The 55,666-nt window shown below is 72.0% G+C and carries 56 protein-coding genes; 26 read left to right on the forward strand and 30 right to left on the reverse strand.

Annotated elements, in window-relative coordinates:
- Window positions 1-48: 48 nt before the first annotated feature.
- The gene (locus Q0116_RS10855; protein WP_297887976.1) at window positions 49-1,230 is read left to right on the forward strand and encodes a PAS domain S-box protein; all 1,182 of its coding nucleotides are present in this window, start codon (window positions 49-51) and stop codon (window positions 1,228-1,230) included.
- A 65-nt stretch (window positions 1,231-1,295) separates the two neighbouring features.
- Here the strand turns inward: Q0116_RS10855 and Q0116_RS10860 are convergent, their stop codons facing one another.
- From Q0116_RS10860 to Q0116_RS10880, 5 genes are all read right to left on the reverse strand, one after another.
- A complete protein-coding gene (locus Q0116_RS10860) occupies window positions 1,296-1,937 on the reverse strand; it encodes a thymidine kinase (protein ID WP_297887979.1) in 642 nt (213 codons plus the stop codon).
- Window positions 1,938-2,019: 82 nt separating this feature from the next.
- Entirely contained in the window at window positions 2,020-2,475 is a 456-nt protein-coding gene (locus Q0116_RS10865) for a hypothetical protein (RefSeq protein WP_297887981.1), read from the reverse strand.
- A 97-nt stretch (window positions 2,476-2,572) separates the two neighbouring features.
- A complete protein-coding gene (locus Q0116_RS10870; protein WP_297887984.1) occupies window positions 2,573-3,637 on the reverse strand; it encodes an amidohydrolase family protein in 1,065 nt (354 codons plus the stop codon).
- 76 nt (window positions 3,638-3,713) lie between these two features.
- Window positions 3,714-4,493, reverse strand: coding sequence for a class I SAM-dependent methyltransferase (locus Q0116_RS10875; protein ID WP_297887987.1), 780 nt, complete (start codon window positions 4,491-4,493; stop codon window positions 3,714-3,716).
- Between the two features lie 31 nt (window positions 4,494-4,524).
- Window positions 4,525-5,787 carry an HD domain-containing protein gene (locus Q0116_RS10880; protein ID WP_297887990.1) on the reverse strand — a complete coding sequence of 421 codons (1,263 nt, stop codon included), beginning with the start codon at window positions 5,785-5,787 and terminating at the stop codon, window positions 4,525-4,527.
- Between the two features lie 149 nt (window positions 5,788-5,936).
- Here Q0116_RS10880 and Q0116_RS10885 point away from each other — a divergent pair, with 149 nt between their 5' ends.
- Window positions 5,937-6,341 (forward strand): universal stress protein, encoded by a 405-nt coding sequence (locus tag Q0116_RS10885; RefSeq protein ID WP_297887992.1) that lies wholly within the window; start codon window positions 5,937-5,939, stop codon window positions 6,339-6,341.
- Between the two features lie 46 nt (window positions 6,342-6,387).
- Here Q0116_RS10885 and Q0116_RS10890 read toward each other — a convergent pair whose 3' ends face one another.
- From Q0116_RS10890 to Q0116_RS10900, 3 genes are all read right to left on the reverse strand, one after another.
- Window positions 6,388-7,590: an HD domain-containing protein gene (locus Q0116_RS10890; RefSeq protein ID WP_297887994.1), complete on the reverse strand. Its 1,203-nt coding sequence runs from the start codon at window positions 7,588-7,590 to the stop codon at window positions 6,388-6,390.
- 19 nt (window positions 7,591-7,609) lie between these two features.
- Window positions 7,610-8,164 (reverse strand): transcriptional regulator, encoded by a 555-nt coding sequence (locus Q0116_RS10895; protein ID WP_297887996.1) that lies wholly within the window; start codon window positions 8,162-8,164, stop codon window positions 7,610-7,612.
- A gap of 78 nt (window positions 8,165-8,242) precedes the next feature.
- A complete protein-coding gene (locus Q0116_RS10900; RefSeq protein WP_297887999.1) occupies window positions 8,243-9,553 on the reverse strand; it encodes a phosphoribosylamine--glycine ligase in 1,311 nt (436 codons plus the stop codon).
- Window positions 9,554-9,657: 104 nt separating this feature from the next.
- Here Q0116_RS10900 and Q0116_RS10905 point away from each other — a divergent pair, with 104 nt between their 5' ends.
- From Q0116_RS10905 to Q0116_RS10945, 9 genes are all read left to right on the forward strand, one after another.
- On the forward strand, window positions 9,658-10,464 hold the full coding sequence (locus tag Q0116_RS10905; protein ID WP_297888001.1) for an alpha/beta fold hydrolase: 807 nt from the start codon (window positions 9,658-9,660) through the stop codon (window positions 10,462-10,464).
- Window position 10,465: 1 nt separating this feature from the next.
- Entirely contained in the window at window positions 10,466-12,073 is a 1,608-nt protein-coding gene (locus Q0116_RS10910) for an AMP-binding protein (RefSeq protein WP_297888004.1), read from the forward strand.
- 50 nt (window positions 12,074-12,123) lie between these two features.
- Window positions 12,124-12,825, forward strand: coding sequence for a helix-turn-helix domain-containing protein (locus Q0116_RS10915; RefSeq protein ID WP_297888006.1), 702 nt, complete (start codon window positions 12,124-12,126; stop codon window positions 12,823-12,825).
- Between the two features lie 148 nt (window positions 12,826-12,973).
- Window positions 12,974-14,401 (forward strand): ABC transporter substrate-binding protein, encoded by a 1,428-nt coding sequence (locus tag Q0116_RS10920; protein ID WP_297888011.1) that lies wholly within the window; start codon window positions 12,974-12,976, stop codon window positions 14,399-14,401.
- Complete coding sequence (locus Q0116_RS10925; RefSeq protein ID WP_297888013.1) at window positions 14,401-15,258, forward strand: ABC transporter ATP-binding protein; 858 nt, start codon at window positions 14,401-14,403, stop codon at window positions 15,256-15,258. Before Q0116_RS10920 ends, Q0116_RS10925 begins: the two co-directional genes overlap by 1 nt.
- On the forward strand, window positions 15,255-15,953 hold the full coding sequence (locus Q0116_RS10930) for an ABC transporter ATP-binding protein (protein WP_297888016.1): 699 nt from the start codon (window positions 15,255-15,257) through the stop codon (window positions 15,951-15,953). Before Q0116_RS10925 ends, Q0116_RS10930 begins: the two co-directional genes overlap by 4 nt.
- Window positions 15,950-17,002: a branched-chain amino acid ABC transporter permease gene (locus tag Q0116_RS10935; protein ID WP_297888019.1), complete on the forward strand. Its 1,053-nt coding sequence runs from the start codon at window positions 15,950-15,952 to the stop codon at window positions 17,000-17,002. Before Q0116_RS10930 ends, Q0116_RS10935 begins: the two co-directional genes overlap by 4 nt.
- A gap of 160 nt (window positions 17,003-17,162) precedes the next feature.
- Window positions 17,163-18,347: a branched-chain amino acid ABC transporter permease gene (locus Q0116_RS10940; protein WP_297888127.1), complete on the forward strand. Its 1,185-nt coding sequence runs from the start codon at window positions 17,163-17,165 to the stop codon at window positions 18,345-18,347.
- Window positions 18,348-18,472: 125 nt separating this feature from the next.
- A complete protein-coding gene (locus Q0116_RS10945) occupies window positions 18,473-19,525 on the forward strand; it encodes a 3-oxoacyl-ACP synthase (protein WP_297888022.1) in 1,053 nt (350 codons plus the stop codon).
- Window positions 19,526-19,552: 27 nt separating this feature from the next.
- Here Q0116_RS10945 and Q0116_RS10950 read toward each other — a convergent pair whose 3' ends face one another.
- The 4 genes from Q0116_RS10950 to Q0116_RS10965 all read right to left on the reverse strand — a co-directional run bounded on the left by Q0116_RS10950 (window position 19,553) and on the right by Q0116_RS10965 (window position 23,415).
- A complete protein-coding gene (locus Q0116_RS10950; RefSeq protein WP_297888025.1) occupies window positions 19,553-19,960 on the reverse strand; it encodes a MaoC family dehydratase in 408 nt (135 codons plus the stop codon).
- A gap of 125 nt (window positions 19,961-20,085) precedes the next feature.
- Window positions 20,086-21,318, reverse strand: a complete 1,233-nt coding sequence (locus Q0116_RS10955) for an FAD-dependent oxidoreductase (RefSeq protein ID WP_297888028.1) — start codon at window positions 21,316-21,318, stop codon at window positions 20,086-20,088.
- A 181-nt stretch (window positions 21,319-21,499) separates the two neighbouring features.
- Window positions 21,500-21,733 (reverse strand): YgaP-like transmembrane domain, encoded by a 234-nt coding sequence (locus Q0116_RS10960; protein ID WP_049932943.1) that lies wholly within the window; start codon window positions 21,731-21,733, stop codon window positions 21,500-21,502.
- 59 nt (window positions 21,734-21,792) lie between these two features.
- Entirely contained in the window at window positions 21,793-23,415 is a 1,623-nt protein-coding gene (locus tag Q0116_RS10965) for a cryptochrome/deoxyribodipyrimidine photo-lyase family protein (protein WP_297888039.1), read from the reverse strand.
- Between the two features lie 113 nt (window positions 23,416-23,528).
- Here Q0116_RS10965 and Q0116_RS10970 point away from each other — a divergent pair, with 113 nt between their 5' ends.
- Window positions 23,529-25,427, forward strand: coding sequence for a prolyl oligopeptidase family serine peptidase (locus tag Q0116_RS10970; protein ID WP_297888042.1), 1,899 nt, complete (start codon window positions 23,529-23,531; stop codon window positions 25,425-25,427).
- Window positions 25,428-25,533: 106 nt separating this feature from the next.
- Window positions 25,534-26,739, forward strand: coding sequence for an inorganic phosphate transporter (locus Q0116_RS10975; RefSeq protein WP_297888044.1), 1,206 nt, complete (start codon window positions 25,534-25,536; stop codon window positions 26,737-26,739).
- Between the two features lie 10 nt (window positions 26,740-26,749).
- Here Q0116_RS10975 and Q0116_RS10980 read toward each other — a convergent pair whose 3' ends face one another.
- The 7 genes from Q0116_RS10980 to Q0116_RS11010 form a co-directional block, all read right to left on the reverse strand.
- A complete protein-coding gene (locus Q0116_RS10980; protein WP_297888045.1) occupies window positions 26,750-27,181 on the reverse strand; it encodes a universal stress protein in 432 nt (143 codons plus the stop codon).
- Window positions 27,182-27,262: 81 nt separating this feature from the next.
- On the reverse strand, window positions 27,263-28,135 hold the full coding sequence (locus tag Q0116_RS10985; protein ID WP_297888047.1) for a sulfurtransferase: 873 nt from the start codon (window positions 28,133-28,135) through the stop codon (window positions 27,263-27,265).
- Window positions 28,136-28,273: 138 nt separating this feature from the next.
- On the reverse strand, window positions 28,274-28,696 hold the full coding sequence (locus tag Q0116_RS10990; protein ID WP_297888050.1) for a universal stress protein: 423 nt from the start codon (window positions 28,694-28,696) through the stop codon (window positions 28,274-28,276).
- 68 nt (window positions 28,697-28,764) lie between these two features.
- The gene (locus tag Q0116_RS10995; protein ID WP_297888052.1) at window positions 28,765-29,754 is read right to left on the reverse strand and encodes a Gfo/Idh/MocA family protein; all 990 of its coding nucleotides are present in this window, start codon (window positions 29,752-29,754) and stop codon (window positions 28,765-28,767) included.
- An 85-nt stretch (window positions 29,755-29,839) separates the two neighbouring features.
- Entirely contained in the window at window positions 29,840-30,358 is a 519-nt protein-coding gene (locus Q0116_RS11000; protein ID WP_297888055.1) for a GNAT family N-acetyltransferase, read from the reverse strand.
- A complete protein-coding gene (locus Q0116_RS11005) occupies window positions 30,355-31,680 on the reverse strand; it encodes a TIGR00300 family protein (protein WP_297888056.1) in 1,326 nt (441 codons plus the stop codon). The genes Q0116_RS11000 and Q0116_RS11005 overlap by 4 nt, the downstream gene beginning before the upstream one ends.
- A gap of 92 nt (window positions 31,681-31,772) precedes the next feature.
- Window positions 31,773-33,674, reverse strand: coding sequence for a site-2 protease family protein (locus Q0116_RS11010; RefSeq protein ID WP_297888059.1), 1,902 nt, complete (start codon window positions 33,672-33,674; stop codon window positions 31,773-31,775).
- A 135-nt stretch (window positions 33,675-33,809) separates the two neighbouring features.
- Between Q0116_RS11010 and Q0116_RS11015 the strand changes: the two genes are divergently transcribed.
- Window positions 33,810-34,274, forward strand: coding sequence for a DoxX family membrane protein (locus Q0116_RS11015; protein WP_297888060.1), 465 nt, complete (start codon window positions 33,810-33,812; stop codon window positions 34,272-34,274).
- A gap of 66 nt (window positions 34,275-34,340) precedes the next feature.
- Window positions 34,341-34,580 (forward strand): hypothetical protein, encoded by a 240-nt coding sequence (locus Q0116_RS11020; protein ID WP_297888065.1) that lies wholly within the window; start codon window positions 34,341-34,343, stop codon window positions 34,578-34,580.
- Between the two features lie 45 nt (window positions 34,581-34,625).
- Here Q0116_RS11020 and Q0116_RS11025 read toward each other — a convergent pair whose 3' ends face one another.
- The 3 genes from Q0116_RS11025 to Q0116_RS11035 form a co-directional block, all read right to left on the reverse strand.
- A complete protein-coding gene (locus tag Q0116_RS11025) occupies window positions 34,626-36,311 on the reverse strand; it encodes a methyl-accepting chemotaxis protein (protein ID WP_297888129.1) in 1,686 nt (561 codons plus the stop codon).
- A 193-nt stretch (window positions 36,312-36,504) separates the two neighbouring features.
- On the reverse strand, window positions 36,505-37,488 hold the full coding sequence (locus Q0116_RS11030) for a 5,10-methylenetetrahydromethanopterin reductase (protein WP_297888068.1): 984 nt from the start codon (window positions 37,486-37,488) through the stop codon (window positions 36,505-36,507).
- Window positions 37,489-37,490: 2 nt separating this feature from the next.
- A complete protein-coding gene (locus Q0116_RS11035) occupies window positions 37,491-38,246 on the reverse strand; it encodes a coenzyme F420-0:L-glutamate ligase (protein ID WP_297888071.1) in 756 nt (251 codons plus the stop codon).
- 474 nt (window positions 38,247-38,720) lie between these two features.
- Here Q0116_RS11035 and Q0116_RS11040 point away from each other — a divergent pair, with 474 nt between their 5' ends.
- Together Q0116_RS11040 and Q0116_RS11045 are read left to right on the forward strand one after the other, a co-directional pair.
- On the forward strand, window positions 38,721-39,224 hold the full coding sequence (locus Q0116_RS11040) for a DUF367 family protein (protein ID WP_297888075.1): 504 nt from the start codon (window positions 38,721-38,723) through the stop codon (window positions 39,222-39,224).
- A gap of 93 nt (window positions 39,225-39,317) precedes the next feature.
- Entirely contained in the window at window positions 39,318-39,791 is a 474-nt protein-coding gene (locus tag Q0116_RS11045; protein WP_297888078.1) for a redoxin domain-containing protein, read from the forward strand.
- Between the two features lie 102 nt (window positions 39,792-39,893).
- On the opposite strand, the gene Q0116_RS11050 is transcribed toward Q0116_RS11045, so the two are convergent.
- Window positions 39,894-40,253 (reverse strand): DUF5518 domain-containing protein, encoded by a 360-nt coding sequence (locus Q0116_RS11050; protein ID WP_297888081.1) that lies wholly within the window; start codon window positions 40,251-40,253, stop codon window positions 39,894-39,896.
- Window positions 40,254-40,391: 138 nt separating this feature from the next.
- Between Q0116_RS11050 and Q0116_RS11055 the strand changes: the two genes are divergently transcribed.
- The 4 genes from Q0116_RS11055 (at window position 40,392) to Q0116_RS11070 (ending at window position 44,572) form a co-directional block, all read left to right on the forward strand.
- Window positions 40,392-42,845, forward strand: coding sequence for a cation-translocating P-type ATPase (locus Q0116_RS11055; protein ID WP_297888084.1), 2,454 nt, complete (start codon window positions 40,392-40,394; stop codon window positions 42,843-42,845).
- A 63-nt stretch (window positions 42,846-42,908) separates the two neighbouring features.
- A complete protein-coding gene (locus Q0116_RS11060; RefSeq protein WP_297888087.1) occupies window positions 42,909-43,886 on the forward strand; it encodes a hypothetical protein in 978 nt (325 codons plus the stop codon).
- Between the two features lie 69 nt (window positions 43,887-43,955).
- Entirely contained in the window at window positions 43,956-44,255 is a 300-nt protein-coding gene (locus tag Q0116_RS11065; RefSeq protein WP_297888089.1) for a hypothetical protein, read from the forward strand.
- 140 nt (window positions 44,256-44,395) lie between these two features.
- Window positions 44,396-44,572, forward strand: coding sequence for a hypothetical protein (locus Q0116_RS11070; protein ID WP_199719459.1), 177 nt, complete (start codon window positions 44,396-44,398; stop codon window positions 44,570-44,572).
- A 39-nt stretch (window positions 44,573-44,611) separates the two neighbouring features.
- On the opposite strand, the gene Q0116_RS11075 is transcribed toward Q0116_RS11070, so the two are convergent.
- Window positions 44,612-45,679 (reverse strand): type II glyceraldehyde-3-phosphate dehydrogenase, encoded by a 1,068-nt coding sequence (locus Q0116_RS11075; RefSeq protein ID WP_297888093.1) that lies wholly within the window; start codon window positions 45,677-45,679, stop codon window positions 44,612-44,614.
- A gap of 184 nt (window positions 45,680-45,863) precedes the next feature.
- Here Q0116_RS11075 and Q0116_RS11080 point away from each other — a divergent pair, with 184 nt between their 5' ends.
- Window positions 45,864-46,814, forward strand: coding sequence for an aminopeptidase (locus tag Q0116_RS11080; RefSeq protein WP_297888097.1), 951 nt, complete (start codon window positions 45,864-45,866; stop codon window positions 46,812-46,814).
- Window positions 46,815-46,880: 66 nt separating this feature from the next.
- Here the strand turns inward: Q0116_RS11080 and Q0116_RS11085 are convergent, their stop codons facing one another.
- Window positions 46,881-47,768, reverse strand: a complete 888-nt coding sequence (locus Q0116_RS11085) for a hypothetical protein (RefSeq protein WP_297888100.1) — start codon at window positions 47,766-47,768, stop codon at window positions 46,881-46,883.
- 117 nt (window positions 47,769-47,885) lie between these two features.
- Here Q0116_RS11085 and Q0116_RS11090 point away from each other — a divergent pair, with 117 nt between their 5' ends.
- The 3 genes from Q0116_RS11090 (at window position 47,886) to Q0116_RS11100 (ending at window position 50,480) form a co-directional block, all read left to right on the forward strand.
- Complete coding sequence (locus Q0116_RS11090; protein ID WP_297888102.1) at window positions 47,886-48,869, forward strand: nucleoside recognition protein; 984 nt, start codon at window positions 47,886-47,888, stop codon at window positions 48,867-48,869.
- A 54-nt stretch (window positions 48,870-48,923) separates the two neighbouring features.
- On the forward strand, window positions 48,924-49,088 hold the full coding sequence (locus Q0116_RS11095) for a hypothetical protein (RefSeq protein ID WP_006112153.1): 165 nt from the start codon (window positions 48,924-48,926) through the stop codon (window positions 49,086-49,088).
- A gap of 114 nt (window positions 49,089-49,202) precedes the next feature.
- On the forward strand, window positions 49,203-50,480 hold the full coding sequence (locus Q0116_RS11100; protein WP_297888106.1) for a CaiB/BaiF CoA-transferase family protein: 1,278 nt from the start codon (window positions 49,203-49,205) through the stop codon (window positions 50,478-50,480).
- A gap of 26 nt (window positions 50,481-50,506) precedes the next feature.
- Here the strand turns inward: Q0116_RS11100 and Q0116_RS11105 are convergent, their stop codons facing one another.
- Genes Q0116_RS11105 through Q0116_RS11120 form a run of 4 tightly spaced genes read right to left on the reverse strand, consistent with a single transcriptional unit; the run spans window position 50,507 to window position 52,989 of the window.
- Entirely contained in the window at window positions 50,507-51,427 is a 921-nt protein-coding gene (locus tag Q0116_RS11105) for a CoA ester lyase (protein WP_297888109.1), read from the reverse strand.
- Window positions 51,427-52,470, reverse strand: coding sequence for an isocitrate lyase (gene aceA / locus Q0116_RS11110; RefSeq protein ID WP_297888111.1), 1,044 nt, complete (start codon window positions 52,468-52,470; stop codon window positions 51,427-51,429). Before aceA ends, Q0116_RS11105 begins: the two co-directional genes overlap by 1 nt.
- A gap of 4 nt (window positions 52,471-52,474) precedes the next feature.
- Window positions 52,475-52,672 (reverse strand): hypothetical protein, encoded by a 198-nt coding sequence (locus Q0116_RS11115; RefSeq protein ID WP_297888113.1) that lies wholly within the window; start codon window positions 52,670-52,672, stop codon window positions 52,475-52,477.
- On the reverse strand, window positions 52,669-52,989 hold the full coding sequence (locus Q0116_RS11120; protein ID WP_297888115.1) for a hypothetical protein: 321 nt from the start codon (window positions 52,987-52,989) through the stop codon (window positions 52,669-52,671). The genes Q0116_RS11115 and Q0116_RS11120 overlap by 4 nt, the downstream gene beginning before the upstream one ends.
- Window positions 52,990-53,304: 315 nt before the next feature.
- Between Q0116_RS11120 and thiL the strand changes: the two genes are divergently transcribed.
- Window positions 53,305-54,213, forward strand: coding sequence for a thiamine-phosphate kinase (gene thiL, locus Q0116_RS11125; RefSeq protein ID WP_297888118.1), 909 nt, complete (start codon window positions 53,305-53,307; stop codon window positions 54,211-54,213).
- A 250-nt stretch (window positions 54,214-54,463) separates the two neighbouring features.
- Here thiL and Q0116_RS11130 read toward each other — a convergent pair whose 3' ends face one another.
- On the reverse strand, window positions 54,464-55,606 hold the full coding sequence (locus Q0116_RS11130) for a thiolase family protein (protein ID WP_297888121.1): 1,143 nt from the start codon (window positions 55,604-55,606) through the stop codon (window positions 54,464-54,466).
- Window positions 55,607-55,666: the final 60 nt, after the last annotated feature.

The raw sequence follows: 55,666 nt of genomic DNA on the forward strand, positions 1-55,666 counted from the left end.
GGTGCGGTGACCCGAACGTATATCAACGAGGTCGCGGTACGAACTGGCATGTCGGGGCCTCCCGCAGCGCCCAGATCGGCGGATTCGTCGGCGGTCCGTGTCCTCCACGTCGACGACGATCCCGCGTTCCTCGACCTGACGGAGACGTACTTAGAGCGGATCGACGAGTCGTTCGAGGTCAGGTCCGAGACGGACGTCGAGGACGCGCTCGACGCGCTGACGACGACGCGGATCGACTGCGTCGTCTCCGACTACGACATGCCCGAGACGAACGGGCTGGCGTTCCTCCAGCTGGTCCGCGACCGCGGCATCGAGGTCCCGTTCGTGCTGTTCACGGGGAAGGGGAGCGAGGAGATCGCGAGCGAGGCGCTCTCGGCGGGCGCGACCGACTACCTCCAGAAGCAGCGCGGCAACGACCAGTACGAGGTGCTCGCCAACCGCGTGCGCAACGCCGTCGACCAGCACCGGTCGCGGGTCGCGCTCGCTGCCAGCGAGGAGCGGCTCTCGCGGTTCATCGACCAGTCGCCGCTGGGGACGGTCGAGTACGACGACGCGTTCCGGATCGTCCGGGTGAACCCCGCCGCGGAGGAGATCCTCGGCTTCGACGAGTCGGAGCTGCTCGGCGGGACGTGGCTCCCGTTCGTTCCCGAGCCCGAGCGCCGACACGTGGCGGCGCTGGAACGAGACCTGCTCTCGAACAAGGGCGGGTTTCAGAGCGTCAACGAGAACGTCCGCAGCGACGGGACGCGGATCCGGTGCGCGTGGCACAACCAGGTCGTGACCGACGCCGACGGGGACGTGATCGGCGTCTTCTCGCAGTTCGAGGACGTGACCGAGGAGGTCGCGCGCAAGCGCCAGATCGAGCGGTCGAACGCCGTGCTGTCGACCGCGCTCGACGCGCTCCCCGTGGGGATGCTCGTCGAGGACGCCGACCGGCGGGTGCTCCGGGTGAACGAGCGGCTCTACGAGCTGTTCGACGTCGACGGCGACCCGTCGGCCGCGACCGGGCGCGACTGCGAGCGGCTCGCCGCCGAGCTGAGCGAGCGGTTCGCCGACCCCGAGGGGTTCGTCGCGCGGATCGGGGGGATCGTCGACGAGCGACGCCCGGTCGACGACGAGCGCCTGGCGCTCGCGGACGGGAGCGCGCTGATCCGGACGTACCGCCCGATCGACCTGCCGGACGGAGAGGGGCACTTGTGGGCCTATCGGCGGGCGCCGGGGCCGGAGTGAGCCGGCGGGCGCGGTAGTCGGGCGGGCCGCCGAGCACGCTCGGGCGTCTCACCGGCGGCGGGCGCTCAGTCGTTCGCGGGGTCGACTTCGGCGCCGTCGAACGGTCGCTCCTCTTCCGGTCGGTCGCCGGTCAACAGGACGTGACAGTCGCGGCACCGGGCCTCGTACGACTCCTCGGCGCCGACGAGGATCGTCGGGTCGTCCGTGTGCGCGGGCTCGCCCTCGATGAGGCGCTGGTTCCGCGAGGCCGGCTCGCCGCAGACCGAGCAGATGGCCTGGAGCTTGTCGACGTACTCGGCGGTCGCCATGAGCCGCGGGAGCGGATCGAACGGCTCGCCGCGGAACGTCTGGTCGGTGCCCGAGACGATCACCCGGCTGCCGCGGTCCGCGAGGGCGTTACAGACCTCGACGAGCGCCTCCGAGAAGAAGTTCGCCTCGTCGATCGCGACGACCTCGGCGGGGTCGTCGTCGAGGATGTCGAGCGGGCCGTCCCCCTCGTTGTCGACGACGGTGGCCTCCCACTGCCGCCCCGTGTGGCTCCCGATCGTCGTCTCGCCGTAGCGGTCGTCGACCGCGGGCTTGTACACCGCGACCGACTGTCCCGCGATCTCGGAGCGGCGGAGCCGGCGGAGCAGCTCCTCCGTCTTGCCCGAGAACATCGAGCCTGAGATGACCTCGATCCAGCCGGATCGAGTGATGGCGTGCATACCCGATCGGGCCGGAGCCAGCGACTAAACCGTTTCTCTCCGCGCGGACGGATGGCGGCGGCGCGCCGGTTTTATCGCGGGGTCAGATACCGGTCGCGACCGCCACGACGACTGCGGCGACGGCGACGTACGCGGCCGCGGAGACGGCCCAGTCCCGGCGGATCGGACCGAGCCGCTGGCGGGGGAGGCCGGGGGCGCGCGGCAGCGGGACGAGCGCGAAGAAGCCGACCATCAGCGCGAGCTGGACGGCGCCCGCCGCGACGACCGTGACGGCCGTGCCGACCCCGAGGAGCCGGCCGGTCGCGGCGACGAGGCCGACGAACAGCAGCCCCGAGCCCGCGCCGGCGACGTAGTGGACCCACGTCGCCAGCCGCTCCGGCGCGTCGTCGACGGGAGTGTCCGTGAGCACGCCCGCCGCGACCTTCGGCGCGGTCGCTCCCTCGGGGAGCCGCGCCATCGCCACGTCCATCGCGAGCGTCGCGACGAGTCCGACGAGCGGCCCCAAGGCGAGGCCGGCGAGCAGCGAGAGCGTCGTCATGGATCCGCCCACGGACGGGAGCGGCTTCACTCCGTCGGCGGGCGAACCCCGCGGGCGGATCGGGGGACCCCCGAGCGTCGGCCGCGTCGAACGCGGCTCAGTCGCCGCGCGGAACGACGGGCTCGCCGCCGATCACGACCCGCGAGACGTCGGCCTGGCCGGCGCGCCTGACGACCGCGCGGACGAGGTCGCGCGCGCCGGCGAGGTTGTCGGAGTCGCCGTCGAGGACGAGCAGGTCCGCGTCCGCCCCGGGCTCGATCACGCCGCGGTTCGCCCCGGCGATCGCGGCGCCGTTGACCGTCGCCATCCGGAGGATATCCCGGGCCGGGAGGTCGGCGAGCTTCGCCGCGAACTCCATCTCGCGGAACATCGACGGCGAGTCGGTCATCACGTTGTCGGTCCCGAGCGCGACGGTCGTCCGCTCGGCCAGCTCGCGGATCGGCGGCACGCCGACGTTCGTCACGAGGTTCGACCGGGGGCAGACGACGACCGGCGTGCCGCGGTCGGCGAGCCGCTCCGAGTGGATCCGCTCGGCGTGGACCATGTGGACGAGGAAGTCGGGGTCGAGGTCCATCGCGGGGTTGATGTCATCGGCGTCGCGCTCGCCGGCGTGGATCCCGAACAGCTTGCCCGCGTCGCGAGTCTCCGTCCGGACCGCGTCGAAGTCGGCGTCGCGGGCGCCGGAGGCGCCGTACCCGTCCGCGACGGAGAGCACGTCGGGGTCGTCGCGGCCGAGGACGACCGCGTCGATCGCGCGCTCGCCGAGCTCGACGCCCGCCCCCGCGAGCGCGTCCCGGAGCGCGGCGACGCCGTCGACGCCGCCCTCGCGGAACTCGAGGAACGTCCCCGTGCCGGTCGACTCCATGTACCGCAGCGTGCGGGCCATCGCGGCCACCAACGCCTCCCGGTCGGCCGCACGGAGGAGCCGGTGTTTCAGCCCGTCCGGCGGCGCGACAAGCTCGTCGAGCGAGAGCCCCGCGCCCGCCTCCTTGGCGATCGAGTCGCCGACGTGGGTGTGCGCGTTGACGAACGCCGGGAGGATCACGTCGTCGCTGCCGACCGACGCCTCCTCGACCCCGACGATCTCGCCGTCCGCGACGACGACCCGGCCCTCGACCGGCTCGAAGTCGGGACCGACGAGAACCGTCCCTTCGAGGTACATACCGGAGGCTCGTCGCGCCGCGGGTAAAACGTCGGGGGACCGCCTCACCGAGCGGTGGCGGCGCCGAAGCGCACCGTCACTCCGCGTCGAGCCGCGCCCAGAACCCGAGGGTGTCGGGGAGGAGCGCCCGGGAGTCGGCGGTCGCCGCGACGTCGCCCTCGCTCGTCGTCTCGCCGGCCGCCGGCTCCGGCTCGACGATGCGCTCGACGTCGAACCCCGCGTCCGCGAGGGCGCGGTGGAGCTCGGAGACGGACCGGTCGAAGGCGACGAGGTCCGCGTCGTACGACTCGTCGATCTCGATCTCCCGCCGCGGCGGCGCGTGATACCCTCGGCGGACGCGCCCGGTCTTCGGGTCGATCAGCTCGCGGAACGGGTGCATCACCGACAGGTAGAACGCGCCGCCCGGTCGGAGGACGCGGCGCGCCTCGCGCACCGCGGCGTCGAGATCCGCGACCAGCTGGAACGCCGCCTCGGAGAACGCGGCGTCGAACGCGTCGTCGGCGAGCGGGACCCGGGTCACGTCGCCCTGGAGGAACCGGGCGTCGACGCCGTAGTAGTCGCGGAGCCGCCGCGCGTGGTCGAGCTGTCCCTCCGCGATGTCGACGCCGACCACGCGGTCGGCGCCCGCCAGCGCGGTGCCGACGCTCCCCTGGCCGCCGCCGCAGCCGAGTTCGACGACGTCAGCGCCCGCCACCGGCGGCGGGAACGTGGCGTCGGTCGCCGCGTGGCCGTCCGGGTCGAACGGCGTCGGCGCGGGCGGCACCCCAGACTCGTCGGTGTCGGCGTTCCACAGCGCCTGGAAGGCGTCGCTCCACTCGTTCCAGAGGCGACGGTTCTCGCGGTGGTCGTCGGTCACGGCGGCGGATCGGCCGGGAGCGACATAAGCGTCACTCGAACTCGTCGAGCGTCGTCGGCATCGCCCCCCGGACCTCGGTCACGAGCCCGTCCGGGTCGATCCCGAGCACGTCCGCGGCCGCGCGGCCGACCCGGTCCGTCGCCGGCTCGGGGGCGTACACCCCGAGCCGCCACTGGTTCCGCTGCGCGGTCCGGAGCGCGGACACCAGCGGCGACTGGCGTTCGAGCCGCCGGATGTCGCCGTTGACCGTGACGCGCGCGGTCGACTCGCGCATCCCCGGCTCGGGCGGCGCGTCGAGGATCACGTGGTCGCGGGCGACGCCGGCCTCCTCGGCGATCTCGCGTTCGAGCGCGGCCTCGGCCGGGCGGTCGGCCGCGTGGACGCGCTCGGGGACGTCGTCGTACTCCGCCCACACCGCCAGCTTGTAGAGGTCGCGCTCGTCGTAGCGCCGCGAGAGCTCGGCGGTCGCCGGGCAGTTGCGGATCGCGGCGAGGAAGCCGTGGTCGTCCATCCGGCGCAGCTCGGCGGCCGTCGCCGCGGTCGCGTCGAGGAGTTCGCTCGCGGCGCGGCGCAGCATCGCCTTCGAGATGCGCGCGACGTGGTGGGTGTAGACGACCGGGTTCATCAGCGCGCGGGCGAGCAGGAGGCTCTCCGCGGTCTGGACGTTCCCCTCGTCGAGGACGAGCTCCGGGCCGTCGCGGCCCGCTCCGTCGGTCTCGGCGTCTTCGCCGCGCTCGACGAACGTCAGCTCGCGGACGAACCGCTCCGTGTCGATGGTGCCGTACGGGACGCCCGTGTGGTAGGCGTCGCGCACGAGGTAGTCCATGCGGTCGACGTCGAGCTCCCCCGAGACGAGTCCGGCGTACCGCCCCTCGCCCGCGACGATCCCGGCGATCCGGTCCGGGTCGAGGTCGTGGTCGCGCAGCACCTCGCCGACCGCGCCGGTCGCGAGCAGCTCGTCGACGTCGTCGTGGTACTTCCCGGTGCGGCGGTGGATGAGCGACTCGAGGTTGTGGCTGAACGGACCGTGGCCCACGTCGTGGAGCATCGCCGCCGCCTCGATCCGGTCGGCCCGCTTCCCGCCGATGCCGAGGTGGTCGAGCGCGCGGCTCGCGAGGTGGTAGACGCCGAGGCTGTGTTCGAACCGCGTGTGGTTCGCGGAGGGGTAGACGAGCTGGACCGTCCCGAGCTGTTTGACGTGGCGGAGCCGCTGGACGGCGGGCGTGTCGACGAGGTCCGCGGCGACACCGCCGATCTCGATGTGGTCGTGGACGGTGTCCTTGACCGTGATCATGCGTCCGCCTTCGGCGGCACGAGATAAAAGGCTGGGAGTGTCGGGCGGGGGTCGGCGCGCGCTCGGCGGGGCGGGGTCGGTCGATCGCCGGTCGACGCCGCGCGGAAATCCCGGTGCGATTTATAACCCGCCTCGCCGAACGCCGAGACATGTACCACGTGTTGCTCGGCGTCGCGCTGGAGGACGAGCCGCGGGCGATCGCGCAGGCGAAGGCGGTGGCCGACCTGCCGGCGGCCCCGGACGAAGTGACCGCGCACCTCTGTCACGTCTTCCAAGACAACCCGGAGGGCGCGTCGGTCCACCAGCTCGGGACGGTTCGACGCGCCCGGGAGGTGCTGGAGGCGGCCGGCGTGAACTGCGCCCACCACGAGGCCAGCGGCGACCCCGGCGAGGAGCTCGTCGCGGCCGCCGAGGCCGTCGACGCCGACCTCATCTGCGTCTCGGGCCGGAAGCGGAGCCCGGCCGGGAAGGCCGTCTTCGGCAGCACCACGCAGACGGTCGTGTTGAACGCCGACCGCCCCGTCCTGACCGTGCCGGTCGCCGGCGAGGACTGAGCCGAGAGGGCGGGGCGCGGTCCGACGGGACCCGTAATCGCCCCGCTTAGGCGGGGGGTCGCCCGGTCGCGCGAAGGCCGAGGACCTCCCGGGCCGCGGTCCCGACCGCGTCGACGTGTTCCGCCGGACAGTAGACTCCGAGCGTCCAGCGGCGGCGCTCGGCGGCGCGGAGGCCCGCGACGAGCTCCGAGGCGTCCTCCAACCGCTGCGGGACGCCGTCGACGACGACCGCGGAGCCGGACTCCTTGAGCGCCGGCCGCGAGGGGATGTCGACGATCACCGCGTCGCGGTCGATCCCGACGGCGTCCGCGATCTCGCGCTCGGCCGCCCGCTCCTCCGGGCGGCCGGCGTCGACCGTCCCGGTCGGCACCTCGTCGAGCTCGGCCCAGACCGCGCGCTTGTAGAGGTCGCGCCGCTCGATGCGCTCGCCGAGCGCCGGCACGCGGTCGCGGAGCTCGACGAGGAGGTCGTGGTCGGCCATCCGCCGGAACGCCTCGGCGTCGGTGTCCGTGCGGTCGAGGTAGCGCTCGCAGGCGCGCTCCAGCATCGCCCCCGCGACCCGGGAGACGTGGTGGCGGTAGACGACGGCGTTCATCAGCGACCGTGCGACGAGGAGGCTCTCGGCGGTGGCGACGTTCCCCTCGTCCAGGACGAGGTCGGCCGACGCTCCCGCCCCGTCGCCGCCGATCAGTCGGAGCTCGGTGACGAGTCGACCGGTGTCGACGGTGCCGTACGGGACGCCCGTGTGGTGGGCGTCGCGCACGAGGTAGTCCATGCGGTCGACGTCGAGCTCTCCCGAGACGAGGGGGCCGAGCGCGCCCGCGCCGTCGATCAGGGCGGCGACGCGCTCCGGGTCGAGCCCGTTGCGCTCGAGGACCTGACAGACCTCGCGGTCGGCGTCGGTGAGGAGCCACCGCACGTCGTCGTGGTCGCGGCCGGTCTCCCGCCGGATGATCCCCTCGGTCTGGTGGCCGTACGGGCCGTGGCCCACGTCGTGGAGCATCGCCGCGGCGCGGACGTGGGCCGCGGTGTCGTCGTCGACGCCGAGCCCGTCGACCGCGCGGCCGGCGAGGTGGTAGACGCCGAGGCTGTGTTCGAACCGCGTGTGGTTCGCGGAGGGGTAGACGAGCCGGACCGTGGAGAGCTGCTTGATGTGGCGCAGCCGCTGGAACGCGGGGGTGTCGACGAGCTCGGCGGCGAGGTCGCCAAGCCGGACGTGGCCGTGGACGCTGTCTTTGATCGCCTTCATCCGCTCGCCTCGGTCCGGGTCACTCGTCGACGACGTCGATCCCGAACCGTTCCTCGAGGGCGCGAACGACCGAGCCGCCGACGTTGGCGGTCGCGGCCCGGCCGTCCTCGACCGCGAGGAGGTCGTCCTCGTCGAGTTCCAGCTCGGTCGCGACCTCCTCGACGGTCAGCCCGGCGTCCTGCCGCGCCTCGGTGACGACGTCGCCGTAGCCGGAGACGAGGTACGGGAGGCGGTCGGACTCGTAGCTCGTCCCCTCCTCCTCCCAGCGCTTCGAGTCGCCGGTCGCGGAGTCGTACATCTTCGCCTGCTTCCGGGCGAGCTCCTTGTTCCGGCTCTCCGTCGGCTGCGAGCCGGACCCGGCACCGCCGGGGCTCCCGCCGGAACTCCCGCCGCTCGACCCGCCCCGGCCGCTCGGGGCGTTGCCGGCGTCGTCGTGGGGGCGGCAGTTCGAGCACACGAGCAGCTTCGCGCCGGCGACCGTCGCCTTGCGGAGGTCCGTGGTCTCGCGGCCGCAGAGCTCACACGCGTCCCCGTCGTCGCCGCCGCCGCCGCCGCCCGTCGAATACTTCGGCATACCCCGAGTAGTGGAGCCGGACCGTTAAAAACTCGTGGAGGGCGTCGCTCGTCCCCGCCGCGACCCCGCCCGGTCGCGCTACGGCCCGAGGTACCCCCACGCCTGAAGTCGGTCGCCGTCGCCGTCGATCCACCGCTCGCCGATGTCGTCGCGGTAGTACATGTTCGGCATGACGATCCGGTCGATCCGGTCGTACGCCCGCTCGCGCGCCGCGCTCATCGTCTCGCCCTTGCCCGTGACGACGATCGGCATCCCGCTCTCGCCGGCGACGCGCCACTGGCCGTCGACCTGCTTCACGTCTTCTAGGTGGACGCCGTCGCGGTCCGCCGTCTCGAAGACGACGGCCGCGTTCCGCGAGCTCTCGTCGTACGTCTCCTCGTCGTCGAAGGGGAACGGCGGGAGGACGACCCTGACGGCGATCTGGTAGCCGCCGTGGAGTTCGGGCTCCGGCTTGTTCCCGTGCGCGAGGTCGTAGAAGAACTCGGCCGTCGACGACTCGATCGACTCCTCCTGGAGGGCGATGGTGGGATAGCCGAACCGGGGCGTGAACTCCAGCGGGTAGATGCCCGTCTCGTTGACGATACAGTTGACGTCGATGCTGCCGACGTACCCCTCGTCGGCGAGCCACCCCTCTAGCTTCCCGAGCGTCTCCCGGAACAGCCTGTTGCGCCCCGCCCAGAACATCGAGGTTCCCATCTCGCCGGTCGAGGGGCCGATGTTCCCCGGAAACAGCTTCTTGTGCTCGAAGTTGAAGTTGACTCGGTCGACGAACTCGTCGCCGTCGAAGAAGCCGCAGACCGCGACCTCGACGCCCTCTACCTTCCGCTGGAGCTGGAACCCTTTCATCCGGTGGCCCCACGCCTTCTCGTACGCACGGAGCACGTCGATCACGTCGCTGCCGTCCTCCTCGTCGCCGACGTAGAGGAGCCGCTTGACGTTCTGGACCTCGCCCAGCGGCTTGATCACGTACGGCGCGGGGTTCTCTCTGACGTGCTGTATCCCCGCGTCGAACTCGCGGAACACGTGGTGTTCGACGGTGTTGACCCCGTTCTCTTCGAGTACCTCCATCGCGTAGCCGCGGTCCTCCTCGAGGCGGTCCGTGTTCGGCGTCCCGCCGACGACGGCCTTCCCCGCCTCGCGGAGGTCCCGCGCGAGCGCGCCGGTCCCGACCTCGGAGCCGACCCAGATGTCGTCGAAGACGATCGCGTCGGCCCAGTCGACCTCGGCGCGCCAGTCGCCCGTCTTCGGGACGAACCCGTCGCCGATCTCCCGGTCGCTCTCGGCCTCGACGTAGTACTTCACGGCGTGGCCCTCGCGGTGGACCTGCCACGCCAGGTCGGCGATCAGCGCCGCGTCGGCCGAGACGAAGAGGAAGTTCGCGGTGTCCATGCCGCGTCGTCGCCGGGGACGGACTTGAGTGTGGGTGCCGGCCGACCGCGATGGTTGAAACGTTAACGCCCGGGTTGATGCCGGACCGCGTCGTCGATCCGGGTATGCCAAGCGTGACACGGGACGGCGTGACGATCGACTACGCCGTCGACGGGGACCCCGACGCGCCGACCGTGCTGCTGCTCGAGGGACTCGGGTACGGCCGGTGGATGTGGCGGTGGCTCGCCGAGGCGTTGGCCGACGACTACGAGGTGCTCCGGCCGGACAATCGCGGGACCGGCGACTCCGACGCGCCGGAGGGACCGTACACCGCGGCCGAGATGGCGGCCGACGCGGCGGCCGTCCTCGACGACCGCGACGCGGACGCGGCCCACGTCTGCGGCGCGTCGATGGGCGGGATGATCGCCCAGGAGCTGGCGCTCGCGGACGACCGCGTCGCCTCGCTGACGCTGCTTTGTACCTCGCCCGGGGGCGACGACGCGACCCCGACGCCGCCGGACGTCCAGGAGCACATCTTCTCCGCGCCCGACGACGCGGACCCGCGCGAGCGGATCCGCTACCTGATGGAGCCCGCGGTCTCCGACGGGTTCTACGAGCGCGAGCCGGAGCTCGTCGACCGCATCGTCGACTGGCGGCTGGCGGGCGACGCGACCCCCACCGGCCGCGAGGCGCAGGCGGCCGCGGTGGCGGCGTTCGACGCGAGCGACCGCCTCGACGCGGTCGACGTGCCGACGCTGATCCTCCACGGGACGGCGGATCGCGTGCTCCCCGCGGAGAACGCCGAGCTGCTCGCCGAGCTCCTCCCGCACGCGGACGTCGACCTGTTCGACGGCGGGCCGCACCTCTTCTTCGTCGAGGAGCGCGAGCGCGTCAACGACCGGATCCGGACCTTCCTCGGCGGGGTCGCCTGAGATGGCGACGGAGAACGACCCCCGGGACGGCGACGAGACGCGAGGGGAATCCGACGGGGCGGCCGACCCGCGACCGCACCCGCACGGCGACCGGACCTACGAGTGGGTCGGGTCGCTGTCGGCCCGCCGCGCGCGGCTCTCGCCGGACCGCGTCGCGGTCACCGACACGGCCGCGAACGCCGAGTACACCTACGCGGAGCTGGACGAGCGCGCCAACCGCACCGCGCGCTTCCTCCGCGACGCCGGCGTCGGGGCGGGCGACCGCGTCGCCGTCGTCTCGCGGAACCGCGTCGAGCTCGTCGACCTGTTCTTCGCGACCGGGAAGACCGGGTCCGTGCTGGCCCCGCTGTCGCACCGGCTCGCCGAGCGCGACCTCGCCGCCGTGTTGGGCACCGTCGACCCCGAGCTGCTCCTCGTCGAGGCCCCGTTCGGCGGCGACGTCATCGACGCGTTAGAGCGGGCGGACGTCGAGCCCGCGGTCCGCTCGATCCCGACCGACGGGGACGACGCCTGGCGGCCGTACACCCGCGACCTGCCGGCGGACGGCTCGCCCGTCGAGACCGCCGACGTGTCGCTCGCGGACCCGCACCTGTTCTTACACACCGGCGGCTCGACGGGCACGCCGAAGGAGACGGTGATCAGCCACGGCGCGATCCGCTGGAACGCGTTCAACACCATCACCGCGTGGGGGCTCCGCGAGGACGACGTGACGCCGATGGTGTTCCCGATGTTCCACACCGGCGGGTGGAACGTCCTCACCGTTCCGTTCTTCCAGATGGGCGGACGGATCCTCCTGAGTCCCGAGGTCGATCCCGGGCGCATCCTGCGCGACGTCGAGCGCGAGTCGGCGACGACGCTGGTCGCGGTCCCCGCCGTGTTGCGGATGATGGCCCAACACGACGAGTGGGACGACACCGACCTCTCCTCGCTCCGGTTCGTGAAGAGCGGCGGCGGCCCCTGCCGCGAGAGCGTCATCGCGGCGTGGCGCGACCGCGGCGTCGAGATATCGCAGGGGTACGGCCTCACCGAGTGCGGGCCGAACAACTTCGCGATGCCCGACGGTTTCCCGCGGGAGAAGACCGGCAGCGTCGGCGTCCCGGCGCTCGCGGTCGACGCGCGCGTCGTCGACGAGGACGGACCGGTCGCGGACGGGACGGTCGGCGAGCTCGAACTCGCCGGGCCCGCGGCGGCCGACCGCTACTGGGAGGAGCCGGACGAGACCGCCGAGACGTTCGGGGACTGGGTGTCGACCGGCGACCTCGCGCGCGTGGACGACGACGGCTACTACCACATCGAGGGGCGCAAGAAGAACATGTTCGTCTCCGGCGGCGAGAACGTCTACCCGCCCCGGGTCGAGGACGCGCTCACCGACCACCCGGACGTCGAGGAGGCGGTCGTGATCGGCGTCCCGAGCGAGCGGTGGGGGACGGTCGGCAAGGCGATCCTCGTCGGCGACGAGTCGCTCACGCTCGACGACGTGGAGTCGCACCTCGCCTCGCGCGTCGCCCGCTACGCGGTGCCGAAGGAGCTGGCGTTCGTCGACGAGATGCCGACCTCCGGCCCCTCGAAGATCGACCGCGCGGCGCTGAAAGAGCGGTTCGGCGAGTAGGCTCGTCCCACAGGAACAACCATTATATATGCGGGGGATAAGGAGGGGGCATGCTCGACGTCACGATGGATATGGAGCAGTTCGACTGCCCGTTCATCGACACCTCCGCCGACCACGACGTCTCCTTCTCCGCCATGCACTGGCAGCTGGACACGGCGGCGGAGCAGCTGGAGACCCGGCTGCTCGTCGAGTCGCCGGACCGGTACGAGCTCGGCGACGGGCTCACCGCGCTCCGCGACCACGAGAACATGGCCGAGTACCGGCTGTTCTCGAAGCAGGACGGGACGGCGATCATCCGGACCGTCATCGAGGAGACGAACGCGATGTCGACGATCACGGACCACGGCGGCTACATCACCGGGCCGTTCCTGATCGAGGACGGCTCCGAGCGCTGGCAGGTCGGCTTCGACGACGAGTCGACGACCGAGGCGGCGCTCCACGACTTGGAGAAGGGCAACGAGTTCGTCGTCGAGGACCGCTCCGAGCTCTCGATGGAGGCGCTGTTCGACACGATGCGGAACGCGAACGCGGCCTCGACGATGCTGGACGCGTGCCGCGACCTGACGGAGGTCGAGCGCGAGACGATCGAGTCCGCGGCCGACGCCGGCTACTTCGAGTCGCCGCGCGAGGCGACGCTGTCGACGCTCGCCGACGAGTTCGACGTCTCCACCGCGGCCGTCTCGAAGAACATGCGCCGCGGCGAGAAGAAGCTGCTCCGCAGCGTCGTCGCCGCGCTCGACGACCTGGACTGACCGGCGGAGCGTCGGGTGAACGGGGGCGACGGCGCGCCGAGCGAAATCGCGGTTTCGGCGCCGAGATCGGCCGAAATCCGCGGATTCCTCGTGACCTGTTAACATCTTAACTCGGCCCTTGATGGTGGTGTCCGTCGTCGGACAGTGTATGCGAGACGAACACACTCGGCGAGCGTATCTGCGAGGAACCGGGGCCGCGGTCGGCGCGGCCGGACTCACCGGGCTGGCCGGCTGCTCGGGCGGGGGAGACGGCTCCGACGGGAGCGACGGCTCGGACGGAAGCGACGGTTCGGACGGCTCCGACGGGAGCGGCGGCTCCGGCGGCGGCGACCTCTCCGGGGAGACGGTACGGATCGGCGCGCTCCAGCCGACCTCGGGCGACCTCCAGTACTACGGGCAGATCAGCCTCCGCGGGTTCTACTCCGGGCTGGCGTACAAACACGACCTCGACCCGATCGAGGAGGCGACGCCGGGGACGTACACGGTCGAGCCCGAGGGCGGCCCGACCTACGAGATCATCGTCGAGGACACCGGCTTCAGCCCCGACACGGCCCAGAGCGTCGCGACGGACCTCGTCTTGGACGAGGAGGTCGACGTCCTGTTCGGGGGGACCTCCTCGGACAGCGCGCGCCGGCTCATCAACACCGTCGTCGACGAGACCGACGTGCCGTACCTCATCGGCCCCGCGGCCGACGCCGGCATCACGGTGAGCGACGAGTTCTGTCACCCGCTCGCGTTCCGCGCGAGCGAGCACACCGCGATGGACGCGCGGGCGGGCGGCACGTACGTCGCCGAGAACTTCGACATCGACACGGTCGCGGTGTTCGCGTCCGACAACGCGTTCGGACAGAGCGTCGCGGAAAACTACACGCAGGTCTTGGAGAACAACGGGGTCGACGTCCTCGAACCGCGGTTCGTCGAGGTCGGGTACTCGGAGTTCGACGGGCTCTTCGAGCAGGCGATCTCGGACGGCGCGACGGGGGTCGTCGGCGGTTTCACGGCGTCGACGCTGCCGCAGTTCCTCACCTCGGCCATCTCCTTCGACGTCCAGGTGTTCGGCGGGTTCGCCGCCCTGCTGACGACGAAGCTCATCGGCGGCACCATCGAGTCGGCGCTGGGCGAAGGGTTCACCGAGCAGGACATCAAGGACGCCGGGCTCGGCCCGTTCACTAGCCGATACCACTGGAACCAGTACGAGAACCCGATCAACGAGGAGTTCCGGCAGATGCACATCGACGCGTACGGCATCGTCCCCGACCTGTTCAGTTCGGGGACGTTCACCGCGGCCTCGGCGCTCTCGCAGGCCGTCTCGGAGTCCGGCTCCACCGAGGGCGCAGACATCGCGGACGCGCTCCGCGGCATGACCGTCGCCGACACCCCGAAGGGCGCGGACGGGTACACGTTCCAGCAGCACAACAACCAGGCGGCCTCGCAGATGACGGTCGCGTGGCCGGTCCCGACGAGCGACGAGTACGCCGACACGTGGGACGCGCCGATCATGCCCGGCCAGCCCCTCGAACGCCTCGACGCCGAGGACGTGATGGTCCCCGAAGAGGACGCGAGCTGCTCGCTGTAATGCTGCTGGAGACCGAGGGGCTCACGAAGCGTTTCGGCGGCATCACCGCCGTCGACGACGTCGACTTCGCGCTGGAGGCCGGCCAGCTCTGCTCGATCATCGGCCCGAACGGCGCGGGGAAGACGACGTTCTTCAACCTGCTCACGGGCGTGCTGGAGCCCTCCGAGGGGAGCATCCGGTTCGCCCCGTCGAGCGGCGGCGCGGAGTCGGCCGTGGACATCACCGCGGCCTCGCCGGACGAGACGGCGCTCGCGGGGATCCACCGGTCGTACCAGATCACGAACCTGTTCCCGACGCTGTCGGTGCTGGAGAACGTCCGCGTGGCCGCGCAGGCGAGCCGCGGGAGCGACTCGTGGAAGCTGTGGCGCAACGTCGCCGACTTCGAGGAGCACTACGCCGAGGCGACCGCGATCCTCGAGCGGATCGGGCTCGCGGACGAGGCGGAGACGGTCACGGAGAACCTGAGCCACGGCGAGAAGCGCAGCCTCGAGATCGGCGTCGCGCTCGCGGGCGACCCGGACCTGCTCCTGCTCGACGAGCCGACCGCCGGCGTGTCGAGCGAGGGCGTCGACGAGGTCGTCGCGCTGATCGAGGACGTGGCCGCCGACCACTCGGTGATGCTCATCGAGCACAACGTGGAGATGGTGATGGAGGTCTCCGACCGGATCGCCGTCCTCCACCGCGGCGAGGTGATCGCCGACGGCCCGCCGGAGGACGTGCGCGGCGACGAGGCCGTCCAAGAGGCGTACCTCGGCGGCTACGGCCGCGAGGAGTCGGCGGAAGGCGGAGAGCCATCCGACGGGGAGGCGGCGGCCGACGGCGGTCGCCGCGCGAGCGCCGGAGGTGGGCCGCCGTGACGACGCTCGAACTCGACGGGGTCCACACCTACTACGGCGAGAGCCACATCCTCCAGGGGCTGTCGCTGTCGGTCGAGGAGGGCGAGATCGTCGCCCTCGTCGGACGGAACGGGGTCGGGAAGACGACCACGCTCCGGACCGCGCTCGGACTGACGCCGCCCCGCGAGGGGACGGTCCGGTTCGACGGCACGGACGTGACGGGGATGGAACCCCACGAGATCGCCGCCCGCGGGATGGGGTGGGTGCCCGAGGAGCGGCGCGTGTTCTCACACCTCACGGTCGCGGAGAATCTGCGCGTCGCCGCCCACTCCGCGGCCGACTCGGACGCGCGGATCGCGGAGGCGTACGAGCTGTTCCCGGCGCTCGACCGCTTCAGCGACAAGGAGGCGGGGGACCTGAGCGGCGGCCAACAGCAGATGCTCGCGATCGCCCGCGGGATGGTCGGCGACAACGACCTGCTGCTCGTCGACGAGCCGAGCGAGGGGCTCGCGCCCCAGATCGTCGAGGACGTCGTCGAGGCGCTGCGCGCGGCCTCGGCCGACACGACGATGGTCCTCGTCGAGCAGAACTTCCGGCTGGCGATGGACCTCGCCGACCGCTTCTACCTCGTCGACCACGGCGTCGTCGTCGAGGAGGGCGAGACCGCGGGCGTCACCAGCGAGGACGAGCGAATCCGGAGGTACCTGACCGCATGAGCCTCGCACCGCTCGCCGGGGCCGCCGCGCAGGCCGCCCCGCTCGTCGATCCGGGAACGCTGCTCTCGACCGGCGGCGCGGTCGACGGGCTCCAGACGGCCGCCCGCGTGCTCGCCGAGGGGATCGGCAAGGCCGCGGTGTACTTCACCATCGCGGTCGGGCTGACGCTCGTCTTCGGCCTGATGGGCGTGCTCAACTTCGCGCACGGCGCGGTCGCGATGGTCGGCGCGTACCTCGGCGGACTGGTGCTCGTCCTCTTCGTCGGCGCGAACACGGGGACGCTCGCGACGATACTCGTCTTCTTCGTCGCGCTGGCGCTCGTGTTCGCGGTGACGACCGCCGCCGGCAGCGCGATGGAGGTGGCGCTCATCAGACCGATCTACGACCGGACGCCCACCTACCAGATCCTGCTGACGTTCGGCGTCTCCCTCATCATCGAGGAGGTCGCCCGGATCGTCTTAACGCTCCGCGGGATCCAGCCGAACCCGCAGTGGCAGGCGCCGATGGGCACCGCGCCCGACGTGCTGCTCGGGCGCACCGAACTGCTCGGCGTCGGCGTCAGGCGGCTGTACCTCTTCGAGGTCGCGATCGGCGCGCTCGTCGCGGTCGCGGTCTGGGCGTTCCTGACGAAGACGCTGTACGGGCTCTACATCCGCGCCGGCAGCGAGGACACCGAGATGGTCCAGGCGCTCGGCATCGACGTCAGGCAGGCGTTCACCGTCGTGTTCGGCGTCGGGACCGGCCTCGCCGCGGTCGGCGGCGTCCTGCTGATGTGGGACCCGATCTGGGGGCCCAGCGTCCTGCTGAGCATCGACGTGCTGCTGTACGCGTTCGTCGTCGTCATCATCGGCGGCCTCGGGAGCTTCACCGGGACGCTCGTCGCGGCGGGCATCGTCGGGATCGCCGACTCGGTGACGACGTGGCTGTTCACCACCGGGATCGTCACCTTCCCCGGCCTCTCCGAGGTGACCATCTTCCTCCTGCTCGTGGTGATGCTGATCATCCGCCCGCAGGGGCTCTACGGCGTCGAGGAGGTGGGTGGCCATTAGCGACCCCGACTCCGGCGCCGACGCGGACGCGCCGGCCGGCGACACAGACGCTCCCGCGGTCGAAACGGACGCTCCCGTCGACGAGGCGGACCCGATCCCGCCCTCGACCGCGACCGGGGGCCTCCGCGAGTACCTGCGGGACCACGCAGTCCACGCGGCCGTGATCGTTGGCTTCGTCCTGTATCCGCTCGCCTACGAAGCGCTGCTGGCGACGCCCGCGGCGCCGTTCGCGGAGGCGTTCCTCCCCGCGATCACGTTCATGGTCGTGGTGTTGTACATGGGGCTGTTCGCGATGAGCTTCGACTTCATCAGCGGCTACACCGGCTACCTCTCGTTCGGCCACGCCGCGTTCTACGGCACCGGCGCGTACTTCGTCGTCCTGGCCGCGAACGGGCAGATCCCGGGGGTCCCGGGCGGGACGCCGTTCATGATCACGCTCCTGCTCGGCGCGGTGGTGGCCGGGCTGCTCGCGCTCGTCATCGGGTCGGTGTCGTTCCGGCTCACGGGCGTCTACTTCGCGATGATCACGCTCGGGTTCGCGCAGGTGATCTACGAGCTGATCCGCTCGTGGGGGTACGTCTCGACGAACCCGACCGAGGGCGCGACGGTGAGCGGCGACGCGCTCGCGATCGGCGTCCCCTTCGTCGACGCGCTCAGCCTCGACGTGGGGCGGCTCACCGGCGAGAGCGTCGAGAACCTGCTCGGCCTGGGGATCGACTTATCGACGACGGTGGTCTCGTACTACGCGCTCGGGATCGTCGTCGTCGTCTGCTACTTCGCGATGCAGCGGATCCTCCACTCGCCGTTCGGGCGCGTGATGATCGCCATCCGCGAGAACGAGGAGCGCGCCCGCGCGGTCGGCTACCCGACCTACCGGTTCAAGCTGGCCGCGTTCGCCATCAGCGGCTTCTTCGGGGCGATCGCCGGCGGCGTCTTCGCCGCCTACTCGCGCTCGGTCGCGCCCGACGGGACGTTCTACTTCCTCGTCACCGCCGACGCGCTGATCACGACGATCATCGGCGGGTTCGGCACCCTCGCGGGGCCGGTGTTCGGGACCCTGTTCACGCAGGGGTTAGAGGACGTCCTCTCGACCGAGAGCGGCGGCGTGGCGACCCTGCTGCGCGAGGGGCTCCCGGAGAGCGTCCTCCAGGCCGACCTCTTCGGGATCAGCCTGGAGCTGTTCGTCAACACCGCGGTCGACGGGCGCGCCCCGCTGTACCTCGGGATCATCTTCGTGCTGTTCGTGCTGTTCGTCCCGAACGGCATCCTCGGGACGCTGCGCGACCGGCTCGGCGGCACCGTCGGGAAGCGGCTCCCGGACCACCTGCGGCGCTACCTCCGGTAGGGTCGCGGGCCCGCGGCTCCGCGGTCCCCGTCGCGCGTCGCGACGGACCGCGACGCTGACAGACGACACATGACCGACACCACACGACACGACGAACCGAATCGAACGCGGCGCGGAGGCGACGGATGACCGTCGGGATCACCGGACTCGGGACGTACGTCCCGGACGAGACGATCACGGGCGAGGCCATCGCGGCCGAGAGCGGGATCCCCGAAGAGGTCGTCGTCGAGAAGATGGGCGTCCGCGAGAAGCGCGTCTGCCCGCCGGACGGCGACCACGCGACCGACATGTCGGTGACGGCCGCCGAGCGCGCGCTCGCGGACGCCGACGTCGACCCGATCGACCTCGACGTGGTCCTCTATCACGGCTCCGAGTACAAGGACCACGTCGTCTGGTCGGCCGCGGCCGCGATCACCGACCGGCTCGGCGCGACGAACGCGTACGCGACGGAGAGCTACACGCTGTGTGCGGGCGCGCCGATCGCGCTCCGGCAGGTGACCGCGCAGCTGGAGACCGAACCGATCGACACCGCCCTGCTCGTCGCCGCGAGCCGCGAGGAGGACCTCGTCGACTACGGCAACGAGGACAGTTCCTTCATGTTCAACTTCGGCAGCGGCGCGAGCGCGTTCGTCGTCGAGGCGGCGGACGGGGAGTCGGAAGACGGTGAGACCGCCCCCTTCGGCGGTCGCGCCCGGGCCGTCGTCCGCGCGAGCGCGGCCGAGACCGACGGCTCGTTCGCCGACGACGTGGTGATGCCGGCGGGCGGGTCGAAGCGCCCGCCGAGCGAGGAGACGGTCCGCGAGGGGCTCCACACGCTCGACGTCCCCGACCCGGACGGGATGAAAGAGCGGCTCGGCCCCGTCTCGCTGCCGGCGTACCTCTCTGTCGCCGACACCGCGCTGGAGCGGTCCGGGTTCGGCCGCGACGACCTCGACTTCGTCGCGCTCACCCACATGAAGCGGTCGTTCCACGAGCGCGTCCTCGACGAGCTCGGCCTCGACCCGGGCCGCGACGGCTACTACCTCGACGAGTTCGGCCACGTCCAGAGCGTCGACCAGGCGCTCGCGCTGGAGCGCGGCGTCGAGACGGGCCGCCTCGAACCGGGCGACCTCGGCTGCCTGCTCGCGGCCGGCACGGGCTACACGTGGTCCGCGACCGTGATCCGGTGGCAGGGATAGCGCGCCGCCGAGAGCGCTCAGCGCTCCCTACGCGGACTCGTGCGGCAGCGAGAGCACCGTCGCCTCGCCGGAGAGGACGCGCTCGTCGCGCTCGGGAACGGTCGCGGTCGTCTCGACGACAACGCGGTCGCCGCCGAGGTCGTCGATGACGCTGACGCTCGCTTCGACCGTCTCGCCCGGATACACCGGCTTCTCGAAGGACATCTCTTGAGAGAGGTAGACGATGTCGCCGGAGAGCCGGGCGAGCGCCGCGGAGACGACCGCCGCCGAGAGGATCCCGTGCGCGACGCGCCCGTCGAACATCGTCTCGGCGGCGTACTCGTCGTCGAGGTGGATCGGGTTCTCGTCGCCCGACAGCGCCGCGAACGCCTCGATGGTCTCTTCGGTGATCGCTACTTCGTGGGTCGCGGTCTCGCCGACCGTCGCGACTGGCATACCGACTAGACGCGCGCCGACCGCCTCAACCCCGTGGTTCAGCCTCGAACCCGCGGCGCGGCGCGCTCGGAACGCTTCGCGGGGTCGACGCGCCAGAATCGCACCGCGAGGGGGACGCGCCCCGATCAGTCGTCCGCCGGCGCGTCGACAACGTCGGCGTCGGTGGGGTTCGCGCCGCCGTACGCCTCGACGAGCTCGTCCAGCCGCGCCGGGTCGTCTGCGTGGGCCAGCGGCTCGCTCGCCGTCTCGCAGGCGGCGTCGACGCCGAGGCTGTCGCAGACCTCGTCGGCGGTCGTCTCGGCCATCTGGCGGTAGGTCGTCAGCTTGCCGCCCACGACGCTGTACAGCCCGGCCGCGTCGTCGCGCTCGTGGTCGAGCAGCGTGAACCCGCGCGAGATCCCGCGGCGGTCCGACCCCGCCTCGTCGGGCGAGTACAGGGGGCGGACGCCCCACCACGTCCTTACCGTCGGGGCGTCGGCGACCGCGGGGAGCATCGCGGCGCACTCCTCGACGGAGCGCTCGACCTCCCAGTCTTCCGTCTCGTAGTCGTCGGGGTCGGAGACCGGCACGCTCGTCGTCCCCAGCACGACCTCGCCCTCGTGGGGCACGACGATGTCGCCGTCGTCGGGGTCGCGACACCGGTTCAGCACGGGCGGCGCCCCGTCGTACTCCACCGAGACCATCACGCCCCGGCTCGGGGCCATCCCGACCTCGACGCCGGCCATCTCGGCGATCGAGTCGGCCCACGCGCCGGTCGCGTTGACGACGACCTCGGGCGACAGCGCGTCGTCGACCGCGCCGCCGACCCGGACCGTCTCGACCGCGCCGTCGCGGACCGTCACGTCCTCGACCGGCGCGTGCGGATGGACGGTCGCGCCGTGGCGCTCTGCGTCCGCGGCGTTGGCCGCGACCAGCCGGGAGGGGTAGATGACGCCGTCCGGGACGCGGAACGCCTCAGCGACCTCGTCGGCGAGGCCCGGCACCGCCTCGCGGGCGGCGGCGCCGTCGAGCCGTTCGGTCTCGATGCCGATCGCCTCGCAGGCCGCGATCTTCTCCTCGAAGTAGTCCGGGTCGTCGCCGTCGAGCCGGACGAACAGGCCCCCGGTCTCCCGGACGCACGCGCCGGCGATATCGCGGAGCGTCCGGTTCTCGACGATACACTCCTCGGCCCCCTCGGCGTCCGCCTCGGCGTAGCGGGCGCCGCTGTGGAGGAGGCCGTGCGAGCGCCCGGAGGTGCCGCCGCCGAGGCCGCCGCGGTCGACGAGCGTCACGTCGACGCCGCGCATGGCGAGGTCGCGGGCGATCCCGGTGCCCGTCGCGCCGCCGCCGATCACCAAGACCGTCGAGTCGTCGCTCACGCGACGGTCACCCGGGTTGGCGCGGGAGCGTGCTCCGCCGCGAGACGCCGTCGATTCCGGTCACTGTCGATCATGCCATACATACGCATTCCGCGCACTTGAGACTGCCGTCGAACGAGGGAGAAAACCGGTTTCGAAAGGGTGTTACCGGCCGAATTCCGGATCCGGCCGCGACGGCGGCTCAGCGCGGTCCGCCGGCGTCGGCGGGGCAGGTGTCGACGCCGAGCACGGAGTAGAGGCCGCAGGTCCCGGTCGCGGCGGTCGCGAGCATCGCGAGGGCGACGACGCCGAGCACCGGGGCCGCGACCGCGGGGAGGGGCCCGGAGCCCGCGAGGGTGGCTAACGAGGCGGCACCGGCGACGGCACCGACCGCAGTCCTGACGCGCTTGTCCATCGCACCGACGTTTTGGTTCATACTTCACAATACGGCTCACGGCCGTATGAACCTTTCCACCGCCGACTCGCCTCTCGCGTTCACCCGAACTCGTCGAGGCCGGTCTGCGAGGTCGCGTCGGCGTCGTCCCCGTCCGCCTCGGCCGGCCCGCCGTGGTCGGCCGCGATCGACCGCGCGGCCCCGAGACCCCCCGACAGCGACGCGCGGCGGGCGATTTCCTCGTCGCCGAGCCGCGCCGCCGCCGCGCCGTGGACCGCGCCGTAGCGCTCGCGGAACTCCAACCGGGCCCGTTCGTAGTCGGCGACCGGGTACGGGTAGTCCTCGCCGATGCGCACGCCGACCTCGCGCTGGACCGCGAGCGGCGTCTTCTCGGGGGCGTCGAGGTGCGCGGCGGGGAGCGGGTCGAGCTCGGGGACCCACCGCCGGACGAACTCGCCGTCGGGGTCCTGATCGCGGACCTGCTTGCGGGGATCGTACAAGCGCAGTCCCGGGCGGCCGACCAGCCCGCACTGCGACTGCCACTGGGTGTAGTTGATCGCGGGGTCGCCGTCGATCAGGTGCTCGTAGAAGTGGTCGGCGCCGATCCGCCACGGCTGCTGGAGGATTTGGAAGTAGACGCTCGCGCACAGCGCCCGCATCCGGAAGTTCAGCCACCCCGTCTCGCGCAGGCAGCGCATGCTCGCGTCGACCATCGGGAACCCCGTCTCGCCGCGCTTCCACGCCGCGACGAGGTCCGGGTCGTGCCGGTCGCGGTTGAACCCCTCGTACACCGGGTTCACCGCGCGGTCGAGCCACCCCGGCCAGTCGAGCAGCTTCTGCGTGTAGTGGCGGTTCCAGAACAGCCGCGAGACGTACATCGACTTCCCGCGGCCGTCCGGCGCGCGCTCGTCGACGTGGCGGTGGACCTCGCGGACCGACAGACAGCCGAACCGGAGGTACGCCGAGAGGCCGCTCGTCCCCTCGCGGGCGTCGAGCGGCGAGGAGATCGACCCCGGGTACTCCCCGATCGCCTCCGCGAACGCGCGGAGCCGGTCTCTCGCCGGGCCGCGTCCGCCCGTCGGGACGCGCGTCTTCGTCGGGGCGACGTCGTACGCGTCGCTCGCGCGGTCGGGATCGATCGCCGTCTCGACGCGCTCGACCGCGACCGACCGGGGGTCCCAGTCGAACGGGTCGGCGGCGAACCAGGACTCGACGCGGTCGCTCCAGTCCTCCCGAGGTCGGTCCGCGTCGCGGACGAGCCCGTCGCCCGCGACGAAGTCGACGCCGAGCCGCTCGCGGGCGCGCTCGTCGCGTCGCCGGCCGTACCGCCCACTCGGCGTCGCGGTCGCGACGGCGTCCCAGCCGGCGTCGACGAACCGCGAGAGCACGTCCAGCGGGTCGCCGTGGCCGTACGTCAGCCCCGCCCCGCCCACGTCGCGGTACTGGCGGTCGAGGTCGCGCAGGCAGTCGTGGAGGAACTCGACCCGGGCGTCGCAGGCCGCCCCGCGCTCGTCGTAGAAGGCGGGGTCGAAGACGAACAGCGGGACGATCCGGTCGGCATCCGCCGCGGCCGCCGCGACCGCGGGGTTGTCCGCGATCCGCAGGTCGTCCCGGTGCCAGACGACGGTGCCCGGCTCGTCCGGGGCGTCGTCAGCCCGGGAGAGCGACCGGATCGCATCCGGAGCGGGCGTCGTCGGGAGCGGCGCGTCCTCGCCGGTGGCCATGCGTTGCTCCCGTTAGGCGTTCCCGTCGCATGGGCCTGTCGGCCGGGGGCGGACGCGCCGCGGTCGCGGGCACGGGAAACGTTGAATAGGGTTCCGCCACCGTACTTTCACGGATGTCTGACACAGACGAGACCGACGTACTGCGCGAACTCGCTTCGCTGCCGACGATCGCGAGCCCGCGCGTGTCCCCGGACGGCGAGACGGTCGCCCTCTACTACGACGTCACCGGTCGCAACGAGCTCCACCTCCTCGACGTCGCGGACGGCTCGCTGGAACAGCTCAGCGACGGCGACGTGCCGCGCTCGGTCCGCGCCGGCTTCGAGTGGGACCCGAGCGGCGACCGCCTCTTCTACCACCGCGACGAGGACGGCGACGAGCAGCACGACGTGTGGGCGATGTCGCTCGACGGCGAGAGCGAGCCCGTCGTCGAGATGGATGGCCAGATCCGACTCAACGACGTGAGCGAGGACGGCGAGACGCTCCTCCTCGGCTCCAGCCGGGGCGGCCAGATGAACCTCTACCGCTACGACGTGCCGAGCGGCGAGGCGACGAAGCTCACCGAGTACGACCGCGCCGTCGCCGCCGGCGAGCTGTCGCCCGACGGCGACCGCATCGCGTACGCGACCAACGAGACGGACACGTACGAGAATATGGACGTCTACGTCGCGGACGCGGACGGCTCGAACCCGCGGAACCTCGACGTCGGCGACCTCGGCGCGGAGGCCGCCTCGATCGACTGGGGGCCCGACGGCGACCGCCTGCTCGTCAACGACAACAGCGCCGACCTCGGACGGGCCGGGATCGTCGACCTCTCCGACGGCGTCGGGAACGCGACGGTGACCTGGTTCGGCGAGGGCGAGTTCGAGGAGGGCGCGAGCCACTTCCTCGAGGGCGGCGACCGGTTCGTCGCGAGTCGGACGCGCGGGGCCGTGACGGTGCCCGTCGTCTACGACGCCGACACGGGCGAGAGCGACGAGCTCGACTTCCCGGCCGGCGTCGCCAACGTCGCTGAGGGGCGGCTGGCCGACGACGACCTGCTCGCGTACCGGACCACGTCGAGCCGCCGGCCGGAGCTGGTCGCGTACGACCTCGACGCGGACGAGACCGAGACGGTGCTCGGCGCGGAGTACGGTCCGTTCGACCCCGACGACTTCGTCGAGCCCGAGACGGTATCGTTCACCTCCGACGGCGTCCCCGAGACGCCGGCGCGGGCGGTCGACCACGACCCCTACGAGGAGTTCGAGATCGAGGGCCTGCTGTTCGACTCCGGCCGCCGTCCGTCGCCGCTGATCGTCAACCCGCACGGGGGTCCGCGACACCACGACATGCGCCGGTTCAGCTACCGCGTCCAGTTCCTGCTCTCGCGCGGCTACTCCGTGCTCCAAGTGAACTACCGCGGCTCCACGGGCCGCGGCCGCGAGTTCGTCGAGGAGCTGTACGACGACTGGGGCGGCGCCGAGCAGGGCGACGTGGCGACGGGCGCCGAGCGCGTCCTCGACGAGTACGACTGGCTCGACGAGGACCGCGTCGCCGTCTACGGCGGCTCCTACGGCGGCTACTCCGCGAACTGGCAGATGGTCCAGTACCCGGACCTGTACGCCGCCGGGATCACGTGGGTCGGCGTGAGCGACCTGTTCGACATGTACGAGAACACCATGCCCCACTTCCGGACGGAGCTCATGGTGAAGAACCTCGGCGAGCCGGACGAGAACGAGGCCACCTACCGGGAGCGCAGCCCGGTGAACTACGTCGAGAACGTCGACGCGCCGCTCCTCATCGTCCACGGGGTCAACGACCCGCGCGTCCCGGTCTCGCAGGCGCGGATCCTCCGCGACGCGCTCGACGAGGCCGGCTTCGAGGAGGGCGACGACTACGAGTACGAGGAGCTCGGCGAGGAGGGCCACGGCTCGGGCGACATCGACCAGAAGATCCGCTCGCTGGAGCTGCTCGACGACTTCCTCGACCGCCGGATCGGCGCGGAGCGCACCGCCGTCGCCTCGCCGGACGACTGACCGGGCGACCGCGGGGAGGCGACGCCCGTCCGACGGGAGTTATTTAATCGACGCCGCCGTCGGGGGGAGACATGGCTCGATACCTCGTCGGCGGGGGCGGGTGACCGTGCCCGGCGTCGGCTTCTGGGTCCTCGTCGCGCTGGCGACGCTGACCAGTCTCGCCACGGCGTGGGCGCTCGGCGCGAACAGCAACTCGCCGCCGTTCGCCCCGGCGATCGGCGCGAACGCGATCTCGACGATGCGGGCCGCCTTCCTCATCGGGATCCTCGCGGCGCTCGGCGCGCTCACCCAGGGCGGCGCGATCTCCGAGACGGTCGGGGCGGGACTGATAAACGGCGTCCAGATCACGTCGCTGGCGGCGACGGCGGGGCTGCTCACCGCGACCGGGTTCATGGCCTTCGGCGTCTACACCGGATACCCGGTCCCGGCGGCGTTCGCGACCACGGGCGCGATGGTCGGCGTCGGGCTCTCGCTCGGGGGCGACCCCGCGATCGATACCTACCGCCGCATCGGGCTGTTCTGGCTGCTCGTCCCGCCGGTCTCCGGCGGCCTCGCGTACGCCACCGCCACCGTGCTCCGGCGCGACGACATCCCGGAGACGGTCGGCGTCCCGCTGCTCGCCGCCGTGGTCGGCGGGATCGTCGCTAACGTCCGGCTCGGCGTCATTCCCTCGCCACCCGACGCGGCGCAGAGCTCCGTCGCGGGGTTCGTCGCCCGGCAGATCGGCGCGCCGACGGTCGCCGGGGTCGACCCCGTGACGGTGCTCGTCACGCTGCTCGCGGCCGCGGCGTGGTTCGTCGCCGTCCGGCGGCGGACGCAGGCGTCGGCCGAGGGGGGGATCCGGTCGTTCCTCCTCGTCCTCGGGAGCGTCGTCGCCTTCTCGAGCGGCGGCAGTCAGGTCGGGCTGGCGACCGGCCCGCTCGAGAACCTCTACGGGGTCGAACTCGGCCTCCCGGGCATCGTGCTGCTCTCCCTCGGCGCCGCGGGCATCCTCGCGGGCGCGTGGATGGGCGCGCCGAAGCTGCTCCAGGCCACCTCGCGCGAGTACGCGCAGCTCGGCGCGCGGCGGTCGATCGCCGCGCTGGTCCCCGGGTTCATCATCGCCCAGCTGGCGATCGGGCTCGGGATCCCGATCTCGTTCAACAACATCATCATCTCCGGCGTCATCGGCGGCGGGCTCGCCGGCGGCTCGGCGGGCGTCTCGCGGCGGAAGATCGGCGTCACGCTCCTCTTCTGGGGCATCACGCTCGTGGCCTCGGTCGCGATCGGCTACGGGCTCTACGCGGCCTTCGCGGCCGTGCTCGGCGGGTGAGGGTCCGGAGTCAGCGCACGACCGTCACGGTCACGGGCGCCTCGCCGACCACGCTCGTCGCCACGGTGCCGAGTAGCCGGCGGGCGACGCGTCCCCGCTCGCCGCCGTGGCCGCCCATGACGACGTGGTCGACGTCGCGCTCGTCGACGTACTCGAGGATCGTCTCGGCCGGGTCGCCAGTCCGGACCGCCGTCTCGACGCGCCGGTCGGTCTCGGCGGCCCGCGCGGTCGCCCGGTCGACGATGCGGTCGGCCCGGTCGCGGGCGCTCTCGCGTCGGTCCTCGCCGGCGCCGAGGATCCCGCCCTCGCTCATCGGCGCGTCGAGCGGCGTCACCACGTTCAACACCGTCACCCGACAGTCGAAGAGATCGAGCGCCTCGTCGAGCGCGTCGGCGGCCAGCGGCGACCCGTCGAGCGGGACGAGCACGTGAGAGGTTGCCATACGACTCCTTGCGTTCCCGCACACATATCGGCGGTGATCGCGCGGGGACCGGTCGGGCGCGGGCGCGACCGCGTCGGTCGCTTACTCGCCCGTCTCGATCGGCGCGCCGACGAGGTTGCCCCACTCGGTCCACGAGCCGTCGTAGTTGCGGACGTCGTCGTAACCGAGCAGCTCGTGGAGGAGGAACCACTCGATCGACGAGCGCTCGCCCACGCGGCAGTAGGTGATCGTCGACTCGTCGCCGTCGACGCCGGCGTCACCGTACAGCTCGCGGAGCTCGTCCGCGCTCTTGAACGTCCCGTCCTCGTTCAGCGTCGTGCCGATCGGGACGCTGCTCGCGCCGGGGATGTGGCCGCCGCGCTGGGCGGTCTCGTTGAGCCCCTCGGGGGCGATGACCTCGCCGGAGAACTCCTCGGGTGAGCGGACGTCGACCATCGGGATCCCCTCCTCGATCGCCTTGTCGATGTCGTCCTTGTACGCGCGGACGCTCTCGAAGGGGCCGCGGGCCGCGTACTCGCGGGGCGTGAAGTCGGGCTCCTCGGTGGAGAGCGGGTAGTCGTTCTCGACCCAGTATCCCTTCCCGCCGTCGATCACGCGGATGTCGTCGTGACCGTAGTACTTGTAGATCCAGTAGCCGAACAGCGCGAACCAGTTCGGCACGCGGCCGCCGCCGTACACGACGACGGTCGTGTCGGCGTCGATGCCGCCCTCGCCGTTTCGCTCCGCGAACGCCTCCTTCGAGACGATGTCGCGCTCCGTCTCGTCGGTGAACACCGCGTCCCACTCGAAGTTCAGCGCGCCGGGGACGTGGCCCTCCTCGTAGGGCGTGTACTCCGACTCGTCGGTGACGGTCGGGTTGTTGATCTCGACGAGCCGGTGATCGGAGTCGTCGTCCTGAAACGCGTCGAGGCGCTCTTCGACCCAGTCCGCGGTAACGAGTACGTCTTCAGACATCGCCCGTGCTACGGCCTAACGCCGTTTTGAACGTCCGATAATGGCGGTTCTTTCCGGCGCCTGTGACGGGCGGCAAACGAACGATACCGTCGAAAACGACCGCGTCGGAGGCTGAAAGTCGTTTATTTACGCTGACACCTACCGGATCACCGTCACGGGAACGTCGGCCTTGTCGACGACGCTCTTCGCGACGCTGCCGACGACCTGCTCGCGCTCCGCCGAGAGCCCGCGGTGGCCGACGTAGATGGCGTCGACGGCCTCCTCGGCCGCGTACTCGGTGAGCGCGTCGGCGGGTCGTCCGGTGAGCAGTTGGGTCTCGACGGTGATCGGCTCGTCGACCGCCTCCTCGGCGATGGTCCGGGCGTTCGCTAAGACTCCCTGTCCGGCCTCGACGGCCGCGTCCTCGCCCGGGAGGATGATCGTCCCGTCGACCAGCTCCGAGTCCGGCGTCAGCACGTGGGCGATCTCCAGCGTCTCGTAGAACGCGACCGCCTGACGCGCCGCGTACCGGACCGCCTCGTCCCCCTCCGTCGATCCGTCGGTCGCAACGAGGTAGCTCATGCGCGGAGATGGGTCCGAGAGACACATAATTCCTGTCGGGCGTTCCCGGCCCGCGACTCCGCGGCGGGTTACCGGCCGCCGGCGTCGGCTCCCGGCCGAACCGAGTCGCCCTCGGAGGCGTGGATCGCGTCGAGCACCTCTTGGACGCGCGTCGCCTCGGCGAAGGAGACGAGGTCGCCCCCGTCGCCGTCGACCGCGTCGGCGAACTCGGTGAGGAGCGCGCGCACGGTGTCGCCGCGCTCGTCGACGAGCGTCGCCTCGCCCTCGCGGCCGCGGTCGCGCACGAGCCGGTACCACTCCGTCAGCGACAGCGACGCCTCGTCGCCGACGACCGTGACGCTGTTCTCCTCCTCGCCCTCGTGGTCGCACAGCAGGTCGATCGTCCCGCGGACCCCGCCGGCCCGGAACGTCCCGACCACGTCGTCCTCGTAGCGCTCGGGTCCCGAGTAGCCGACGTCGGCGGAGACGGTCTCGATCGGCCCGAACAGCTCCTGGACGCCGAACAGGAAGTGCGTCCCCACCTCGCGCAGGGGGCCGCCCTGCTCGCGCGACTCCAGCCACGACACGTCCTGCCACTCGCGGGGCCACTGCGGGAAGCGGAACCGGAGCTCCACGCGGCGCGGGTCACCGACCTCGCCCGCCTCAATCATCTCACGGAGCCGGACGAACCCGGGCGTGTAGCGGAACGGGAGGTTCACGGCCGTGACGCGGTCGGTCGACTCTTCGAGCGCGACGAGTTCGCGGCCCGCCTCGGCGTCCGCCGCGATGGGCTTCTCGCAGATGACGTGCCTGTCGGCCGCGAGCGCGTCGGCGACCACGTCGCGGTGCGCGAGCGGCGGGACGCCGACGTAGACGGCGTCGAGGCCGTCCGTCTCGACGAGCGCCTCGTGGTCGGTCGTCGTCGCGGTGCGGTCGGTGCCGTGGTCGGCCGCGAGCGACGCGGCGCGGTCGGCGTCGAGGTCGCAAGCAGCCGCCAGTTCGAACCGGTCGTGGTCCGCTATCGCGGCCGCGAGGCGGTTCCCGATCACGCCGCAGCCGACGATGCCGATCTGTATCACGGCAGATGGAAGCGGTCGGACGCGCTTGTAGCTTCGGAAGGCGAAACGGGTCCGGGCCGCCGCAGTTCGGCGCGCGACGGCCCGCTCAGGCGTCGTCCAGCGGTCGCGCGACCATCTCGCCCCACGACTCGAAGCCGTGGCGGTCGTAGAACGCTCTCGCGCGCTCGTTCGCGGGGTCGACGTCCAACACCAGTCGGTCGAGCGGGAGGTCCTGGTCGGCCGCGATGTCGAGCGCGGCGCCGATCAGGTCGTCGGCGACGCCGGTGCCGCGGTGGTCGGGCGCGACGTACAGCTCGTTCAACACCGCCGCGTCCCAGACCATCGCCAGCCGCTCCGGGAGGACGAAGACGTAGCCGACGACCGCGCCCCCCTCGTCCGCGCCCCCGTCGACCGCGACGGTCACGCATCGGGGGTCGTCGGCGACGCAGCGGTCGACCCAGCCGAGCCACCGCTCGCGGTACGCGTCGGTGAGCTTGCCCTCGTAGGCGGCCGCCTTCCCGTCGCCGCCCGTGTTCGCGCCGAGGCCGCGCTCGAAGGCGACCTTCGCGGCGTAGAGGCCGGCGGCGTCGCGCTCGCGGTCGTAAGGGCGGAGTTCGACGCTCACGCGTCGCCCTCCGGGGGGCTTCGGCTCCCGTCGGCCGCGGCGTCGCCGCCCTCCAGCACGAACTCCGCGAGCGTCGGGACGAACGTGCCGATGTCGGTGACCATCCCGATGGCCTGCGCCGAGCCGCGGTCGAGGAGCTGGGTGACGGTGGCGGGGTTGATGTCGACGCAGACGGTCTTCGTCGTCGACGGGAGGCAGTTCCCGACCGCGACGGAGTGGAGCAGCGTGGCGAGCATGATCACGATGTCGGCGTCGTGGGCCTGTTCCCGGATCGCGTCCTGGGCGGCGACCGCGTCGGTGATCGTGTCCGGGAGCGGGCCGTCGTCACGGATCGAGCCCGCGAGGACCGTGTCGACGTCGTGTTCGACGCACTCGTACATCACACCCTCCGTGACGACCCCGTCCTCGACGGCGGCCTCGATCCCGCCGGCGCGGATGATCTCCGAGATGGTCCAGATGTGGTGTTTGTGCCCCTTCCGCGGGTGTTCGAGCGTCTCGACGTTCATCCCCAGCGAGGTGCCGTAGATGGAGCGCTCCAAGTCGTGCGTGGCGAAGCCGTTGCCCGCGGAGAGCGCGTCGACGTAGCCCCCCGCGACGAGGTCGGCGAGCGCGTCGCCCGCGCCGGAGTGGATCACCGCGGGCCCGGCGACGACCATCACGTTACCGCCGTTCGCCTTCACCGCGCGCAGCTCCTCGGCCACCTCGCGGATCGTCGACTCGGAGGGCCGCTCGGCGGAGACGCCGCCCTGCATGAAGCCGAACGCGCCGCCGCCGCTCCGCGGGCGCTCCGGCGGGTTCACCCGGATGCCGGACTGGTCGGTCGCGACGAGGTCGCCCTCCTCGATCGCGTTGAGCGTCTTGGTGTAGGCGCGTGGGGAGTTATCCGGGTCCGAGGCGTCCGCTCGGTCCCCCTCGCCGGCGTCCGCCGCCGGCTCGGGTTCCACCACCAGCGCGCAGTCCATCTCGATCCGCTCGACCTCGATCCACTCGCCGTCGTACAGCACTTCTGTCGGGTGGTTCGTGGTCGAGTAGAAGTCCGGCGGGACCACCTTGTCGGCGGGCGCGGCGACGAGCTCCACCGCCGAGGGGTCCTCGAGCACCGCGCCGTTCTGGTGGAGCTCGTGGAGGATCCCCCGCAGCGTCTCGGGGTCGTCGGCGGAGACGGTCAGCCGGCAGTACGACTCCTCGGTCTCGTGTTTCCCGACGTCGAACCGCTCGACGTCGAAGGAGCCGCCGAGGTCCATCACCGCGCCGAAACAGCGCTGCATCGTCCCGCTGTCGATGATGTGGCCCTCGAGTTCGACGGTCCGCGAGTGGGTCATACGGACGCGTCGCGTCCGCCGGGGAAACGCGTTTCCCTCGGGGTCGCCCGGCGCTCGGACGGTCCCCGCGGCCGCGGCACGCTTGAAGCCGCTCAGATCAGCCCGAGCGCGGTGAGGATCTGGTTGCCGAATATCATCGCGATCAGCCCCGCCAGCATCACCAGTCCGGAGGAGACCGTGATCGTCCGCACCGCCGCGTGCCGGTCGCTGACCGGGACCCGGCTGATCACCGCCTCGGCGGCCATCCGGAGGATGCGCCCGCCGTCGAGCGGGAACGCGGGCAGGCAGTTGAACAGCGCCAGCTGGATGTTGATCCACCCGGACCAGAACAGCAGGTTCGCGAGCAGGAACGTCCCGCCGCCGAGCGCCGCGAGCGGCCCCTCGACCACGAAGAAGTTGGTCACCTCGCCGGTGAACCCCGCGAAGTTGAACGGGAGCCCGAACAGGCTGCCGAGCGGGAGGATGAGCGCGACGAAGACGAGGCCGAGCGGCGACTCGGTGATCCCGCCGAGGGGGATCCCCTCCGCCGCGCCCTGCCCGCCGTCGCCGCCGAGCAGTTCGAGGTACGCGCCGGCGGGGTACCGGGTGACGCCGACGTCGTCGAGCGCGAGCCCGCTCGTGCCGGGGAAGACGCTGACGCCGACGAACCCGCCGTCGCGGTTCGGGTGCGGGTCGAGCTCCACGTCGTACGTGTCGCGCTCGCCGTCGGCGTCGTACACCGTGACGGGGACGGTCTCGCCCGCCTCGCGCTCGCCGAGGACGGCCGAGAGCGCGTCGTTGTCGACGACGCGCTCGCCGTCGACGGAGACGATCGTCAGCGGCTCGCCGAGCGTCGCGCCCGCGTCGTGGATCGGCCCGTCCTCCTGGACGCCGACCACGTACGCGCCGATCGGCACGTCCGGGACGCTGACGGCGACCTCGTCTTCGGCGGTCTCGACGTCGGTGGCGGTCTCGGCCCCCGGCGCGTCGCGGACCTGATCGACGACCGTCTCGTTGCCGGTCACCGTCACCGTTGCGCGCTCGTCGCCGCCGACCGCGGCGTAGAGGTCGGACTCGGTCGCGACCGACTCGCCGTTCACGCTCGCGATCGTCACCGGTTCGGCCTCGATCATCACGCCGAGGGGGTTCCCGCCGGCGGAGCCGACCACCTGTAGCTCGCGGTCGACCGTCACCGTCTCCCTGGCGTCGCCGTCGTCGACGGTGAGCGCGACGGAGTCGCCCGCGTCGGCGAGCGCGGACTCGAACTCGCCGGCGGTCTCGATCGGCGTCCCGGCGACCTCGACGACCCGGTCGCCCTGCGAGATGTCGGCGGCGGCCGCCGGCGAGCCGGGGTTCACCTCGCCGACCGCGTACCCGGCGGCGGGCGAGATGGCCCCCGCGACGGGGCCGAAGAGGAGCGCGAAGACGACGACCGTCAGCAGCGTGTTCGCGGTGACGCCGGCCGCGAACATCCGGGCGCGCGCCCCGCGGGACGCCTCCTGTGTCGCCTCCTCGTCCGGTTCGACGAACGCGCCGACCGGGAGCAGCGCGAAGAAGACGAGCCCCATCGAGTCGATGTCGATGCCCTCGACCCGGCAGAGGAGGCCGTGCGCCCCTTCGTGGATCACCATCGCGCCGGCGAGGCCGGCGACGATCTCGGGCGCGACGGACAGGGGGAGGAAGTCGTTGACGCCGGGGATGATGAGGAAGTTCTGCGGCTGCTGGATCGCGGAGGGCTGCGCGTTCGTGAACGCCGACGACGCGGAGGAGATGATGAGCGCGAACGACCCCACCATCGCCACCAGAGCCCCCCCGAGCCCGAGGTTGGCGACCGCGCGCCAGAACCGCTTCGGCGCCGCGAGTCGGCCGAGGAAGGCGCGCCCGCGGAGCGTCCGGAGGGTCAGTACCGGGCCGGAGACCCCGACTCCGTCCGGGAGGATCCCCCTGTTCCGCAGCCCCATCGCGACCGCGGAGTACGCGAGGACCCCCGTGAGCACCCAGAACAACGTGTTCATTACGACGGCGTAAGGCTCGCCCGCTCGTAAGGGGTTCGGTTCCGGGAACCTCGGCCGCCGACGCGGCGGGCGTCGGGACGGCTCTCGGGCTCCGAACGCCGAGCACTCATAGGCCCCCCGGCCGTGTGGCGAGACATGACAGACAGAGACCGAACCGGATCGACCGACCCGGAGGATGACGAGGCCGGCGGCTCCGACCGGTCGCTCGCGCCGCTCATGGGCGCGGTGTACGTCGTCGCCGGGATCGCTCACTTCCTCGTCCCGCAGCGGTTCGCGGAGGCGGTGCCGCCGGCGTTCCCGCGCCCGGTCGGGCTCGTGTACCTCTCCGGGATCGCGGAGATCCTCCTCGGGATCGGCGTCGCGATCCCGCGGACGCGCCGGCCGTCGGCGTGGGGGATCGCCGCCCTGCTCGTGGCCGTGTTCCCGGCGAACCTCCACCTCGCTCGCCGCGAGGTGCTAGACGACCTCGTGCCGGACCGACTCGTCGGGCCGGCGCGGCTCGCGGCGCTGATCCGGCTCCCGTTCCAGGGCGTCCTGATCGGGTGGGCGCTGCGGTACGCGCGGTCCGACGACGCGCCGGCGGCCGATCCGGACGCGTAGCCGCGGAGCGGGCGCGGCCCCGCCGCGAACTCAACACCCAAGTACCCCCCGGTACAACCGTGGCCCATGATGGCGCTCATCGACTTCGTCTCGCGGCTGGTCCGCGACGTCGGCCGGTTCGTCGACATCTTCCTGAACGACCTCATCCTCGGCGCCGGCGACCCCCTGTCGGCGCTGCTCGTCCTCGTGGGACAGGTCCTGATCGTCGCGTCCGTCGGCGCCTTAGGCTACGCCGCAGTCGGCGCGCTGCTCTCCGAAATCGGCGTGAACCTCCCCGCCCTCGGCGGCCGCGGACGCTCCGAGTAACCGGCGGCGTCGACGCCGCCGACCGCGATCGGTCGCCCTCCGCACTCAGTCGTCGTCCGCGCCGGTCGCCGACCGCGATCCGACGCCGGCTCCCGGGCCGCCGACGGCGCTCGCGCTCCCGCCGTCCCGGTCCGGCACCTCGAACTCCTCCAGCCGCGCCAGCAGCTCGTCGGACTGATCCGAGAGCGTGTGGACCCGCCCCGTCACCTCCGAGACCGTCGTCGTCTGCTGATCGGCCGCGGCGGCGACCGTCTCCGCCTCGGCGGCGGTCTGCCTGCTCACGGACGCGACGCCGTCGACCATGTCGACGACCTCCTGGGTCGTGCGCGCCTGGTCGTCGGTCGCGTCGCTGATCTCCTGGACGGTCTCGTCGACCGTCGTCACGTCCTCGACGACCCCCTCGAACTCCCGCAGCGTCGACTCGATCGTCTCGACGCCGTCGGCGACCTGCGCCTCCATCGCCTCGGCGTCGGCCGCGGTCGACGCGGACGCCTCCTGGACGGCCTCGATCCGCCCGGAGATCTCCGCCGCGGACTCTCGCGTCTCCTCGGCGAGCGACTTCACCTCGTCGGCGACGACCGCGAACCCGTCCCCGGAGCCGTCGGCGCGCGCCGCCTCGATGGAGGCGTTCAGCGCGAGCAGGTTCGTCTCCTCGGCGATCTCGTCGATCACGGCCGCGATCTCGTCGATCTCGCCCACGCGCTCCGCGAGGTCGGTGACCGCGTCCGCCGTCTCGCCGATCCGCGTCTCGAGCGTCTCCAGCTCCGCGATCGCCTCGGCGGCCTCCTCGCGGCCGGATCGGCCGCGCTCGGCCGCGTCGCGGGCCGTCTCGGCGGCGTCGTCGGCCGAGGCGGCGATCTCCTCGACGGTCGCCGACAGCGTGTTCATCTCGCCGGCGATCGCCTCCAGCTCGTCCGTCTGCTCGGCCGCGCCGTCGGAGATCTCCTGGACCGAGCCGGCGACCTCGCCGCTCGCGTCGTCGACCTCGTCCATGCCCGCGCGCACGTCGTCAGCGGTCCCGGCCACGTCCGCGGTGAACGCGCCGACGTCGCCGAGCGTCTCGCCCAGCGTCGCGACCAGCCGGTTGTAGTTGTCGACGAGCTCGGCGTACCGCCGCTCGTCGGTCGCCAGCGCGTCCTCGTCGATCGTCGCCGTGAGGTCGCCGTCCTGCGCCCGCTCCGCGGCGTCGCCGAACGCGTCGACGAGCGCCTCCAGCTCGGTGGTGTAGGCCGCGAGGTTCTCGGCCATCTCGTCGAGCGACTCGCCGAAGGAGCCCGGGACCTCCTCGTCGAGCACCGGGTCGTCGAACTCCTGGGCCGCGAGCGCCTCCGCCTGCGCCGAGACGGTCGTGAGGTAGCCGTGGACCTCGGCGAACCGGCCGACGAGGCTGCCGATCTCGTCGGGCTGGGTCGGGTCGAGCGCCGCCGCGGCGTCGTCCGCCGACTGGCCGTCCGCGCGGACGTCGCTCGCGCCGTCGACATCGCCCGCGGCGATCGCCTCCGCCTGCCGCTCCAGCGCCCGAATCGGACCGGCGAAGTCGCGCCGAACGATCAGCAGGGTGTTGTAGATGGCGACGACCGAGCCGAGGAACAGGATCCCGGAGACGACGTACGCCGCCGTCCCCGCGATCAGGAACTGCGTGAGGAAGATGCCGACCGTGACGAGAAACTGGATACCGACCGCCGCGACGACCTTTCGCTCTATCGACTCCGAGACGCCGAGCGCGTCCATCGTCCGCCACAGGAGGGCCTCGTACCGCCCGCGGACCCCCGGGCGGCGCTGTCGTGTCGTGGACATGCCCCGACTTCGACGAGACCGGGTTATGAACCTCCCGCCGGCGTTATCAGGACCGATTCTCGATTGTCACCGGCAGAGAATCCACGGACCGCGGGCGTGCGGGGACCGCGGGGTCCGTCGACGGCGCTCAGAACAGCCCGTCGACCGCCTCGGCCGCGAGGTCGACGGCGGCCTCCAGGTCCGGCCCGAGCGGCGAGCCGACGACGAGGCCGTCGGCGTGCTCGGCGACGGCGGCGGCGCGCTCGCGGACGGTCTCGGGGGTGCCCGCCATACAGAACGCGTCGACCATCTCGGGCGTCACGCGCTCGAAGGCGGCGGAGAACTTGCCGGCCGAGACGCGGTCGCCGATCTCGCTCGCGGCCTCCGGGTCGATCCCGTGGCGCTTCAGGACCGGCGGGGCCGCGCCCGCGGCGATGAACGCGACCGGCGGCCGGGCGGCCTCGCGGGCGGCGGCCTCGTCCTCGGCGACCGACACCGCGGCGTAGGCGATCAGGTCGAACTCGCCGCGGTGATCGGGCCTGTCTTCGAGGCCGTCGTCGACCTGCTCGCGGGCCCACGCGAGGTCCTTCGGGTGCGACCCGTTGTACAGGAGGCCGTCGGCGTGCTTCGCGGCCATCCGGCACATGTGCGGCCCCTCGCCGCCGACGTGGACCGGGATGTCCGCCCCCTGCGGCGGCTCGTAGTTGAGCCCGGCGTCCGATGCGTCGAAGGTGCCGTCGCGGTCGACGCGCTCGCCGGCCCAGAGCTGCTCTGCGGTCTTGAACGCCTCCAACACCGACCGGAGTCCGCGCTCGTCTTCGAGCCCGAGGTTCGCGAGCGTCGAGGGGTCGCCGGGGCCGAGCCCGAAGACGGCGCGGCCCTCGGAGGCCTCGTCGACGGTGGCGACCTTCGAGGCGAGCGTGACTGGGTGGGTCTCGTAGGGGTTGGCGACGCCCGGGCCGAGCCGGACCGAGTCGGTGGCGGCCGCGAGCCGCGAGAGGAACGCCCACGGGTCGCGGTTGTTGTAGTGACACGTCGAGTAGACGGCGTCGTAGCCGGCGTCCTCGGCGCGGACGCCGAGGTCGACGAGGCGAGACAGCTCGTGTTCTGGGGTGAGTTCGATTCCGAGCATGGTTACTCCTGAAACGTCCACTCCCGCAGGGCCTGCCGGACGAAGTCGCCCTCGACCTCGCGGAAGTGATTGTCCGATCCGTCGTGGTCGCCGAACGCCCAGTCCCGGACGACGACGACCGGGGTGCCGCCCGCGCCCTCCCCGGCGACGAGGTTGGCGGCCGCGGCGAGCTCGTCGATCACGTTCTGGACGGTGACGCCCATCTCGCGACCGTCGCGGTCGCGCTCGCCGCGCCAGTCGCGGCTGGCGGGCATCCCGGCCCAGCCGATCGCGACCCCGCGCTGGCCGTGGCGGAAGGGGCGGCCGCAGGTGTCGCTGACGACGACGCGGTCGGCCGCGAGCCCCTCGCGGATGCGCTGGGCGCTCTCGGAGGGGCGCTCCGGGAGCAGCAGCAGGTCGCCGCCCGGGACGTTCGAGCGGTCGATGCCGGCGTTGACGCCGACGTGCCCGAAGCGCGTCGCGGTGAGGAGGAAGGGGGCCTCCATGATCAGCTCCGTCGACTCCTCGATGACCGCCTGCGCGAAGCGGGGGTCCTTCTCCTCGCCCGCGATCTCGGCGAGCCGGTCGGCGACCTCGCGGGCCCGGGGGCTGGCCGGGAAGTCGTCGAGGTCGAAGACGCGCCCCTCGACCTTCGAGACGACCGTGCTGGCGACGACGACCACGTCGTCCTCGCGGAGGTCGACGCGCTCGCCGATCATGGCCGCGAGGTCGTCTCCCTCCCGGATCTCCGGGAGGTCCGGAACCGCGAACAGCTCCATGGATCACCGTGCGCGGCGACGAGGAAAAACCCCGCCGGTACCGGGCCGGTTTGACGGTATCCGGGGGCGTTTGAAGCGGATCGGGTCGAGGCGAGTCGGTCTGGAGGCGGTCTCCGGCAGATCGTACTGACGACGAATACGATATTCAGAAATGAGAGTCCATGATAACTGTACGAAACCGTCGCGACGATCTACGAACCTAGACGTATATTAGGATATACCTGCGATAATGATTTATTTAGCCAAACGGTTTTCCGGGAAGGGGCGCGAGCGACGGTTGCGATGTGTGAACGAACGACGGAAGACGAGCCAGCACCGATCGGGACGCGGACGCGCGTCCCGGAAGAGGCCGACGACGGCGAACCGATCGTGACGCAGACCCGCGCCCCGTGACGGCGCGCGGGCGTCGACCATCCGCATTTTTCCGCCGCGAACGTCCGCACGGCTTATACGCGACTCCGTCGAACTCCGACTGTGGACCTCCACGTCCGGTACGAGGGCGACGACGACCCCGACAAGTGTACGGCTCGGAAGCTCGCGCGCTTCGACCTCGCCGAGCTCCACCGCTCGGACCGGGCCACGCCGTACGGGGTCGTCCTCAACCCCCACGCCGAGCGCGCGCTCTCGCCCGCCGACGCCGAGCGGGCCGCAGAGACCGCGCTCGTCGCGCTCGACTGCTCGTGGGAGTCGGCCGGCGAGAAGATGTTCTCGCTCCCCGGCGAACACCGCGCGCTCCCGTACCTCGTCGCCGCCAACCCCGTGAACTTCGGCCGCCCGATGCGGCTCACGACCGTCGAGGCGTTCGCCGCGGCGCTGGTCATCCTCGGCGAGCGCGACCGCGCCGAGCGCGCGCTCTCGAAGTTCACCTGGGGCGAGACGTTCCTCGAGCTCAACGCGGAGCCGCTCCGGCGGTACGCTGACTGCGAGGACTCCGGCGAGGTCGTCGAGATCCAGCAGGAGTACATCGACAGGGAGTAGTCGGCGACGGCTCGGCCCGAGGCGGCGAACCGATACCGGCACCGAACGGGGGCGCGACAAGGCTTTTGCGTGGATCGACCGTACCGAGCGGCGATGGTATCCACAGGCGACGACGCACCCACGTTCACCGCGACGGTCGGCACGAGCGACCACGAGCCGTTCGACCTCGGCGAGGAGATCGGCGACGGCCCGGTCGTGCTCGCGTTCTTCCCCGGCGCGTTCACGCCGCCGTGTACGAACGAGATGGTCGCCTTCCAGGGGCGCGCCGACGCCTTCGCGGAGGCCGGCGGGACGCTGTTCGGGGTCAGCGCCGACTCGCCGTTCTCGCAGGGCGCGTTCCGCGAGGAGCACGGGATCGAGTTCGACCTCGTGAGCGACATGGCCGGCGACGCGATCCGGGCGTACGACCTCGAGATCGACATCGCCGAGCTCGGCCTCCACGGCATCGCGAACCGCGCCGTGTTCGTGATCGACGACGACGGCGAGGTCGTCTTCGGCTGGGTCGCCGACGACCCGACGAACGAGCCGGACTACGACGCCGTCCTCGACGCGGTCGAGAGCGCGTAAGAAGCGGCCGACCGCGGGGCAGCCTGTTCCGGCGCGTTCCGATCTTCGTGTTATACTACGACGCGGAACCCGTAGCGACGGCGCGCTTCGACCTCGGTCGCGCTACCCGAGCACGCCGCCGATAGCCCCCGCCAGCGCCGAGTCGACCGCGAACAGCAGCGTCAGAAACAGCCCGACGACGAGTACGCCGGCGCCGCCGAGCAGGCTCCCGAGCGGGCCGCCGGCAAGTCCGACGAGGCCGCCGAACGCGGCGAGCAGGAGCGTGACGACCACACCGCTGACGGAGCCCGCCAGCAGGCCGTGCCAGAGGCCGGAGAGCAGGCCGCCGCCGGCGACGTAGCCGGCGACGAACCCGCCGATGAGCCCCGCGCCGACGTGCCCCACGACGGGGACGAACGTCGCCAGCAACCCGGCGATCAGCATCACGACGAAGCCGTAGCCGACGGCGCGCCAATCTGTCATACCCGCGGGTAGCCGACTCGGCGGTAAATACTTCGTCGTAGAGTTGTGTATTCGTCCCCATGATTTAATAATTATTTATAACCTAGCGCCGCTAAGTGGTAGCTAGATTAATAACGCTCCGGAAGCGAGGTTGAGTCAATGAACGAATCGAACCCGACGGCCGACCCCGGCGAGTCGGACGGGACCGCGCCGACGGGGGCGCAGCTCCGCCTCGCGGTGCCGGACATGGACTGCTCGTCGTGCGCGGGGAAAGTCGAGGGCGCGCTCGACCGCGAGGGCGTCGTCTCGGTCGACACGCGCCCGACCACGGGCGTCGTGGTCGCCACCTACGACCCGGACCGGACGGACGTCGAGGCGCTGACGGCCGCCGTCGAGGGCGCGGGGTACGCGGTCGCGGACGCGGAGTCCGACGGCGTCGCCGACGACCTGTTCACGAGCCCCCGCGCGATCGCCACCGCGGTCGGCGGCGGCTTCCTCGCGGTCGGGCTCGCGCTGGAGTGGCTGCTCCCCGGGCTCGACCCGACGTTCGCGACGATCGGCGGGGTCGGCTTCCTCGGGCCGTGGGCGGTCACGGGCGCGTCCGTCGCGTACCTGCTCGCGGTCGCGGTCGCCGGGCCGCCGATCCTCCGGAACGGGTTCTACTCGCTGCGCGGGCTGAGCCTCGATATCGACCTGCTGATGAGCGTCGGCGTCGTCGCCGCGCTGCTCGTCGACCTCCCGTTCGAGGCGGCGACGCTCGCGGTGCTGTTCTCGGTCGCGGAGCTGCTCGAGCGCTACTCGATCGACCGGGCGCGCACCTCCCTCCGCGAGCTCATGGAGCTGTCGCCCGACGAGGCGGTCGTGATCCGCGACGGGACGGAGGAGACCGTCCCCGCCGAGCGCGTCGCCACGGGCGAGCGACTGGCGGTGCGGCCCGGCGAGCGCGTCCCGCTCGACGGGGTGGTCCGCGAGGGTTCCGGCGCGGTCGACGAGTCGCCGATCACCGGCGAGTCGGTCCCGGCCGAAAAGGAGCCCGGCGACGAGGTGTACGCCGGCTCGATCAACGAGGCGGGCTACCTCGAGGTGGAGGCCACCGCGCCCGCCTCCGAGTCGACCATCGCGCGGGTCGTCGAACTCGTCGAGGCGGCCAACGGCGAGGAGACGCGCGCCGAGCGGTTCGTCGACCGCTTCGCGGCCGTCTACACCCCGATCGTCGTGGTCGGCGCGGTCGCGACCGCCGCGCTCGGCCCGGTCCTCGTCGGTGGCGGCGCGGAGACGTGGTTCGTCCGCGGTCTCACGCTCCTCGTCGTCGCGTGCCCGTGCGCGTTCGTCATCTCGACGCCGGTCAGCGTCGTCTCCGGGGTGACCGCGGCCGCCCGGAACGGCGTCCTGATCAAGGGCGGCGAACACCTGGAGGCCGCCGGCGACGTCGACGCCGTCGCGCTCGACAAGACGGGGACGCTCACGCGCGGCGAGCTGTCGGTGACCGACGTGGTCCCCCTCGGCGACCGCGACCCGGCGGACGTGCTGGCGTGCGCGGCCGCCATCGAGCGCCGCAGCGAACACCCCGTCGCCGAGGCCATCGTTGCGCGCGACGCCGAGACGGGGGACGCTGCCGAGGGCGCCCGACCCGAGTCTGCCGAAATCGCCGTCACCGACTTCGAGGCGCTGACCGGCGAGGGCGTCCGCGCCGACCTCGACGGCGAGACGCACTACGCCGGCAAGCCCTCGCTGTTCGCGGACCTCGGCTTCGACCTGAGCCACGCGCACGTCCGGCCGGACGGCGGCGTGGTCCGAGACCCCGAGGCAGCGGAGGGAGGCCGGTCCGGGGACGCCGACGTCGCCGCGGCGGCCGAGTCCTGCGAGCACGGGCAGTACCTCGACCTGACGAGCGAGACGATCCCGCGGCTCCAGGCCGAGGGGAAGACGGTCGTCCTCGTGGGGACCGAGACGGAGCTGGAGGGCGTCGTCGCGGTCGCGGACACGGTCCGACCCGAGGCGGCGTGGGTCGTCGACCGGCTCCACGACCTCGGCGTCGACCGCGTCGCGATGCTCACCGGGGACAACGAGCGGACCGCGCGGGCGATCGGCGAGCGCGTCGGCGTCGACGAGGTCCGCGCCGAGCTGCTCCCCGACGAGAAGGTCGCGGCCGTGCGCGAGCTCGCCGCCGAGACCGAGGGCGGCGTCGCGATGGTCGGCGACGGGATCAACGACGCGCCGGCGCTCGCGGCCGCGGACGTCGGGGTCGCGATGGGGGCCGCCGGCACCGACACCGCCATCGAGACCGCGGACGTGGCGCTGATGGCCGACGACCTGACGCGGCTCCCGTACGTCGTCGACCTCGCCTCGCGCGCGAGTTCGACGATCCGCACGAACATCGGGGCCTCCCTCGCGGTGAAGGCGCTGCTCGCCGCCGGGGCCCCGCTCGGCTACGTGAGCGTCGCGATGGCCGTCGTCGTCGGCGACATGGGCATGAGCCTCGGCGTCACCGGGAACGCGCTCCGGCTCGGCAACGTCGAACCGACGGAGCCCCCCGAGGCGACGACGAACGACGGCGACCTGAACGCGGACGCGGCCGGTCCGAGCGCGGACGCCGCCGCGTCGGAGCCGTAGCCGGTCGGTCGGCCCGGAAGGCGGCCTCACGCTTTTTATTACCGGGGCGGTAACTGCGGTCGTATGCCCTCCGAGCGCGGGACGCCCTCCACCCCCGAGGAGGCGACGGAACTCGTCGGATCCGACGAGGCTTCCGCCGATTCCCGAGACGAACGCGACACCTCCGAGACCGCCGCCGAACGCGATCCGATCGAGTGGGGCCCGGTCCGCCACCAGCGACTGCGTTCGCTCGCGACCGGGGCGTCCGTCGCGATCGGCGGCGCGATTCTCGTCGTCCTCGGCGTCGTCGCCACCGCGGGGCTCGCGGATCTCGCGTCCGGCGACCCCGCGGTCCCGAGCGTCGGGGCCGAGGAAGTCGCCGTCGGGGTCGCGCTCCTCCTCGCGTTCCTGATCGGTACCGTACCGGTGCTGTACGCCGTGTACCGCGAGGGCTCGGTCGGGAAGCCGTCCGTCGCTCGGGTGCGGGAGGCCGCGAGCGGGCTTCGGCCCGGGTGGACGCTGGCCGGGCTGGGCGCGGTCGTCGCGGCCGCGGTGGCGCTCCCGGCGGACGTCCTGCCGACGCTCTGGCCGCTGTTCTGGGTCGCCTGGCTCGTGCCGGCGGCCGCGGAGTCGTCGGGGGTCCTCGTACGGGTCGACCCGGGCGACCGGACGGTCGCGCGGACGTACCCGTCGCGCGACCGGACCCGGAGCGACGACCTCGGGGCGGTCGTCAGGACGCGGCGGATCGACCTCCCGTGGACGACGGTGTTCCTCCTGGCGTATCGGGGGAACGCGTGGTTCCGGTCGACGCCGTGGCTGTTCGTCCCCCGCGACCGTGCGGACGCGGTCGAGTCCGCGCTCGACGCAGTCCTCGCGGAGAGCGACGGGCCGGACCGGGCGAGCGTCCCGGAGCGGCTCACCCTCGCGGTGTTAGGGTCGTTCTCGCTCGTCGTCGGTCTCCTCATGGCCGTCGCGGCCGGCGAGGGGGCGGGCGGGGTCGCGCTGGCGCTGCTGACCGCGCCGTTCTCGCTGCTGTTCCTCGCGCTGGCCGCGCGGCTGTGACGGGGTCGCGTCACCGGACGTGCCACCCCCTACCACGCGACTCATATACCCGCGGGACCAAGGTCGAGTATGGACAGAAAGCGTCTGGAACGCGCACTCGACGACGAGTTCGGCGGGACCGAGGCCGAGCGGCGGGCGGTCTCGCGGTCGGCCCGCGACCTCGTCGACTCCGGGCGGCCCTCCGAGGACCGCGGCCACGGACTGACGGTGTCGGGGGTGGTCGGACACCTGGAGGACGCCCCGGACGGCTCGTCGCTCGTCGAGCGGTGGAACTGGTGGATGGGCGCGCTCGACGCCGCCTACGGCGGGTACGACTACTTCCGGGTACGGTTCGTCGAGGGCGACGAGGCGACCGGCCTCCGTCGGTAGAGCGACGGCCGACGACCGTCCGACCTTCGTCGGGCGGCCGCAGCGGTCCGAATTCCGCGCGAGCGACGCGGAACCGTCTACTTTCACTTTCACTCCGCGGATGGCTCGGTTATAGGGGCGTTCCGGCCCGATTTGGTGATATGAGCGCAGTCACCGCCGACCGACCCCGATACGCGACGCCGACCCGCGTGGACGTCACCGACTGTCGAACCGACCGCCTCCCGGACCGCGTCCGCGCGAACCGCGTCGACGGCAGCGAGGTCCACCTCGAACGCCGAGGCGGGCGCACGTTCCTCGTCACGCGACCGAGCGAGTGACCGTCGTTTCCGAGCGGTAGCGACCCGCGACCGCGGTCGTCAGTCGTCGGCCGTCAGTTCCGTTCGCGCCGGCCCGTCGCCTCCGAGTCGGCTCTCGAGGCCCACGCCGAGCGTCTCGTTCGTCCGCGCCATCGACTCGGCCGCGTCGACGTCGGTCGTCATCGCGCGGATCGCGTCGACGTTCTCCGGGACCACGTCGGCCTCCTGGTGGACGTTCTGGAAGAGGTAGAGGTCCCGGCCGGTGACGCTGATCGACTCCTCCCAGACGCAGTTCTCCCAGAGGTCGCCGCGGGGCCGCCCCGCGTCGGCGGCGTACTCCTTCAGCGCGCCGGCGCCGTCGATGCCCGCGGCCTCCGGGACGAGGAAGATCCGGTCCTCGTCGGCGAGGAGGTCGCGGACGGCCGCCGGGTCGGGCCCGGTCTCTAGCGTGACGTTGACGCTGTGGGTGTGCATCCCCGTGACCGGCGCCTTCAGCGCCGCGGTGTCGACCGCAACGTCGGGGAGGACCTCGTTCACGTCCGGGCCGTGGTGGGAGGGGACCGTGGCGGGGTCGGGGACGATGTCGTTTATCGGGCCGCGGTTCGTCTCGCTGGGGTCGCCGCCGCGGCGCACGAGCGTGACGCGCGCCTTCTCGACGCCGTACGTCTCGTCGAGCGGCGCGAGCAGCCGCGAGAGCGCCGTCGTGTTACAGGAGACGACGCGGACCGCGTCCGCGCCGCGGGCCGCCTCGAACCGGCCGCGAGCGTTGAACGAGGCCTCGGCGATTGCGGCGTCCTCGCCGCCCTGGAAGATCGCCGGCGTGTCGTGCGCCTCGTAGACGGGGGCGTTGCGCTCGCCGACGCCGGAGGGCGCGCAGTCGACGACGACGTCGACGGCGTCGAGCAGGTCGTCGAGCGTGCCGGCGAGGTCGACGCCGGCGGCCGCGAACGCCTCGGCGCGGTCGTCGACCGCCGCGTACAGGTCGTACCCGCGCCGCGCCGCGGCCTCGACGCCGTAGTCGGGCGACGCCTTCGTCACGCCGACGAGCTTCATGTCCGGCTGGGCCGCGACGGCGTCCGCGACCCGCTTCCCGATCGTCCCGTAGCCGTTGACGCCCACGCGAATCATGTTTGCCCCTCGCTCGGGAATCGGTATAATCTTTTCGAGGTCGGCGAAATGAAATTAACTACCCCACGAGTAATCGATCGGTTAATTCGACGCCGATCGACACCGGACGTAAATAATTCAATTACGGAATAGAGTAAACGCGGCGATGACAAGGCCTAACGCCCGGCCGGACGGAGACGCTGACATGGCAGCCGACCTCTCCGACGCCGCGGCGACCGCGGTCGAACAGTGTCTGAACGTCGCGCCCGACGAGTCGGTCGCGGTCGTCACCGACGACGCGCGCGAGCCGATCGGCGAGGCGCTCTACGCGGCCGCGACCGACGCCACCGACGACGCGACGCTCCTGCGGTACCCGCCGGCCGAGCAGCACGGGACGGAGCCGCCGGCCCCGGTCGCGGCCGCGATGGCGGAGGCCGACGTCTTCCTCGCGCCGACGACGAAGAGCCTGAGCCACACCCGCGCCCGCGGCGCGGCCTGCGACGCCGGCGCGCGCGGCGCGACGCTGCCGGGGATCACAGAGGACGTGTTCACGACCGGCCTCGACGCGGACTACGCCGCCATCGAGGCCGCCTGCGACGATGTGCTGGGGCAGATCGGCGACGCCGACGAGGTCCGCGTCACCGCGCCCGCCGGCACGGACATCGCCTTCGAGATCGGCGACCGCGAGTGGCTCGCCGACACCGGGATGGTGCGCGAGCCCGGCGATTTCTCGAACCTCCCCGCCGGCGAGGTGTTCGTCGCGCCCGCGAGCGCGACCGGGACCTTCGTCGTCGACGGGACGATGATGCCCCACGGCCTGCTCGACGACGGGCAGGAGCTCGCGTTCGAGGTCGAAGACGGGTTCGTGACCGAGATCAGCGACGACGCGATCCGCGCCGACGTGGAGGCGGCCGCCGACGAGGTCGGCGACGCGGCGTACAACCTCGCGGAGCTCGGCATCGGGACCAACGGCGGCGTCGAGGAGCTCGTCGGCTCGGTCCTGCTCGACGAGAAGGCGGGCGGCACCGTCCACATCGCGATCGGCGACAACGCCGGGATCGGCGGCGAGACGGACGCGCCGCTCCACCTCGACGGGATCGTCCGAGACCCGACGGTCTACGCCGACGGCGACGAGATCGACCTGCCGAGCGCGTAGGAGCGCACCGAGCCGCGAGAGTCCCCGCGGCCGAGGCTTCGGGAGCATCTACCCGGCGGGAACGACCTACTCCACGACCGCGAGCGTCACGCCCGCCACGTCCCGGACGCCGACCACCTGGTGTCGCCACCCGTCGCCGGCGTCGACGCAGAGCGTGCCCGCGTCGGTGACCGCGACCGAGATACCGGGGCCGTAGCCGAGCGCGACGGCCCGCTCGTCGACGGGCAGGTCCGCGGGCGCCCACGTCTCGTCGCCCCACCCGCCGCTCTCGCCCGCGTGGACGAGCAGGTCGCCGTCGACGACCGCCATCGCGTGCCCGTCGCCGTCGGCCGCGACCGCGTCCGCGGCGGCATCCCGGACCGCCATCCAGCCGTTGCCGAGCCAGTAGAGCCCCGCGCCGGTCGCCGCCAGCGGCATCCCCGGCCCGGCCACGTCGCGGGCGTCGTCGAGACCGACGTCCGTGAGCCCGCCCTCGCCGACCCGGTACACTCCCTCCGCGCTCGCGACGAGGCCGCCGTCGACTGCCCGGGGGTCCGCGACGGACCCGATCTGCGCGGTCGACGCGACCGCGGTCTCTCCCGCCTCGAACGCGACGCGCTCGATCGTTCCGTCCCCGCGGGCGACGACGAGCGCCCCGTCGCGGCTCCTCGTCCTGCCGACCGCGACCGCCGGTTCGTCGTCGGCCGACTCGAACGCGGGGTCGTCGCCGACCGCCGCGACCGAGAGCCCGTCGGGCGTGGCCGCGACGACGAGGTCGGCCCCCCCGTCCCGCGGGAGGACGGCGACGTCGCGGGCGGGGCCGCGGGCGACCATGTCGAACGCGCCGACCTTGTCGGCCGACAGCGAGACGCGGACGATCCCCGTTCCCGTCGCGACGTAGGCGTCGGTGCGGCCGGCGCTGCCCGCGTACACGCGCTTTTCGTCGATCGAGATGTCGTCCTCGGCGGGAGCCATCGGGAGGCCGTTCTCCGCGGCGGGACATAAGCCCCGCGCGGCGGCGCGCGTTCCGACCCTCCGGGAACGCCCGTCCGTTCCGACGGCCATTTGAGCGCCCCTCGCGTACGCCGATTCGTGCAATCGGTCGCCGCCGACCTGTCGACGCTGCTCGCGGAGGTGGTCCCCCGGCTGGCCCGCATCACGGCGTTCATCGCGGGGGGCGTCTTCGCCGCCAACGTCGCCGTCGCGTTCGGGCTGGTCCGGTACGTCGCCGGGCTCGCGGGGTGGCTCACCCGGCCGGCGAACCTCCCGGACGAGGTCGGCACGGCGATCCTCACGACCGCGGCGTCGACGACCGCGGGCTACGCGACGCTCGCGGAGTTCCGCGAGTCGGGCCTGCTCGACGACCGGGCGACGCTCGTCGCGGTGACGATGAACACGTTCTTCGGCTTCGTCCAGCACGTGTTCACCTATTACGTCCCGGTGTTGATCCCGATCCTCGGCGTCACCACCGGGGCCGTCTACGTCGGCGCTCGCGCCGGCATCGCGCTACTGATCACCGTCACCGGCGTCGTCGCGGGCGGGTTCCTCCTCTCCGAGTCGAACGTCGACCGCGCCGCGCTCGCCGACGTCGAGGCGACCGGGCCCGAGGACGACGACCGCACCGACCGGGAGCGCGTGCGCGACGCGGCCGGGAAGTCGTGGCGGACCCTCCGGCGGATCGTCCCGCGGCTCGCGGTCGTGTACACGCTGGTCATCTGGCTCGTCACGACCTACGACGTGACGGCGCTGACGAGCGTGGCGGAGCCGATCACGGGCGTGCTGGGCCTGCCGGGCGCCGCGGTGCCGGTCGTCGCGGTGTTCACGCTCGACACTACCGCGGGCGCGGCGACGCTCGCCGGGACCGAGGCCGGCATCTTCACGACGCGGACCGCGGTCGCGTCGCTGCTCATCGGGAGCATCCTCTCGTTCGCGGTCTCCACGTTCCGGCGCTCGATCCCGTTCCAGTACGGGATCTGGGGCCCGTCGTTCGGCACGAAGGTGATAGTCGTCAACACCGCGCTCAAGCTCGTCTTCATCTCGGCGACGGTCGCGCTGTTGCTCGCGCCGGTGTGGTGAGCGGTCGAAACCCGAATCAGTAGGTTCAACACCGGCCCGGATCGATCGGCGCACATGGCGCTCGAAAAGGACGTGGACTGTCCCGCGTGCGGCGAGACCCGTTCGTTCTACCGGACCGCGGCGATGACCCTCCACCTCGGCGAGAAGACGAAGTGGCGCTGTCCAGACTGCGGCTACGGCTTCGTCGAGATCGACGGCATCGATACGCTCCCGGCCTGAGACGGCCGCTTCTCCGTTTCTCTTCCGTCCGATACACCCCAACACTCAGTACCCCGGCGGCTGAGGCGGATCGCATGAACCGGACACGGCGGCGGTCCGCGGAGGCGAGAGCGCGTGGTCGGTGAGGCGCGCGACCCCGAGAGCGACGTCGGGCCGCTGGACGGGCTCACCGTGTTGGACCTCTCTCGGGTCCTCGTCGGCCCGTTCTGTACGATGCAGCTCGGCGACCTCGGCGCGGAGGTGATCAAAGTCGAGCGGCCCGGCCGGGGCGACCAGACCCGGACGTGGGTCCCGCCGGCGTTCAGTGCGGACGACGGTGACGCCGGCGGGGAGGACGGAGACGACGACGGCGACGCGAGCGCCTACTACGTCAGCGTCAACCGCAACAAGCGGTCGATCCAGCTGGACCTGACAACCGAGGCGGGGCGCGCGGTCGTCCGCGACCTCGCGCGGGAGGCCGACGTGCTCGTCGAGAACTTCCGCGTCGGGAAGACCGCCGAGTGGGGCCTCGACTACGGCGACCTCGTCGCGGAGAACCCCGGGCTCGTCTACTGCGCCATCTCCGGCTACGGCGAGTGGGGCCCCGACCGCGACAAGCCAGCCTACGACATCATGATGCAGGCCCGCGGCGGCTTCATGTCGTTCACCGGCGTCGAGGGCGGACCGCCGGTCCGGATCGGCGTCGCGCTCGCCGACGTCGGGGCCGGGATGTACGCGACGCAGGCGATCCTCGCCGCCCTGCTTGAACGCGAGATCGGCGACGGCCGCGGGCAGAAGATCGACGTGAGCCTGTTGGACGGGCAGGCCGCCTGGACCAGCTACATGGCGACGAACTACTTCGCCAGCGGCGACCCGCCGGGGCGGATGGGAAGCAAACACCCGAACATCGTCCCGTACCAGGCGTTCGAGACGAGCGACGGGTACGTCGTCGTCGCCTGCTCGTCGGACCGGTTCTGGCCGCCGCTGTGCGAGGCGGTCGACCGCCCCGACCTGCTCGCCGACGAGCGGTTGGAGACGAACGAGGGGCGCGTCCGGAACCGCGAGTTCGTCGACCGCGAGCTGGGGGAGACGTTCGCGGCGATGTCGACGGCTGAGGCGGTCGAGCGGCTCGAAGCCCACGACGTGCCCGCGAGCCGCGTCCGCGACGTGAGCGAGGTGTTCGCGGACCCCCAGATCGAGGCGCGGGGGATGCTCGCCGAGGCCGAACACCCGACCGCGGGCACGGTGCGGTTCCCCGGCTCGCCGATGCAGTTCTCGCGGACGCCGACGACCGTCCGCCGCCATCCGCCGGCGCTCGGCGAGCACACGGAGTCGGTGCTACGGGAGTACGGCTACGACGCGGGCGACGTCGACGAACTCCGAGAGCGCGGCGCGATTCCGGGGCCGCGATAAAAACAGCCGACCGGCGGGGGCGGCCCCTACAGGATGCCGGCCTGTTCGGCGCGCGCGACGATGCCGCGGGCCATCTTGTCCGTCGCCTCGTCGACCATCTCGCCGTCGACCGAGACGGCGCCCCTGCCCTGTTCTTTCGCCTCCGCGTAGGCGTCGACGATCCGGCGGGCCTTCTCGGCCTCCTCGGGCGAGGGCGCGAACGTCTCGTTCGCGGGCTCGATCTGGCTCGGGTGGATCGCCCACTTGCCGTCACAGCCCAGCTGGCTCGCCCACCGGCAGGAGTCGCGGAACCCGTCCGTGTTCTCGATCTCGGCGTAGGGCCCGTCGATCACCTGGAGCCCCTGCGCCTTCGCCGCGTGGGCGATGCGCGCGAGCTGGTAGTGCCAGTAGTGGCCGGGATAGCCGCCGCCGGAGCCGATGGTGAGGCCGGACGCGCCGACGTTCGCGGTGTAGTCGCCGGGGCCGAAGACGAGCGACTCCAGCCGGTCGCTCGCGCGGGCGATGTCGGCGACCTTCGTCATCGCCTCCGGCGACTCGATCTGCGCCTGGAGGCCGATCTCGCCGACCGGCAGGTCGTTGTTCGTCTCGACCTGCGTCAGCAGGTTGTCGACGGTGGCGACCGTCTCCGGGTTGTTCGCCATCGGCACCATGATCGTGTCGAGGTGTTCGCCGGCCCGCCCGACGACCTCGATCACGTCGTCGTAGAACCACCGGGTGTCGACGCCGTTCATCCGGTAACAGGGCCGGGTGTCGGACCAGTCGTACTCGATCAGGCCCTCGATAGCGTTCTCGCGGGCCTCGATCTTCTCGGACGGCGCCACCGAGTCCTCCAAGTCGATGAACGCCTCGTCGGCCCCGGAGTCGGGCGCCCGCTCGATCATCTTCGGGTCGGAGCCCGGCGTCGCCAGCTGGCTCCGCCGGAGCGTGACGTCGTCCGGCCCGCCCATCAGTCGTCACCCCCCTCGGAGGCGGTGATCGGGTCGTTCTCTTCCTCGGTGAAGCCGGCCGACTCCTCCTGGCGCTTCCGGGCCTCGGGGTCGAACTCGGCCTCGATGTCCTGATACCGCGGGACGAAGGAGAGCTCGTGGTGGCTCTCGGTCTCGTGGCCGATGTAGCGCTCCTCGAGGTCGAACTGCGCCGCCTCGTCGTTCTCGGCGATGTTCGCGAAGTCCTCGTAGGCGGCGTGCGCGCCGGAGTGGAGCCCGAACAGCGTGATGAAGATGTACTGGTAGCCCAGGTCGCCCAGCTCCTCGAAGGTGAGCGGGTCCTCCTCGGCGCCCCACTCGAACGACGAGGAGTAGTTGAACGCCAGGTCGAGGTCCGGGTGGGTCTCGTGGATCGTCTCGGCGTACTCGACCGCGTCCTCGCGGGACGGGTCGGGCATCTCCGGCCAGACGAGGTCGACGCCGGCGTCGGCGTAGATCCGCCCGCGTTCGAGGTGCTCCTCCCAGTCGCCGTTGGCGGAGCCGTACGCGTCGGTGCGGGCGATGATCACCGTGTCCTCGCTCTGCTTGGCGTCGACGGCGGCCTCGAAGCGCGAGCGCGCCTGCTCGCGGGAGACGATCTGCTTGCCGGCGATGTGCCCGCAGCGCTTCGGCGAGGTCTGGTCCTCGATGTGGACGGCGGCGACGCCGGCCTTCTCGTACTCGCGGACCGCGCGCCGGACGTTGTGGACGCCCCCGTAGCCGGTGTCGCAGTCGGCGATGACGGGAAGGTTCGTCGCCTCGACCATGCGTTTCGCGTTCTCGACCATCTCGGACATCGTGACCATCTCCAGGTCGGGGAAGCCGAACTGGCCGAGGACGGTCGAGTAGCCGCTCATGTAGGCCGCGTCGAGCCCGGCCATCTCGGCGAGGCGGGCGTCGAGCGCGTGGTAGATCCCGGGCGCGAACGTGTACTCCTGCTCGTCGAACAGCTCGCGGAGTCGGCGGCCGGCCGGGTTGTCGATATCTCTGGTGAAGACGTCGTCGTCGAGTTCGTTGGGATTCATCGAGTTACTGCGTGGCGTCGTCTGCGGTGCGGTTCGACGCGGCGGAGCGCCCGCCGGCGCGGCGAGCGGCGGGCGCGAACGCCGTGGAATCGGGGCGCGGGCCGTCGCCGGTCCCGGTCATCGGGACGGCGCGGCGGAACGACTCCTCGGGGTCCGCGCTTGCGGAGCGGTCGCGGGGACGGAGCGTCGCGTTCGCCGTCATCGCGACCCCCCGTCGGTCCGCGTTCGCGGAGCGGGACGCAGGTCGGGGACCAGCGGCGCGTCGCGCTCGTCGTCCGTCGGGGGGCGGGCGGGTCGGGGAGCGTCGGTCGTCTGCGGCGAGCCGGACGACCGCGTCTGCGTCGCTCGCCGAGTGGTGATCGCTGGGACCAACGGCGCGCCGGCCTCCTCGGTCAGCGGGGTGCGGCCGGGGATCGTCCGCGGAGAAGTGGTCGTGCCGGTCCGGTCGGTCGAGTCCGGATCGGTCGTCGTGTCGGTGCGTCGGGTCGTGTCGTCGGGCGTGTCGTTAGGCGTCGTCATCGGGTCGTGTGGGCGGTTGCGGCGGTCGTCTGGTGATCGCGTCTGTGCGGCGGCCGGCTGCGTGTCCGTGTACGGATACTGCCATTGCGACCGAAGCAAATCGGAGGACGGTATTAAACATAATGATTGATAATGATAATATTCGTTATGTTGTTTTATCCGATTAAATGTTCCATGACAACACGCACCACGATAACCCGACCGACCCCCGACGCGTACTGACCGAATCCCGAGAGCACGCCGGGGCCAGCGATGAAATCGACGGCGACCGCCGGGACCGATCGCTTATTGGCCTCGCCGCGCGGAGCGTAGGTAGTGAACGAGCGCGACGCCCTCCGGGCCCTCGCGGCCGACCTCCCGCACGCGGGCGACGACGCCGCCGTCGTCGACGGGACGGTGATCACGACGGACATGCTCCACGAGCGGACCGACTTCCCGCCCGGCACGACGCGGTACACCGCCGGCTGGCGCGCAGTCGGCGCGTCGCTCTCGGACGTGGCCGCGATGGGCGCGGCCGCCCGGGCCGCGGTCGCCGTCTACGCCGACGCCGCGTTCGACCCCGGGGATCTGGACCGGTTCGTCGCCGGCGCGGTCGACGTCTCCGAGGCGGTCGACGCCGAGTACGTGGGCGGCGACCTCGACGAGCACGTCGAGTTCACGACCGCGACCACCGCCGTCGGGCGCGTGACCGACGCCGGAGCCGTCACCCGAGACGGGGCGGGGCCGGGCGACGCCCTCTGCGTCACCGGCGAGTGGGGCCGGTCCGCGGCGGCGCTGCGGCTGTTCGAGCGCGGCGACGAGGAGTCGGTCGAGCGCGCGAACGAACTGTTCCGGTTCGCGCCGCGGGTCGCGGACGGGCTGGCGCTCGCGGGGACGGCGACCGCGATGATGGACTCTTCGGACGGGCTGGCGCGGTCGTGTCACCAGCTCGCCGAGGCGAGCGGCGCGCGGATAGAGTTGGAGCGCGAGGCGCTCCCGGTCCACCCCGCGGTCGACGAGGTCGCCGACGGGGAGGGCGAGCGGTTCGAGCTGGCGGCCCACTTCGGCGAGGACTTCGAGCTGGTCTGTGCGGTCCCGGAGTCGGCGGTGTCGGCGGTCAGCGAAGCGTGTCCGGCGGGGCTCACGCGGATCGGGACGGTGAGGGAGGCGCCGGAAGGGGGACCGCGCGTCGTCGCCGACGGCGACCCGCTGCCCGACCGCGGGTTCACGCACGGCGACGAGTGAACCGTCGAAGTCTCAGCCGGTCCCCTGTGCGGCGAAATCTTTGACAAACGGCCGACTGACATGACCGCTCCCGAGGCCCCAGCCGCGAGGCCCGCCCAGCACCGCAACCACAGCCTCACACCTCCCCAGCCTCGTCGCTGGCGGCCTTCGCTCCGCTCGGCCGCCAGCGACTCACTCGCGCGTGCGGCTCACAGCCTCCGGCTGCTCGTCGGCACGCGCCACCGAAGAAATGCGTCGCCCTTCGCGGCGCCTATCGCAGGAACTCGATCGCCGCGCCCTGCCCGAAGCCGACGCAGAGCGTCGCGAGCCCGCGGTCGACGTCGCGCTTCTGCATCTCGTGGAGCAGCGTGACGGGGAGCCGAGCGCCGGACGCGCCGAGCGGGTGGCCGAGCGCGATGGCCCCGCCGTTGACGTTGTACTGGTCCTCGTCGATGCCGAGCTCGCGCCGCGAGTACTCGCACTGGGAGGCGAACGCCTCGTTGAGTTCGACGAGGTCGTAGTCGTCGATGTCGGTGCCGGCGCGCTCCAGCAGGCCGCGGGTGGCGGGCACCGGACCGATCCCCATGACGGTGGGGTCGACGCCGGCGACGTTGTTCGTGCCGACCTCGGCGAGCACGTCGAGGCCGTGCGCCTCCGCGAACGCTTTACTCGTGACCACGGTCAGCGACGCGCCGTCGGAGATCTGCGAGGAGTTCCCCGCGGTGACGCTGCCGTCGCCGGTGAAGGCGGGCGGCAGGTCGGCGAGCTTCTCGGCGGTCGTGTCGGGGCGGATCCCCTCGTCCGCCTCGACGAGGCCGTCCTCGGTCTCGACGGGGACGATCTCGTCGTCGAAGCGGCCCGACTCGGTCGCCTCGGCGGCGCGCTGGTGGCTGCGGGCGGCGTACTCGTCTTGCGCCTCGCGGCTCACGTCGTACTCCTCGGCGACCTTCTCGGCGGTCATCCCCATCTGGAGCTGGAAGATGTTGTACTGCTCGGACAGCTCGGGGTGGAGGTGCTCGTAGGAGTCGCCGTCCATCGGCACGCGGCTCATGTTCTCGACGCCGCCCGCGATGATACACTCGCGGTTCCCCGCCGCGACGGCGTCGGACGCCGAGATGACCGCCTGCATCGAGGAGGCGCACCAGCGGTTGATCGAGGTGGCGGGCACCGACTCGCCCAACTCGGAGAGGAGCGCGATGACGCGCGCGACGTTGTTGTCCTGCTCGGTCCGCTGCTGTGCGACCCCCCACATCAGGTCGTCGACGTGGTCGCTCGTCAGCCCCGTCTCCGCGAGCGCGTGGTCGATGAGCGTCGTCGAGAGGTCCTCGCTGCGGACGTCCTCGTAGACGCCGCCGTCTTTCCCCTGCGGGGTTCGGTAGGCGGCCGCGATCACGGGCGTGGTCTCGTCTGTCATGAACGATCACAGACCCGACGCCGTATTAAAACGCCGTGGAACGAGCGAGAATCGATCCGA

This window comes from uncultured Halorubrum sp., assembly GCF_937146585.1.
Taxonomy (GTDB): domain Archaea; phylum Halobacteriota; class Halobacteria; order Halobacteriales; family Haloferacaceae; genus Halorubrum; species Halorubrum miltondacostae.

Coding starts and splice junctions, on each gene's coding strand:
- Q0116_RS11060 (WP_297888087.1), top strand. CDS start 42,909: ATGCCCTCCGAGCGCGGGACGCCCTCCACCCCCGAGGAGGCGACGGAA.
- Q0116_RS10900 (WP_297887999.1), bottom strand. CDS start 9,553: ATGGACACCGCGAACTTCCTCTTCGTCTCGGCCGACGCGGCGCTGATC.
- Q0116_RS11085 (WP_297888100.1), bottom strand. CDS start 47,768: ATGGCTCCCGCCGAGGACGACATCTCGATCGACGAAAAGCGCGTGTAC.
- Q0116_RS10945 (WP_297888022.1), top strand. CDS start 18,473: ATGACCGTCGGGATCACCGGACTCGGGACGTACGTCCCGGACGAGACG.
- Q0116_RS10990 (WP_297888050.1), bottom strand. CDS start 28,696: ATGAGCTACCTCGTTGCGACCGACGGATCGACGGAGGGGGACGAGGCG.
- Q0116_RS10910 (WP_297888004.1), top strand. CDS start 10,466: ATGGCGACGGAGAACGACCCCCGGGACGGCGACGAGACGCGAGGGGAA.
- Q0116_RS11035 (WP_297888071.1), bottom strand. CDS start 38,246: ATGGAGCTGTTCGCGGTTCCGGACCTCCCGGAGATCCGGGAGGGAGAC.
- Q0116_RS11105 (WP_297888109.1), bottom strand. CDS start 51,427: ATGGGCGGGCCGGACGACGTCACGCTCCGGCGGAGCCAGCTGGCGACG.
- Q0116_RS10870 (WP_297887984.1), bottom strand. CDS start 3,637: ATGTACCTCGAAGGGACGGTTCTCGTCGGTCCCGACTTCGAGCCGGTC.
- Q0116_RS10890 (WP_297887994.1), bottom strand. CDS start 7,590: ATGAAGGCGATCAAAGACAGCGTCCACGGCCACGTCCGGCTTGGCGAC.
- Q0116_RS11070 (WP_199719459.1), top strand. CDS start 44,396: ATGAGCGCAGTCACCGCCGACCGACCCCGATACGCGACGCCGACCCGC.
- Q0116_RS10860 (WP_297887979.1), bottom strand. CDS start 1,937: ATGCACGCCATCACTCGATCCGGCTGGATCGAGGTCATCTCAGGCTCG.
- Q0116_RS10865 (WP_297887981.1), bottom strand. CDS start 2,475: ATGACGACGCTCTCGCTGCTCGCCGGCCTCGCCTTGGGGCCGCTCGTC.
- Q0116_RS11050 (WP_297888081.1), bottom strand. CDS start 40,253: ATGACAGATTGGCGCGCCGTCGGCTACGGCTTCGTCGTGATGCTGATC.
- Q0116_RS10915 (WP_297888006.1), top strand. CDS start 12,124: ATGCTCGACGTCACGATGGATATGGAGCAGTTCGACTGCCCGTTCATC.
- Q0116_RS10905 (WP_297888001.1), top strand. CDS start 9,658: ATGCCAAGCGTGACACGGGACGGCGTGACGATCGACTACGCCGTCGAC.
- Q0116_RS10895 (WP_297887996.1), bottom strand. CDS start 8,164: ATGCCGAAGTATTCGACGGGCGGCGGCGGCGGCGGCGACGACGGGGAC.
- aceA (WP_297888111.1), bottom strand. CDS start 52,470: ATGAATCCCAACGAACTCGACGACGACGTCTTCACCAGAGATATCGAC.
- Q0116_RS11010 (WP_297888059.1), bottom strand. CDS start 33,674: ATGAACACGTTGTTCTGGGTGCTCACGGGGGTCCTCGCGTACTCCGCG.
- Q0116_RS10960 (WP_049932943.1), bottom strand. CDS start 21,733: ATGAACCAAAACGTCGGTGCGATGGACAAGCGCGTCAGGACTGCGGTC.
- Q0116_RS11030 (WP_297888068.1), bottom strand. CDS start 37,488: ATGCTCGGAATCGAACTCACCCCAGAACACGAGCTGTCTCGCCTCGTC.
- Q0116_RS11115 (WP_297888113.1), bottom strand. CDS start 52,672: ATGACGGCGAACGCGACGCTCCGTCCCCGCGACCGCTCCGCAAGCGCG.
- Q0116_RS11055 (WP_297888084.1), top strand. CDS start 40,392: ATGAACGAATCGAACCCGACGGCCGACCCCGGCGAGTCGGACGGGACC.
- Q0116_RS11020 (WP_297888065.1), top strand. CDS start 34,341: ATGATGGCGCTCATCGACTTCGTCTCGCGGCTGGTCCGCGACGTCGGC.
- Q0116_RS10980 (WP_297888045.1), bottom strand. CDS start 27,181: ATGGCAACCTCTCACGTGCTCGTCCCGCTCGACGGGTCGCCGCTGGCC.
- Q0116_RS11080 (WP_297888097.1), top strand. CDS start 45,864: ATGGCAGCCGACCTCTCCGACGCCGCGGCGACCGCGGTCGAACAGTGT.
- Q0116_RS11075 (WP_297888093.1), bottom strand. CDS start 45,679: ATGATTCGCGTGGGCGTCAACGGCTACGGGACGATCGGGAAGCGGGTC.
- Q0116_RS10885 (WP_297887992.1), top strand. CDS start 5,937: ATGTACCACGTGTTGCTCGGCGTCGCGCTGGAGGACGAGCCGCGGGCG.
- Q0116_RS10855 (WP_297887976.1), top strand. CDS start 49: ATGTCGGGGCCTCCCGCAGCGCCCAGATCGGCGGATTCGTCGGCGGTC.
- Q0116_RS11095 (WP_006112153.1), top strand. CDS start 48,924: ATGGCGCTCGAAAAGGACGTGGACTGTCCCGCGTGCGGCGAGACCCGT.
- Q0116_RS10935 (WP_297888019.1), top strand. CDS start 15,950: ATGAGCCTCGCACCGCTCGCCGGGGCCGCCGCGCAGGCCGCCCCGCTC.
- Q0116_RS11015 (WP_297888060.1), top strand. CDS start 33,810: ATGACAGACAGAGACCGAACCGGATCGACCGACCCGGAGGATGACGAG.
- Q0116_RS11025 (WP_297888129.1), bottom strand. CDS start 36,311: ATGGACGCGCTCGGCGTCTCGGAGTCGATAGAGCGAAAGGTCGTCGCG.
- Q0116_RS10880 (WP_297887990.1), bottom strand. CDS start 5,787: ATGATCACGGTCAAGGACACCGTCCACGACCACATCGAGATCGGCGGT.
- Q0116_RS10970 (WP_297888042.1), top strand. CDS start 23,529: ATGTCTGACACAGACGAGACCGACGTACTGCGCGAACTCGCTTCGCTG.
- Q0116_RS11065 (WP_297888089.1), top strand. CDS start 43,956: ATGGACAGAAAGCGTCTGGAACGCGCACTCGACGACGAGTTCGGCGGG.
- Q0116_RS11130 (WP_297888121.1), bottom strand. CDS start 55,606: ATGACAGACGAGACCACGCCCGTGATCGCGGCCGCCTACCGAACCCCG.
- Q0116_RS11120 (WP_297888115.1), bottom strand. CDS start 52,989: ATGACGACGCCTAACGACACGCCCGACGACACGACCCGACGCACCGAC.
- Q0116_RS11005 (WP_297888056.1), bottom strand. CDS start 31,680: ATGACCCACTCGCGGACCGTCGAACTCGAGGGCCACATCATCGACAGC.
- Q0116_RS10985 (WP_297888047.1), bottom strand. CDS start 28,135: ATGTCTGAAGACGTACTCGTTACCGCGGACTGGGTCGAAGAGCGCCTC.
- Q0116_RS10920 (WP_297888011.1), top strand. CDS start 12,974: ATGCGAGACGAACACACTCGGCGAGCGTATCTGCGAGGAACCGGGGCC.
- Q0116_RS10950 (WP_297888025.1), bottom strand. CDS start 19,960: ATGCCAGTCGCGACGGTCGGCGAGACCGCGACCCACGAAGTAGCGATC.
- Q0116_RS11045 (WP_297888078.1), top strand. CDS start 39,318: ATGGTATCCACAGGCGACGACGCACCCACGTTCACCGCGACGGTCGGC.
- Q0116_RS10965 (WP_297888039.1), bottom strand. CDS start 23,415: ATGGCCACCGGCGAGGACGCGCCGCTCCCGACGACGCCCGCTCCGGAT.
- Q0116_RS10925 (WP_297888013.1), top strand. CDS start 14,401: ATGCTGCTGGAGACCGAGGGGCTCACGAAGCGTTTCGGCGGCATCACC.